This is a genomic window from Kitasatospora sp. NPDC059599 (genome assembly GCF_042735125.1).
Classification (GTDB): domain Bacteria; phylum Actinomycetota; class Actinomycetes; order Streptomycetales; family Streptomycetaceae; genus Kitasatospora.
In genome coordinates this window covers 1-52,777 of record NZ_JBHWCL010000054.1, presented here as the reverse complement: position 1 = coordinate 52,777, position 52,777 = coordinate 1, and the positions used below count along the sequence as shown (strand labels likewise).

The following is a 52,777-nucleotide window of genomic DNA, read 5'->3' as shown; positions in this document are numbered from 1 at the left end:
CCAGCCGTACAACTCCCTCCCGGGCCTGGAGTGATGCCCGCGGGGGCGCGAGCGGTCCGCATGCGGACCGATCGCGGGGCCAGAAGTTGATCAAGTGTCGTCCGCTGCGCAAGGATGGCGGCCGGAGCCCGGCGCGAACGAGCGCCGGCCTTCCGCCACGGCCCGGCCGTCCCCCCCGCCCGCCCCGTTTTCGGAGGTATCCGTGAAGAAGAGCACGACCGCGCTCGCCACCCTCGCCCTGGCCGCCACCGCCGTCCTGACCGCCACTCCCGCGCAGGCCGGCGACCTCCCCCGGGTCTGCACCAGCACGCACGGCTTCGACAACGGCAGCTTCTACTGCGGCGGCGCCTACGGCGAGGGCGAGGCCCTGTGGCCGCTGAACAGCGGCGACTGGGTGGACTTCGTGATCGGCCTCGACCACGCCGTCTGGTTCCGCACCACCAACAGCGGCTGGAACTCGCTGGGCGGCTACTTCACCGGCAAGGTGACGTTCAGCAAGAAGCTCAACGACCTCAACTTCACCATCAACGCCCTCGGTTCCGACGGCGTGACCACGTGGTCCCGCGACCGCACCCACAAGGGGTTCGTCACCGACTGGTACGTCAAGAGCTGAGACCCCGCGAGCCGGGCGGCCGGGCGGCCCTGAGGCCCCACGGCCGTGCGGCGCCGGGACCGGAAATCCGGTCGGCGGCCGGCGCGCCCGCCTGGCAGGGTGGGGGCATGACCACCTCCGACGACCAGGAACCGGCCGCCGCCCTGCGCGACGCCGACTCGCCGTCCTGGGCCGTGCGCGCCGACGCCGGGCGCCGGCTCGCGGCCTCGGAGCGGATCGGCGAGGTGACGGACGTCCTGCACCGCCTCCTCCTGGACACCCACGACACCGCCGTCACCCAGCAGACCGCCGAGGCTCTCCTCGAACGCCGGGACACCGCCGGCCTGCGCTGCGTCCTGCTGGCCGTCAGCCGCGCGGCCGAGACGTGGACGGCGGACGAGATCTGGGCCGCCCTGGACTGCAACCCCGACTGGATGACCACCGAGGGAGCCGACGGGCTCATCGCCCGGCTGCACGCGCTGGCGGTGGACGAGGACGAGGGAGTCCGCGACGAAGCCCAAGGCATCCTCGCCGGGCTCCGCCCGCGCGAGCAATGGGCACGGGAACCGGACACGGAACCGGACACGGACACCCCCTGACCGGACCCGCCGCCCGGAACCCGGCAGCCCCGCGCGCCGCCGCCCGGGAAAGGGACGGCGGCGCACGAGCAACCTCAGGCAGCGCCGGATTCGCCCGACGTGCCGCTGCTGTCGGTGCGCCGCGGCTTCTTCGGTGAAGTCATTGCGGCACTTCCTCGGGTGACGGTGTCTCGGCAACCGTAGGAGCCGGCACTGACACTCCGATTCGCCGACGCATGACGCCCGGTGCCCGAGGGGGGAGGGATACGCGGCCCCGGCCCGGGGGTGGGGAGCTGCCGGTCGGCGGGGCCGACTTCCCGTGCAGGCGCCCGAAGCGAGGGGCGGCCGTTCACTCCGTGGGCGGCTCGCCGTACCGGGCCAGGACCTCTGCCGTCGTGGACCTGTCGAGGAGCCGCAGTTCCCAGGGGCCGGTGTTGACGTCCGCGTCCTTGCCGAAGCCGACCCACGTCCCGGCCATGCGCCGACCGGCGGGACCGATCAGCAGCTGGAGAGCGCCGTGGTACCGGGCGCCCCGGTAGTAGCCGTCCGCCGCGGTCTGCTCGACCCAGGTGCCGGTGACGGTGCCGGTGCCCCGGTCGACGGTCAGGTCGAAGGAGAGCGGGGAACGGGGGTTGGACGACGCACCGGGGAGCGACCGTCCCGTGATGCGGTCTCCGTGCTGAGCCAGGACGACGTGGTGCAGCCCGGTGAACGTGGTGCCGCGGCCGCTGCTGAAGAACTCGTAGCGGCTCACCCAGATCCCGGAGTGGTCCTCATCCTGCGTGTCGTCGGGCATGCCGGGTTCTCCTGACCTCGAAGGCTGCTCAGGCGGTGCCGAACTCGCCCGCGCGGACGGCGGTGACGAAGGCCTGCCAGGCGGCTGGTGCGAAGTCGAGGCGGGGGCCGTCGGGGTCCTTGCTGTCCCGGACCCGGCCGGGACGAACGTCGTCCACCTCGATGCACATGCCGCCGTCGTTGTTGCTGTGGCTGCTCTTGCGCCAGGCGGTGGGGGAGTTGTCGGTCATCGGCGGTTCCTTCCTGATCGACGGGGTGGAGCGGGAAGTCGGCGGGGCCGACTTCCCATGTCGTTTCGCCGGGGCCGCAGTTCCTATCCCTGAGTGCGCTGGCGGGAGGCGGGACACCGAGCGCGTAGGAGGGGCGTGCCGAGACGGCGCCGCACAAGCGTCTTCAGACGGTGCCGAACTCGCCCGCGCGGATGGCGGTGACGAAGGCCTGCCAGGCGTGGGCGGGGAAGACGAGGGTTGGGCCGCTCGGGTCCTTGGAGTCACGGACGGGCATGAGCCCGGGTACGCCGTCGGCGACCTCCACGCATTGGCCCCCGTCAGTGCTGTGGGTGCTCGTGCGCCAGGTGGTGGCGGAGTTGCCGGTCATGGGCGGTTCCTTCCTGATCGACGGGGTGGAGCAGGAAGTCGGCGGGCCCGACTTCTCATGCAGGGTATGCGGGGTGGTGAGTTCGAGGATGCCGCTCCGAGGCTCCCGGGTGCACACGGGCATGTCGAGGGAACGGGAAGCGGATCGCCTCGCCGCCCGGGCCGGGGCGGCGGGGGCGCAGGCATCCTCAGCGGACGTCGAACTCTCCGGCGCGGACGGCGGTGACGAAGGCCTGCCAGGTGTGGGCGGGGAAGACGAGGGTTGGGCCGCTCGGGTCCTTGGAGTCACGGACGGGCATGAGCCCGGGGACGCCGTCGGCGACCTCCACGCAGCCGTTCGATCCTCCGCTGTAGGTGCTCTTGCGCCAGGTGGTGGGGGAGTTGCTGTTCATGGGCGGTTCCTTCCTGATCGACGGGGTGGAGCAGGAAGTCGGCGGGCCCGACTTCCTATGCGCGGGCCGGGATGGTGTCGATGTCGCTTCCCCGGGACCAGAGTTCCTCGATGTGGTCGGCGAAACGGTCGAACATGCCGTGCTCCTCGCTGCGCCGCAGGTGCATCAGCGGTGAGTCGTGGCCGACGGTACGGGCGAGGTGAGGAGTGACGAGGGCGTGCTCGTCGAAGCGGAAAACGGAGAGGCCGACGTGATTCGGGCCGTCCTCCGGGGCACTGAAGCGGGCCTCGACACCGTCGATGTCGCGGAGCTTGGCAAGGTTCTCCAGAGTGACCCGGATCCGGGTGGACACCGAGAGCGCCACGTCCTCGAGCTCCTCGCGCCGGCGCGTGCTGCCGGAGTCGGGATCCCCGAGCAGGAAGCGCACCCGGCAGCCACCCTCGGCCTTACGCCGCAAGGTCTGCAGGAGGGCGGGCTGCTCCAGCCAGACGAAGTAGTCGGTGTACCCGGCGAGGAAGATCTCGGACCGTGCCTCGGCGATCAGCTGCGCCCACACCGACCGGGGGGCAGGCCGAGCGGTACGGGTAGACGGCCAGGACCTCGCCGTCGTGCCCGGTCTTGATGGTGGACCGGAGGAGGTTGGGCAGGATCACTGGTCATCTACCCCCTGAGTGCGCTGCGCGGGCGGCGGGAGGTTCGGGCCCGGGGAGGCGTACCGGGAAGGTGCCGCCGCCCCGGGCCGGGGCGGCGGCGCACAAGTGGCCTCAGGCGGTGCCGAATTCGCCGGTGCGGACTGCGGTGACGAAGGACTGCCAGGCGTGGGAGGGGAAGATGAGGGCCGGGCCGTTCGGGTCCTTGGAGTCCCGCACAGGCATGACGCCGGTGAAGCCGTCGGCGACCTCCACGCAGCCGTTCTGCCCGCCGCTGTAGGTGCTCTTCCGCCAGCCAGCGTGGGTCAGGTCAACGTCCATCCTCATAGCCCTTCCGTGCCGCACGGATCATCTCCGCCGATGCGGCCTGATTCAGTGCTTCGATCTGCAGCCGATCGTAGCCCCTGGACAGCGGAAGAACAGTGTCGATATCGCGATCAAGGTAGCCACGGACTTCGGTCTCGCTGTATCCCAGCAGTTTGCGGTCCGGCATGGTCAGCAAGGTCACATGGGAGCTGAACGGCCGCTCCTCGCCCAAGGAGTAAGGGGCCACCTGGATGACGATGTTCGGGGCTGTTGCGAGCTGCTCAAGGTGCAACAATTGTTCAATCATGACGTCCGCTCCGCCGACGGGTCGGCGCAGGCAACTCTCGTCCAGGACGGCGTGAAGCAGCGGAGCAGGCGTGCGGACCAGGAACTGCTGGCGCGTCATGAGGAAGTTGACCCGCTCCTCGGCCTGTTCGGGAGTCGCCGTTCCGCGCCTGATGTTGGCCGCTTCCCAAGCGCCGGCGTACGCCGGAGTCTGCAACAGCCCGGACACGATGTCGATCGAGAACAGCCTGACCTCGGCGGCCCGGTTCTCGTAGTTGGCGTACTCGGGGAAGCCCGGCACCAATGCCGTGTGCTTGTGCTGCCACCACATCAGCATCAAGGTCCCGCCCGTTTCCAGGACTTCATCGGCCTTGGTAGCAAACTTTTCACTCGGCGGGCGGCGTGCAAGTTCAACGAACGAGACGTAGGACGCGCTGACGCCGCACTTGCGGGCAAGCTGGTGCTGCAGGAGGCCCTTCGCCCTGCGTGAGTTGCGGAGTTGGACCGCGAAGGGGGCCCAGGGGCCTGACGCCGGGTCGATTTCCTTGATGTTCACCATGGCTGCTCCAAAACAACGTGCCCGCTGGGTCAAGTCGTTTGACGCTTCCGATGCTAGGGGACGCTGGGCCACGATGTGCACGGAAAGTGAAACATCGATCGCGGAGGGTTCTCCCATGGCTTCTGACCACGTTCCCCGCTCGCACGGGTACGGGGTGCGCCTCGACCCCGAGACCCGTCGCTACTGGGTCCGTAACGAGATGACGGGGGAGTGGCTGCGCGAACCCGGCGGTGACCTCAAAGGGTTCACCTTCTTCGGTGACGCCTACAGCGCCTGGCGCGTGTTCGAGGTCCACAAGCGGCCGGGGGAGCGGTGATGGGATCCGTGCTCTCCCGTGCCACGGCCGAGCAGCGCCGGCAGGCCGCCTCCGTGGTGGAGGACCTGGTGTCCGTGCTGGCCCTGGGCGGAGTGAAGTTGCCCTCCATCGCCGTCGATTGGCACTACGGCCGGACCACGGGCAACTACCTGGTCGACCTGGGCTCGGCCCGGCCGCTCGAACTGCTGCGTCTCCTGGACCTGTTGCGCAAGGGGCTGCGGTACGAGCGTCTGACGCACGACGACTGAACACACTCCTGGCCCGTCTGCTGTGGTGGGCGGGCTTCTCTCTCGTGCTCCTCCCCAGTGATCAGAAAGTGAACTGCCCGATGCGCGACCCCCGCCTCCTCGCCAAGCCGCCGGTGTGCCGGCTGGGCTGTCTCGTCCTCGTGCGCAACCGGCGCGGGGACGTGCTGCTGGTCGACCCGGACTACATGGACGGCATGATCCTTCCCGGTGGCGCCGCGAAGCCCAACGAGCCGCCGCACCTGGCGGCCGCCCGGCACCTGCACGCCGAGACCGGCCTGCACCTGCGCCTGAGCGGCATCGTCGCGGTCGACTTCACCCCCGCCGACCGCTACCTGGAACGCCTCAACCTGGTCTTCGATGGCGGCACCGTGCGCGACGAGACCCGGCTGAGCGTCCCGCCGCAGCACCGCAGCGGCCTGCTCGGCGCCCGCTTCGTCCCGGTGAACGACCTGCCGGGCTGCACGGCCCCCGCCCAGTTCGCCCGCATCACCGAGGCGTTGGCCGGCTGCGCCCTGCCCGTCCTCCTGCACGGCCAGCGCGCGGCCTGAACCCCCGCACCCTCGACGGATACCTCTCACTGAGAGCTAAAATGGGGGTGTGACCGCGACGGAGCCCGCACCACCGCTCGATGCCGCGCCGGCCGACGAGTTCTCCGCCCTGCTCGTCGGGATCCAGCGCCTGGTCCGCCGCCGCCTGCGCCGGGCGACGGCCGAACCCCGGCTGCGCGGCGCGCAGGTCGAACTGCTGCGCCTGGCCATGGACAGCCCCGGCCTGCGGGTCTCGGAGGCCGCCGAGGAGCTGTGCCTGGCCGGGAACTCGGTGTCCACCCTGGTCAACCAGCTCGTCGCCCAGAACCTGCTGCGCCGCGAGGTCGACCCCGCCGACCGCCGCGCCGCGCTGCTGTACGTCACGGACGCGGCCGTGGAGCGGATCGAGGCCTGGCGCCGGCGCCGCCGCGTGCTGATGGAGGAGATCGTCGACGGCCTGCCCGCCGACCAGCGCGACGCCCTCGCCCGGGCCCTGCCCGCGCTGCGCTCCGTCGCCCAGGGCCTGCGCGACCTGCCGGACCGCCCCGACCTGCCGGACCGCCCCGGCCTGGTCGGCCTGCCGGGGGAGGGGCGATGAGCGAGGCGCAGGCCGAGGCCGTGGTGTGCCGGGGCCTGGAGTACACCTTCCGCCACGGGCGCGGCAAGGGCCACGAGACGCGGGCCGTGGACGGCATCGACCTGACCGTGCGCACCGGTGAGGTGTTCGGCCTGCTGGGCCCCAACGGCGCCGGCAAGACCACCACGATCCGCGCGATCACCACCCTGCTGCCGGTCGGCGCCGGCATGGTGCGGGTCTTCGGCCACGACGCGACCCGCCGCCCCATGGAGGTGCGGCGCCTGCTCGGCTACGTGCCGCAGCAGCTGTCCGCGGAGTCCGGGCTGACCGGGCGCGAGAACGTCGCCCTGTTCGCCCGCGTCTTCGATGTCTCCCGCGCCGAACGGGCCGAACGCGTCGCCCAGGCGCTGGCGGCCGTCGACCTCACCGACGCCGCCGACCGGATGGCCGCCACCTACTCCGGCGGCATGGTGCGCCGCCTCGAACTCGCCCAGGCCCTGGTCAGCGCCCCGCGCCTGCTGGTCCTGGACGAACCGACCATCGGCCTGGACCCGATCGCCCGCACCGGCGTGTGGGAACGCGTGGACGCCGTGCGCCGGGCCACCGGCATGACTGTGCTGGTCACCACCCACTACATGGACGAGGCGGACCGCCACTGCGACCGCATCGCCCTGATGGACCGCGGCCGCATCCGCGCGCTCGGCACCCCCGCCGAGCTCAAGGACCGGCTCCGCGAGGCGGACGGCGGCCTCGACGAGCCCACGCTGGACGACGTGTTCCGCCACTACGCCGGCCGCGACCTGGCCGACGCCACGGAAGGAGACTTCGGTGATGTCCGCCGTACCCGCCGTACCGCAGGCCGCGTCGGCTGAACCCCCCGCCGGCGGCCCCGGACAAGGCCCCGTCGACGGCTCCGGGCAGAGTTCCGGACAGGGCCCCGGGCCGGACCTGGGCCTGCTGCTGGTGCCCCCGCGCGCCCGCACCGGCTGGCGCGTGGTGCCGGCCCGGGTGGCGGCGATGTGCGCGGTCGAACTGCAGAAGCTGCGCCACGACCGCACCGAGCTGTACACCCGGGCGATCCAGCCCGCCCTGTGGCTGCTGATCTTCGGCCAGACCTTCACCCGCCTCAAGGCCATCCCCACCGGCGGCATCCCCTACCTGGACTACCTCGCGCCCGGCATCATCGCCCAGTCCGCGATGTTCATCGCGATCTTCTACGGCATCATGATCATCTGGGAGCGGGACTCCGGCGTCCTCACCAAACTGCTGGTCACCCCCACCCCCCGCGCGGCCCTGGTCACCGGCAAGGCCTTCGCCGCCGGCGTGAAGGCACTCCTGCAGGCCGTGGTCGTGGTGCTGATCGCCGCCGTCCTCGGCGTCGCGATGACCTGGAATCCGCTGCGCCTGCTGGGCGTCGCGGCGGCGGTGGTCCTCGGCTCGGCGTTCTTCTCCTGCCTGTCGATGGCGATCGCCGGGATCGTGCTCACCCGCGACCGCCTGATGGGCATCGGCCAGGCCATCACCATGCCGCTGTTCTTCGCCTCCAACGCCCTCTACCCGGTGGCCCTGATGCCGGGCTGGCTGCAGGCCGTCAGCAAGGCCAACCCGCTCAGCTACCAGGTCGACGCCCTGCGCGGCCTGCTCATCGGCACCCCCGCCCACCTGCCGCTGGACTTCGCCGTCCTCACCTTCTCGGCCCTGGTCGGCATCGCCGCCGCCTCCGGCCTGCTGGGCCGCCTGGCCCGGTAGGGCCTGACCGCCCGCCGCCCCGGGCGGTCCCGGCGCCGGCCGGCCCGCCCCGCCCGGCGCGCCGGACAGTTCGATCGCGGCTTCTCGATTGCGGCTTCCACAACTCCCTTTCCCCGGGAGGAACGTGACCGGAATCGGGCCTAGCGTGGAGAACGGAGAGAACACGCGCGGACACCGCGCGCGACGATCCCGATCCACCGGAGGACCGATCATGGCACCGCAGCACGACGCGGCATTCCCCAATTTCGCCGACTTCACAAACTCCCTCGCCTCGGCCCGGTACGAGGACTTCGTGCGCCGGTCGGCGGCGGGCACGACGAGCGCGGAGGACTTCTCCGCGATGACGCAATACCTCAGGAACCTCTACGCGGGCATCGAGGTCACCCGCAGCTTCGCCGACGACAACGGGCAGGTCTTCGACTGCGTCCCCATCGGCAGCCAGCCGGCCCTGCGAGGCAACTCCCCGCTTCCCCCCGAGGCCCCGGACCCTCCGGTGGCGGCCGGACGGCGCGGCGCCGGCCAGAGCCTGCCGGTCCGGCCGCAACTGCGCTCCGACCGGCTGGACGGGTTCGGCCACCCGATGTCCTGCCCGCCGGGCACGATCGCGATGCGCCGCATCACCCTGGAGGAGATGGCGCGCAGGGGCGGCGTGCGGAACTTCCACCGGAAGTACCCGCGGGGGACGGGCCGGCGCCACCGTCCCGGCGCCGCGGACGAACCGTTCAAGCAGTACGCGACCGGTGACCAGAAGGTCGCCAACCTCGGCGGCCACAGCTACATCAACGTCTGGGACCCCCCGGTGACGGGGGACGACTTCTCGCTCTCCCAGCAGTGGTACAGCGCCGGCTCACCGGTGCAGACCGTCGAGTGCGGCTACCAGGTGTACCCGGGGAAGTTCGGCACCACCCAGCCGGTCCTGTTCGTCTACTGGACGGCCGACGACTACGAACACACCGGCTGCTACAACCTCGAATGCACGGCGTTCGTCCAGACGAACGGCGCCTGGCTCCTCGGCGGCGTGCTCCCGGCGAGCGTCCCGGGCGGCGCCCAGGTGGATGTCGAGGTGGTCTGGTACCTCGCGGGCGGGAACTGGTGGCTCTACCTGGGCGGCACCGCGGTGGGCTACTACCCGGGCTCGCTGTTCGGCACCGGCCGGATGGCCACCGGCGCCCAGGAGATCGAGTTCGGCGGCGAGGTCGAGACGGACGACGAGACGTCGTGGCCGCCGATGGGCAGCGGCGCCTACCCCCCGGGCGGCTGGCAGTACGCCGCCTACCACCGCGACGTCCAGTACATCGCGACGGACAACACGGCCCAGTACGCGAAGCTGACCGCCTACCAGCCGGCCCCGGCCTGCTACACCTCGCTCGTCAACAGCGGCCCCGCGCCGTGGTACGAGTACCTCTTCTTCGGCGGCCCCGGCGGCAGCTCCTGCTCCTGAACCCCGCCGCACACGCGAGCGCGCGCGGAGCCGGGCGTCGGCCGGCTCCGCGCGCGCAGCGCAAGCAGGGGCGGGTCGGGAGGAGACGCCGCCCCGGTGACCGGCAAGGCCTTCGCCGCCGGCGTCAAGGCCGTCCTGCGGGCCGTCGTCGTCGTCCTGATCGCCGCCCTCCTCGGCGTCGCCATGACCCGGAACCCGCTGCGCCTGCCCGGCGTGGTGGCGGTGCCGCTCGGGCCGGCGTTCCGCGCCCGCCCGCGGGAACGTTCGCGGACGATGAACCCGGCCGGGGCGTCGGCCCGTTGGGGCGAAAGAGGGGAGACGTTCACGCCCCGATCACCATCAGGGCCCCGCCGCCGGAGGTTTCTTGCATGACGATCAACCGTAGGACCCTTCTCAGGAGCGCGGCGCTCGCGGCCACCACCGGCGCCCTGGGCCTCGCCGCTTCGGGCGCGCCGGCCTCCGCCGCACCGGACCGTCTCGTCCACCGCCCCACCAACAAGTGGATGTCGCTGCTGGGCGACAACGTCAAGCTGTCGCAGCTGACGATCCCCGGAACCCACGAGACCTGCGCGCTCTACGACGGCGGCGCCTTCGGCTACGCCCAGTGCCAGGAGTGGCGCATCCCCCAGCAGCTCCAGGCGGGGGTGCGCTTCCTCGACATCCGGTGCCGGGTGATGGGCGACGTCTTCACCATCCACCACGACAAGATCTACCAGAAGATCAACTTCGGTGACGTGCTCAACCAGTGCATCGACTTCCTGAAGTCCAACCCCCGCGAGACGATCATCATGCGGATCAGGAAGGAGTACACCGAGGGACAGGACTACCGGTTCAGCGAGATCTTCAACTACTACATGGACGGCATGGACGGGAAGGGCAACTACCGGCCCTGGTTCTGGCTCCCCAGGGCCGGCTCGCTCCCCGAGGGGCTGCCCACGCTGGGCCAGGTCCGCGGCAAGATCATCCCCATCATGTCGGACTTCACCTGGGGTGACGGCCGCTACGACCCCCTGCGCTGGGGCGACGGCTCCCGGATCTGGCTCCAGGACTACTTCGGCGACGGGTCCAGCCAGAAGGTCCAGCGGGTCAAGTGGGGACTGGACCAGGCGTTCTACGGCCAGGACGACGGCAAGCTCTACATCCACTTCGCCAGCGCCAGCAGCTTCCCCGAGGACCCGTACAAGATCGCCAAGGTCGTCAACCCCTCCATCCAGGACTACCTGACGCCGCGCATCTCCCAGCGCGCGCACTACGGCGTGATCGCGATGGACTTCGTGGACGAACGCAAGGACCTGCTGCAGATGATCGTCGACTGGAACTTCGGCCTCTGACCGCACCGCACCGCCGGCCCCGGCCCCGGAAGACCCCCCGGGAAACCTCCCGGAAAAGGCCCCCGAAAACCTCCGGGAAAAGGGGGTGCGCGCGCGGAGCCGGGCGCCGGCCGGCCCCGCGCGCGCAGGGGGAGGGTGGGTCAGGCGGCGGACCGCTGGTGGGCGCGCACACTGCTCACCAGCTGGTCGCGGATACGGGCCGGCACCTCGGGCGCGAACCGCGCCAGGTAGTGGTTCAGGTGCGTCTCGTCCCCGGTGAGGAACGGCAGGTCGAAGACCAGCAGCTTGCGCACCGCCAGCAGCGGCACCGGCGCCCGCAGCGGACGGAACGTCCGGTTCCACAGCCCCGGCTCCTCGCACACCGGATGGAACTGGCCGATCATCAGACCCTGCTCGACGAACTCGTCCTTGGCCTTGCGCTGCGCCTCGTCCAGCGCGGTGGAGTCCGCGCGGTCCAGGTGCGGCAGCACCAGCAGCACGGTCAGCAGCTCACGGTCCGACTCCTCGCTCAGCCCGGCGAGCAACTCGTCGTAACGGGCGCGCAGTTCACCGACCAGGGCGGGCAGGTCGCCGTTGCCGTCACCGTCCGCGACGGCCAGGTGGAACAGGCCCCGGCGCAGCGAGGGCTGGGTGTAGGGACAGACCGGACCACTGCGCCCCAGGTCGGGGTGGGCGGCGGTGAGGAAGTGGCGGGCCCAGGCGAGGACCTCGACGGCCTCCGGGTGGGCGGCGGCGTGGCCGGCGTCGATGTCCTCGGCGCTGAACAGGCGCAGGGCGCCGGCGGCGGGCGCGGGCGCGGTCACCGGGGCCCCCGCCAGACCGGGGCCAGGCGGGGTCCGCCGCCGGGCAGGGCGATGGCCTCGCCGAAACGGGTGAAGCCGTGGTTCTCGCACAGGCGGGCGCCGCCGGCGGAGCTGGTCTCGGCGTAGGCGGCCTGGCCGGCGGCGTCGACCTCGGCGAGGACGGCGCCCAGCAGCGCCTCGGCGGTGCCGGCGGCGCGGGCGTCGGGGTGCACGCCGATGAACGCCAGGTAGTGGTGGCGGCGGTGGCGCGGGTGGCGGCGCTGCTGGAGGCGGGTGATGGCGGCCAGACGGCGCGCGGACTCGCCGTACCGGTCGGCGTCGATGGCCTCGGTCAGGGCGCGGGTGGCGGCGCCGTCGGCGCGGCCCGGGTCCTCCCACACGCCCGGGGGCAGGAACAGCAGCGCGCCCAGCAGGCCGGTGTCGTCGTCGGTGGCGACCATGACGCCCTGGTGGGCCAGGCACTGTTCGAGGTGGACGAGGAAGAAGGCGGGCATGACCCGGGCGCGGTGGTCGGGGTCGGGGAAGGCCCAGAGCATCAGCGCGTCGTCGGCGAAGGCGTCGGCGAGCAGACGGGCCAGGGCGGGCGCCTCGTCGGGACGGGCCCGGCGGACGGCGGCGCCCGCGGCGGGCCGCGGGACGGTGCCCGCGTCGGCGGGCAGGGCGGTGGCGGTGGTCAACGGGCACTCTCCTCGGGCGAGGGGACGGACGAGGGGGCGTACGGCGGTGCGAGAGGTGCGTCGTACGGCGGTGCGGGCGTCGCGGCGGTCGGTGCGGTCGGTGCGGTCGGTGCGGTCGGTGCAGTCGGTGCGGTCGGTGCGTCGTACGGCGGTGCGGGCGCCGCGGCGGTCGGTACGGTCGCGGCGGCCGGTACCAGAGGTGCGTCGCCGGGCGCTGCGGGCGGTGAGACCGTCTCCGCGGCCAGCGCCGCGACCCGCGCGTGCAGGCGCGGCAGCCACGCCTGAGCCTCCGGCTTGATCAGCACGCTGCGCAGCACCCGAGCCCCGTCGGCGTCGGCCACCACGCCCGGGTGGCGGCGCGCGAAGTCGGCGGCGTCCACGCGCAGCACGCTCAGGTACACCGGGTCCTGCTCGTCGGCCATGCCCCGGCGCAGCACGCGGTCGGAGGCGGCGTCGATCGCGGACAGCGCGGGCGGGCCGTCGGGGGTGGGGAAGTAGGTGACGATGTCGAGCTGCGGCCGCTGGTGCAGCGTCAGCTCGTCACTCGCCTCGATCAGGTCGGCCCAGGCCAGCGCGGTGCGCCGGCCGGTGGCCAGGCCCGCGCCCAGCCCGTCCGCTGTCAGCGGCAGCAGCTGCAGGGTCAGCCACAGCGCGGCGGCCGAGGCGCCGGCACGCGAGCACTCCAGGCTGATCTCGCCCAGGTGCAGTTCGGCGTCGGTGAAGTAGGTGTACGGGGAGTCGTGGGCGAAGTGCCGGCCGATCGCGGGGTCGGCGAACAGCACCGCCCCGCACCCGTAGGGCTGCAGGCCGTGCTTGTGCGGGTCGACGGTCACCGAGTCGCACCCGGCGATCGCCCGCCACGGCGCCGGGTCGATGTCCAGCTGCGCCGCGGTGGCGTCGTCGCCGGCCAGCAGCGCGAAGAACCCGCCGTAGGCGGCGTCCACGTGCACCCGCGCCCCGTAGCGGCGCGCCAGCGCCAGCACCTCGTGCACCGGGTCGACGGCGCCGGGCCCGGTGGTGCCGCAGGTGACGACGACCGTGCCCACCCGTCCGGTGCGCAGCACCTCCTCCAGCGCCCCCGGGTCCATCCGGCCCCGGCCGTCGGCGGCCACCGCGTGGCCCTCGACGCCCAGCACGTGGCACATCCGGCTGTGGGTGTAGTGCGCCTGCGCGCTGTAGGCCACGCCCTTGCCCGGGTGGCTCTGGCGCGCCACGTACAGCGCCTCCAGGTTGGCGATGGTGCCGCTGCTGGTCAGGTGGCCCACGTGCGAGGGCAGGCCGAACATGCCGGCGAGCGCGGCCACGCACTCGCGTTCCATGTCGTTGGTCGCCGGACCGCCCTCGTAGGCGTGGTTGTTGGGGTTGAAACGCATCGCCGTCAGGTAGCCCACCAGCGCCGCCGGGTGCGGCGGCTTGACCATCTGCCCGGCGTAGCGCGGGTGGAAGAACGGGTAGTTGTGCTCCAGGCGCTTGGCGAAGCGCTCGAACGCGGCGGCGAAGTCCGCCTCGTCCACCAGGTGCGAGGGGTGCGCGGCGAAGGTCCCGAACCGCTCTCCCCACCGCTCGGCCACCTCGGCCGCCTTCGGCAGCCAGTACCCCAGGTCCACGCTTGGGCCCTTCCCTTCGAGTGCTCTGCGAGCCCACCGGGCTGCGGGCCGTCTCGGATCACGAGCGTTCCTCTAGTGCGTCCCGAGTCACCGTCCAGGCGCCGCGCAAGCCGCCCGCAACACGCCCAGCTCACCGCCGCCGCACCCGCCGCCACCCCCCGGGCACGGGCATCCGCACCGCCGCCGGGCCGCCTCCGGCACCACCGGCCGGCCCCAGCCGGACCCCAGCGGCGCGCAAGCGCACGCTGCTGCAATCACCCCCGGACAAGGCCGCCCCGCACCCGCCGGGCAGGCGGGGGAGCAGCACGGGAGGAACGCGCGATGGTGACCAGACGCAGGATGATCGGCGCCGCCCTGGCGACCGGGGGAGGGGTGCTGCTCCTGCGCACCACCGTGCGCCCGGCCGCCTCCGCCGCCTCCGTGCAGGACGCCGCCGACCGCCACACCCACCCGGCCACCGACGCCCCCGACCCGGGCCCCGACGCCGGCCCCGCCCTGGTGGAGAAGTTCACCACCACGCTGCCGGTGCCCCCGGTGCTCAGCCCCGTCTCCACCGCCGGCGGCGCCGACACCTACGCCGTCACCATGCTCCGCTCCTTCGCCCGCGTCCTGCCCGGGCACCGCACCGAGGTCCTCACCTACAACGGCGCCTTCCCCGGCCCCGTCATCCGCGCCCGCTCCGGACGGCCGGTGATCGTGCGCCAGACCAACCTGCTGGACGACGCCGTCTCGGTCCACCTGCACGGCTCCAAGGTGCCCGTCGACAGCGACGGCGGCCCGATGAACCTGCTGAACGCGGGCGCCACCCGCACCTACACCTACCCCAACGACCAGCCCCACGCGAGCCTGTGGTTCCACGACCACGCCCACCACATGGAGTCCGAGCACGTCTACCGGGGCCTGGCCGGCACCTACCTGCTCACCGACGCCACCGAAGCCGCCCTGCCCCTGCCCTCGGGCCGCTACGACCTGCCCATCGCCCTGCGCGACGCCCGCTTCGACGCCTCCGGCAGCCTCGTCTACCGCATGGACGACCCCTTCAACCGCACCACCATCCTCGCCAACGGCCGCCCCTGGCCCAAGGCCGAGGTCGCCGCCCGCCGCTACCGGCTGCGCCTGCTCAACTCCTCCAACCTGCGCTTCTTCTCCCTGCGCCTGGCCGACGGCGGCCCCATCACCCAGATCGGCTCCGACGGCGGCCTGCTGGAACGCCCCCACACCACCGACACGATCGACCTGTCGCCCGGCGAGCGCGCCGACGTCGTCATCGACTTCTCCCGCTACCCCGTCGGCACCAGCGTCGTCCTCACCAACTCCCTGCCGCCGGGCCCCGCCGAACACGTCGGCCAGGTGATGCGCTTCGACGTGGTGCGCTCGGCCGCCGACCCCAGCAGCGTCCCCGACCGGCTGCGCACCCTGCCCGCGCTGGGCGCGGCGGCGCGCGAGCGCACCGTGGTGCTGAAGGTCGAGGAGGGTACGGGCGGGGCCGCGCCGCGCGGCCTGATCGACGGCAAGGTGTACGACCCGGCGCGGGTGGACGCGCAGATCGCCTTCGGCACCTCGGAGATCTGGACGGTCGTCAACGCCAACACCGACGTCCCGCACAACTTCCACCTGCACCTGGTGCAGTTCCGGGTGCTGGAGCGCAACGGCAAGGCGCCCGGCCCCGAGGAGTCCGGCCTCAAGGACACGGTGCGCCTGCTGCCGGGGGAGAGCGTGCGCCTGCAGGCCACCTTCGACTCCTACCGCGGCCGCTACCCGTACCACTGCCACCTGCTGGACCACTCGGCGATGGGGATGATGGCGCAGATGGAGATCGCCTGACACACCCCCGGGGCCGGCCGCGCACCCCCGCACGCGGCCGGCCCCGACCCCCCCGGGATGCCCGCCGGCCGGGCCGGCCCCGCCGCCGCCCGCGGGTCAGGACGCGTGGATGCCCTGGCCCGGCGTCAGGATCCCGGCCGGGTCGAAGCGGCGCTTGGCCCGCGCCACCCGCTCCCACAGCCCCCCGTAGTGCCGGCGCCAGTCCGCCCCCGTCATCCCCGGCACCGCCCCGATCAGGTACCGCTTGCCGCCCAGCTCGACCGCCCGGTCGTACAGCCGCCGGTTGCGCTCCAGCATCGCCGCCGCGTCCGCCCCCGGCCCCGGGAACGCCAGCAGGTCGAAGTGCCAGCCCACCTCGCCCTGCGGCAGCACCGCCAGCGGCGCCTTCACCCGCTCGCGCAGGTACGGGTAGAACAGCAGCAGCCCCGCCCCCAGGTCCGCCGGCGTGAGCACCTCGGCCGCCTCCGCCATGAACACCCGCGCCGTCGACGCGGGCAGGAACACGCTCAGCCACGGCTTCGGCAGCCCCCAGAACCCGGCCGCCCGCAGGTACCCGGCGAACGCGTCCACCCGGAACGCGTACTCGCGCCAGCTCTGCTCCACCACCGACACCCCGTCCGCCGCCGGCCGCAGCCCGGCGAGGAGAGCCTCGCGGTCCACCGCCTGCCCCGCGTCCGCGAACGCCACCAGCTCCGCCTTGTACCGCCACCGCGACCCGTCCGCGCTGCGCTCCACGTCACCGACCTGCAGGTCGAAGCGGCCCTCGGCCATCACCTTCTCCTGGTCGGCGAGGTAGGCGTCCAGGTCGTCGTAGTACAGCGAGAACACGTGGGCGCGCTCGCGCACCGGCACCAGCGCCAGGGTGGCCCGCACGATGATCCCCACCTGCCCGCCGCCGCCCAGCACCGCCTCGAACAGCTCCCGGTTGCGGGCGGGGGAGGCCGTCACCAGCTCACCGGTGCCGGTCACCACCTCCAGCTCCAGCACCCGGTCCGCCTGCAGGCCGAAGCGCTGCACCGCGCCGCCGATCCCGCCCACGCTCAGCGTCCCGCCCACCGACAGGTGCAGGTAGTCCGTCAGGCACGGCGGCACCCAGCCCGCCGCCAGCCCCGCCTCCACCACCTGCGCCCACGTCGCCCCCGCCTCCACCACGGCACGCCCCGGCCGCACCGAGACGACCTGCGACAGGCCGCGGGCGTCGATCGCGATCCCGCCGCGCGGGTTGGCCTGGCCGTAGCTGGAGTGCGACTCCAGCCCGGCCTCGCCGACCTGCGACAGGTCCCCGCTCTGCCCGTTGACCGCCACCGCGATGCGGTGCCTGCTCGCGAACGCCACCACCTTCTGCACGTCCCGCACCGAGGCGGGCCGCAGCACCGCCCGCGGCGCCGCGCTGACCAGGTGCCCGAAGTCGGCGGCGAACCGCTCCACCCCGGCTCCCTGCAGCGTCACCGTCCCGTCCAGGGACGGCAGTTGCGCGACGTCGGCGCCCGGCTCGGCGGCCCACGCCCGGGCGGAGGTGTCCCAGCCGACGACGGCGGCACCGGCGCCGGCCGCGGCACCGGCGAGGAGGGCGCGGCGTGACAGTCCTGACCTGCTCATATCAGAATTTCTCCGATCAGTCGTCAAATAGGGATTGTTGTACCGCAACCATCCCGCGACCGCCTACCACCGCGCACGACCGGCCCGCCCGTACGACCGCCCCGCCCCGCCCCGTACGGCCGGTGCCGGCCCGCCCGCGGGTCCGTCAGGGGCGCCCCACCTGCTGCTCCGCCAGCCGCAGATCCGCCACCGAGTACTCCCACATCCGCACCTGACGCACCGGCGCGTGCGCCGGGATCCGCGCCGACACCGCCCGCGCCTGCGCCAGCAACGCCTCCCGCGCCTCGGGCAGGTGCGCCACCCGCGGGCCCTCCGCCGCCTCCCGCAGCACCAGCGCCAGCTTGAACGCGTACACCTGCGGGCTCACCGCGAACAGCGTCCGGTACACCCACAGGCCCTCCTCGCCGTGCAGCACCCGCTCGTTGTGGCTCAGCAGCCGAACCCGCGCCCGCAGCACCAGGTCCCCGTGCACGCCCGTCGTCCCGCTCATCGTGTGTTCCCCCATCGTCGGTTCCGTCCACGCCACCCGCCCCCGGGCACGACGGCTCCACGCGCCGGCCGCCCGCAACGGGGGCACCGGCACGTCAGGCCGTGGAAGGGGGTGGGATGTCGCACGAGTCTGCGGCCCGCGCCCACCCCGCGGCAAGACGGAAAAAGGGTGTGCTGTGTCCTACCGGAATCCTTGCCCGAGCTGGCAGGATTGGGGTCGGCACCCTTCCGGGGGTCGGGGCGGAGGAACTCTCGCGGCCCCCGGCGCACGCTGCGGCACCGTGGTGGCGGACGACGCCGGACAGCACCGCGCAGTGATGGGGGAATGCGCTATGACCGCCACAGCAGCCCGTGGCCGCGGCTGTCGCCGCCCCCCGTGCGCCCGTCCCGCGGCCGCCTTCCGGCCCCGCACGCGCAGCGCAGTGCCTCTTCCTCCTGTGGGCAACCCTGGTGCCGCGCACGGGAGTTGACATTCCATACCGCACCGGAACCGCGAGGACGCGGCTTCCCGGGTGCAGATCATTCGGCAACTACCGTTCGCGGCATGCTCCTTCATCGTCTCTGGCCTTCGGAGAAGGGACAACGTGTGCGCATACGTGGTGGGTTGCGGGTTCTCGGTGCGTTACCGCCCGACCCGGGCTCTCCCGACCCCCCGCCCCACGGGGACGGCCCGGTGAGGTACTGCGCGCTCGGCCGGGTCGGGGTCGAGACCGCCGCCGGCTTCGTCGACATCACGGGCGAATACCGGCGGCTGCTGTTCCAGATCCTGCTGGTGAGCGAGGGGCGGCCGGTCCTGCACGACGTCCTCATCGAGGAGCTCTGGGGCGGGAAGGCTCCCGGCAACGCCGAAAACGCCCTCCAGGCCCATATCAGCCGGATCCGCCGACACCTCGCCACGATCGAGCCGGGCCGGGGAGCGGGCCGCGTGCAGGGACATCCGCAGGGCTACCGATTCGACCTCGACGGGATCGAACTGGACACCGCCGTCTTCGCCAACGGGATCGACCGGGCGGCGCGGCTGCGTTTCGACGATCCGGACGCCGCGCTCCGGCAGGTCCGGGCGAGTCTGGCACTGTGGCAGGGACCCCTCGCCGACAGCACCGGCCGCGACCTGCTGCGGGCCGCCGGAGAACGCTACGAGGCCTACCGGCTGCGCGGACTGGCGACCCTGTTCGACATCGAACTCGAACGGGGCCGCCATGCCGCGGTGCTGGCGGACATCCAGGCGGTCCACAGCCAGTACACCCTGCGCGAGGACTTCTGCGAGCACTACATGCTCGCGCTCTACCGCAGCGGGTCCCAGGTGGAGGCGCTCGACGCGTTCCGCAGCCTCCGGTCCCGGCTCGCGGACGAGCTCGGGCTCGACCCGTCCCCGCGGCTGTGCGCCCTCGAACAGGCCATCCTGGACCACGCTCCCGCCCTGCAGCGGCCGCGATGGTCCGCACCGCCCCTGCCGCAGCGAAGCCCCGGCCTGCCGACCGGTTCGGGCGACGACAGACGGGCCGGGACGTCGACGCCGCTGCGTCAGGATCCGTGCAAGGCCCGCACCGCGCCCCGGAGTCAGCCCCCGGGGACCAGCCGCCAGTAGGCGAAGCCGTCGGACTCGGTCGGCTCCAGCTCCGCGGGCCCGGGCACATGGGCCAGACAGGTACGCAGGTAGGCGAGGTCCTCCCCGTGCCGGGGGTCCGCGACGCGCAGCGGCCGCACGGCCCCGTCCGGCTCTATGCGGCACGGGTACAGCCCGCAGTCGAGCACCCCCGTCCCGTCGACGTCGACGCGTGCCACCACCGTCCGCCTGGCGTCGGGGTGGAAGGGCAGCAACGGGTAGCCCGCACGGGGGTAGATCCCGTACTCGCCGTAGGTCCGCAGGCACGCGTCCTCGTCGTCGTACGGGGCGTCGGGGGTCTCCCGGAGCAGGTCCGCGGCGAGGGCGGGCAGATCGCAGGCGATGTTCCCGAGCCCGTAGAAGACGGGAGCGCCGTCGAGGAACGCGGCGCCGCGCAGCAGGTGCTGATGGTGTCCCAGGACGACGTCGGCTCCGGCGTCCACGAGCAGCCGGGCGACCTGGGGCTCGCAGTCGGTGAGCGCGAAGGGGCGGAACGGATCGCCCCAGTGCACGCCCACCACGGTCACGTCCGCCCTGGCGGCGGCGCTGCGCACCGCTTCCTCGACCGTGCCGCAGTCGTCCTCGTCGACGGCGGTGACGATCTGCGGGGCGGCGCCGGGGTTCCAGCACGAGGGGTCCGGGTTGACGTAGAAGGTGTGGGCTCGCAGGGCGGCGATGCCCGGTACTCCCGCGCGCGCCTCGTACCCGGCCGGGAAGACCGTGGAGAGCGCGACGAAGGCGACGGTGAGCGAATTCCGGGTGAGCAGGCGGGCCTCGAACGCCTCCCCGAGGTTCTCTCCCGCTCCCACCGCCTCGATCCCGTGCCGGCGCAGTGCGGCGACGGTCTGCCGCAGGCCTTCGTGCCCGCCGTCGACGCTGTGGTTGTTCGCCAGGGACATCACGTCGAACCCGAGCGCGCGCAGGGCTTCGGCGTTTCCCGGCGCGGACACCTGAGGCCCCTTGGCCTGCGGGGCCCGGTCCGCCGACCGCGAGTGGGCGCCTTCGCAGTTCCCGAAGACGATGTCCCCGGTGGCCAGCAGCCCGGCCAGCAGGGCGAATCCCGCCGCGGGCTCGGGCCGGTCCACGAAGACGTCACCGACGGACAGGATGCGGATCACGCGTCGTCCTTCCCGAGTTCGGTCAGGACGAAGGCCAGGACGGCCGCTTCGTCCTGCCAGTCCTCGGCCACCTCGGAATGCCCCAGGTGGCCGACACCGTTGACACGCACCAGCACCGGACGCCCGGCCGTGCTCGCCGTCCGCACGGCCGAGGCCAGACGCAGCGGTTCGGCGACCGCGACCCGGGTGTCCGAGAGGCCGCCGGTCAGCAGCATGGCCGGGTACGCGGCCGGCCGGACGTTGTCCACCGGTGCGAGCGCGGCCAGGACGGCCCTGGCCCGCGGGTCGGCGAGAGGGTTGCCCCACTCGTCCCATTCCAGCTCCGTCAGCGGATCGTCGGCGCGCAGCAGGGTCTGCAGGCAGTCGACGAAGGGGACCTCCAGGACGGCGGCGGCGAACAGGCCGGGCTCCTGGTTGACCGCGGCGCCGACCAGCGCGGCGCCGGCGCTGCGGGCGCGTGCCGCAAGCGACCCCGGTGCCGTCAGGCCCTGCGCGATCAGGTGCCGAGCGCACCCGAGGTAGTCCTGCACGGCGCTCAGCTTGCCCGCGCCGCGCCCGGCTTCGTGCCACGCGGGGCCCAGTTCGCCGCCGCCGCGCACATGGGCGATGGCGAAACTGACACCCCGCCGGAACAGCGAGGGCCGGAACAGCGAGTAGTCGGGGTCGACCGGGATGCCGTACGACCCGTAGGCGTACAGCACGGTGGGCAGCGGGCCCACGGCTGCGGCAGGTCGCAGGACGGTGAGCGGTACGAGCACGCCGTCCGCCGAGGCCACGGCCGTTTCGAGCACGGTGATGCCCGGTCCGCCGGTCACGGCGGCGGCGGCCGCCGGGCCGGCGCCCGGAAAGGGGCGGGCGACCGTCGCGCCCGTGGCCAGCCGGTACCACCGTGCCTCCTGGTCCCAGCAGGAACGCACCAGCTCCAGCGGGGCCCCGGCCGGGCGCAGCCCGGCCACGAACCGGATGCCGGATGCCGGGGAACCGCCGTCCCGGGGCCCGCGGTCCGCCGTGAAGCCGACGCACTCCTGCGCTCCCCGAACCCCGGGCAGCGGGCAGCGCAGCAGCCGCCGGCCCGCGCGCCGCTCCAGCACGAGGACACGGTCCCCATCGAGGGCGACGTCCTCGAACGTCGCACCGTCGGACGCCCGGCACACCACCGCCCACGATTCGTCCGGCACCGGCAGGTCATCGAGCGATGCGGCGAGCAGGACGGCATCCCCGTCCGCGGCGCCGGACACCGCCATCACGCAGCGGCCCTGGCGGACGTCGGCGTACACCCGCTCTCCCGGGCGGGGCTCGCGCAGCGGGGACAGTCCTCCCGTCGCGCGGTCCAGCACCCACATGCTGCGGCGGGAATGCTGCTCGATCGCGGCCAGCACCTCGGTGCCGTCCGAACTCGTGGCCAGCTCGACGTAGTCACCGCCGGGTGCCAGCGCGGCGAGGCGGACCGTGTCGCCGCTGCGCGGATCGGTGGCGCGCAGTTCGACCGGGCGCAGCTGCCCGTCGACCCGGAGGTGGACGACGCGGTCCGGCCCGCTGTCCCAGGCGAGGGACGGCGCCGCCGACTCGGCCACGGTCACCGACTCTCCTGCCGGCAGGGTCCGCAGGCGCACCTCGAAGGTGTCGGCGCCGCTGGTGTCGACGGTGTACGCGAGATACCGGCCCCGGGGGTCGAGGACCACGTCGCCGAGGATGAACTCCGCCGTGCCGCCCGCGGCCGCGGGCCCGGCCTCCCGGGCGAAGTCGACGATGCAGCGGCCCGGGGCCGGGGCGCCCTCGACGTACTCCAGGAGCCGGGGCTGCGACTGCCCGGGCGTGAGGACGAGCGCGAACGTGCCGGTCGTGCACCGGTGGATCGCCAGCGGGAGCGCAGTCGCGTTCGGGGTCTGCCGGGCGAACTCCTCGCACAGCAGCGCGCACAGCCGGCCCAGCGGCTCGGCGTACGCCTCCCAGCGCGCCGCCTCCTCGGCCAGGGCCTCGTTCTCATCCATCCTGGGCACCTGCGCAGACCAGGGGTTCGCTGCCGGCGTCGGCCCCGGCCGGTGTCCTGCGGCTGCTGAGCACCAGCCCGGTCAGGTCCACCACGGCCGCGGCGCAGCCGCCGACGATGAGCAGGGTCGCCGCGGAGAGCCGGGCGGAGAGCGCACCGACACCCGCGGTCGACGCCGGTTCGAGCCCGAAGGAGGTCGCACGGGCGATGCTGTTGACCCGTCCCAGGTACTCCTCGGGCGGGAGGGCCTGGAGCAGCGTGCGGTAGTACGTGGCGGCGGGTCCTGCGGCCAGTCCGCCGGCGGCGTACGCCACTGCGGCGAGCGGCAGGTTCGGAGCGATCCCCACCACGGCCAGCAGGCCGTCGCTCACCATGAACAGGCCGAAGATGACCCGCTGGGACTGCTGCCACCGCGTGGGCAGCCGGTGGCAGAGCAGAGTGCCGAGCACCAGGCCGGCGCCGAACGCACCGGAGAGGATGCCCAGCCCCTGCGGGCCCGCCTTCACGACCTCCTTGGCGAAGAGCGGGATGCCCACCCCGATCAGCCCCAGGACGAACAGGTTGGCCATCGCGAACGTCGGGAGCAGGACCCGCAGCCGACGGTGGCGCAGCACGAAGGCGAGACCGCCGGACAGGTCCGCGAGGACCGGTTTGCGGGCCTCCTGGCCCCGGCCCAGCGGCGGCAGCAACGTCAGCAGGACACTGCTCAGGGCGTACATGCCCGCCGCGGTCACCAGCGTGCCGCCGCTGCCCAGCAGGGCGACCAGGGCGCCGCCCAGCGCGGGTCCGCCCGTCATCGCGCCCCACTCGCGCAGGCTGACCCAGCGGTTCGCCTGCACCAGGCGCTCCCTGTCGACGAGCAGCGGCAGCATCGAGGACCCGATGGGAAGCCGGACCGCGTCCAGGACCCCCAGGCAGACGGCCAGGGCGAGCCAGGCCCACAGCTCGCTGCGGTGGGTGATGGCGGCGGCGGCCAGGTTCAGCAGGCACAGCAGTGCCCCGACCGCAATCCCGACCGTGCGGCGGTCCTTGCGATCGGCCAGGACACCGCCGAAGAGCAGGAGCAGTCCGCGCGGGATCGCCCAGGCGGCCAGGACCAGACCCAGGCGGCCGCCGCCGAAAGTGTGCAGGGCGGCCCAGGCGATCGACACGATCAGGAACTGTTCGGCGAGGTCGGTGCAGGTCTGCGACCAGAACATCGCCTGGTAGGGCCGGTTGCGCAGGAGGGGGGCCGCCGACCGCGGGCCGGGGGCCGGCTCAGCCACGGTGCTCGTCCAGGGGCTCCGGCGGGGCGGGGGTCGCCGGGACCGCGGTCGTGCACACCGGGCAGTCCGGGCGGCGCACGGTGGTGTGCCACTGCTGCTGGAACGTCACGAAGTCGATTTCGAGGAGCTTTCCCGAGGCGAGCACCGGCCCGAGCCCGAGGCGCTCGCGCAGCAGCTCGTAGGAGAGGAAGTAGCCGAGGAACATGCAGGCCGGCCCGAGTGCGCCGTTGCTGGAGTCGAGGTCGTGGATCCGCACGTACTCCAGGATCTCGGCGAACTCGGCGTGCTCGGCGGTTTCCCCGTCGACGATGCACCGGTAGCAGGGGCCCTGGCCCGGCACCACGCTGTAGGCCGTGCCGAGGTGGGCGCTGATGCTGCCGGCGGTGTAAGGGATCCGACGCTTCACGCAGGCTTCGTTGACCCAGAAGTCGATCCATCCGTTCGGCTTGTCGGCCAGGCAGAAGACGAAGTCCGGGGCCGCGGCGTCGATGACGGCCTCCACATCGGACAGCGAGGTGAGTCGCCGTTCGACCGCGTCGAACTCGATGTCGGGGTTGAACCGCGCCATCCGCTCCGCGGCCACGTCCACCTTCGGCCTGCCCACCGCCGGGGTGGAGTACAGGACCTGCCGGTTGAGGTTGCTCAGCTCGACCCGGTCGAAGTCCAGGCCGGTGATGCTGCCGATGCCGAGCTCGGCCAGCGCCATGCAGACATTGGTGCCGATACCGCCCATGCCCAGCACCAGCACCCGGGTGTTCTTCAGCACGACCTGCGGGGCGTGGAAGTCCTCGCTCGCGGACGCGCGGGTACGGAAGAAGTTCAGGTTCGGTGCGTACCGGCGCAGGTCGTCGGCCGTGAGCTCCTGCGGCGGGGTGGTACCCCCGTCCTCCAGGAAGCCCGCCTCATGGAGGGTCCCGACTCCCTCGATCACCTCGTCCGCGCTGAGCCTGCCGTCGAGTTCGCGTTGCAGCCGGGCGATGCTCCTGCTGCCGTCGAGCAACCTGACCAGCGTGGCCCAGCGGCCGTCCGGGTCCTCGATCTCGCTGGCGTACGCAGGACCGGAACCCATCCGGATCCGGCCCTCCAGGTACATCACGTCATAGATCGGCCGGACCTTCGGCAGCGCGGGCAGCGCGGAGTCGCTCATGGTGAAGTCCTCGGTATCGTCGTCGAGTACGACTGCCGGCGCCGGACGGCATCCGTCGCCGGTGCGAAGGGGCCCATCCGATTCGCGCGGATGGGCCCCCGGCAGGGTGTTCTTCAGAGCCCCTGCCGGATTCAGCGCGGCGAGGAGCCGGCCTTGGCGACGGCAACCTTGCGGATCTTCATACGGATCACCTCGTCTCTGCCTACGGGCGTGGGATTCGGTCCCGGCAGAGCCCTGAGGTCCTGCCACCCCGAAGCCTGCCAAAGCGTCCTGACTCATCCCTGACACGCCGCTGACACCCCTCGGCGGGGTCACCCGGAAACGGGGCCCCGCTTCGGCTGCGGCGGTTCGCATCCGCGCCCGCCCACCCCCGCCGCAGGCCCCTGCCCGAACGGGCCTAGCCTGGACGCATGTTCGTACTTGAGCTGAGCTACACCGCCCCGCTGGAGCAGATCGACGCCGCGCTCGCGCAGCACGTCGCATGGCTGCAGACGCACTACGCGGCGGGCACCTTCCTCGCCTCCGGGCGCAAGGTGCCGCGCGAGGGCGGGGTGATCCTGGCGGCCGGGCAGGACCGGGCCGCGATCGAGGCACTGGTGGCCACCGACCCGTTCGTGGTCGCCGGACTGTGCGCGTACCGGGTCACCGAGTTCCTGGCGACCACCACCGCGCCCGTCCTGGACGCCTACCGCCAGCGGCTGCCGGGCTGAACGGGGAAGGTCCTGGGAGGGACCGGGGGAAACCTCGACGCCGCCCCGGGCGGGCACCGGTGGGAGTGAACGGTGCCGGCCGCGCGCCCGGGTCCGCTCCGTCGCCAGGGCCACGACGGACTCCGTCGCGCCGATCGCCCCGGTGAACACTTCATGCAGGCACCTCGTCATGAAGCCCGCACGGGGTGCGGCGGAGCGGGCAGTGTCCATCAGTTCCGATCTTCTGATTGACCGCCGTGACGAGCCCGCCGAGGGTGGACCCGTGAAGGCTGACACGGGACGCCGCTACCGGCTGTATCCCACCGCGGACCAGGAGGAGACCCTGGCGCGGTGGGGGCACACCTGCCGCGCCCTGTGGAACGTCGCCTTGGAACAGCGCCGCTACCTCTACCGCCAGCGCGGGATCACCCTCATGGGATCCGCACAGTGCCGACAACTCACCGTCGCTCGCGCCGAAATGGACTGGATGGCCGACCTGCCGGCCGGATGCGGCCAGCGTGTGCTGGCGAACCTGGACGCTGCCTACCTGAACTTCTGGAACCCCGGCCACCCGGCCGGATTCCCCGTGCGCAAGAGGCGCGGACACCGGATGGGTATCCCGTTCAAAGGGCAGGACATCGCTGTTCGCAAGCTGAACCGGCGTTGGGCCGAGGTCAAGCTTCCGAAACTCGGATGGGTCCGCTTCCGGCTCTCCCGCGCTCTCGGGGGCACGATCCGCAACGCCACCGTGTCCCGGGACGGGACCGGCCTGCACATCTCCTTCGGCGTGGCAACCGGCCGTGAACCGGACGCGCCGAACGGCAAGCCAGGCTGCGGCGTGGACTTCGGGGTGGCGGCCTCGGCGTTCGTCTCCAGCGAGACCGCACCCCGCCTCATGCCTCCCACCCTCACCCGGGCCGAGCGGGCCCGCCTCAAGCACCTGGAACGGAAGAAGGCCCGACAGCTCACCCACGCCAGGAAGCACAACGGAGGCCGGTACTCCAACCGGTTGCGTCGCACCATGGCTGGGATCGCCAAGCTCAAGGCCCGGCAGGCCAACCGTCGCGCGGACTTCACGCACAAACTCACCACCGACCTCGCCCAAAACCACGGCTTCGTCGGCATCGAGGACCTGCGTGTGAAGAACCTGACCGCAAGCGCCAAGGGCACCACGGCGGCCCCCGGGAGGAACGTCTCGGTGAAGGCCGGGCTCAACCGGTCGATCCTGGACAACGCGCCCGGAGAGCGCAGGCGTCAACTGGACTACAAGTGCCGCCTGTACGGTTCCCGGCTCATCCCGGTACCGGCGTTCCACACCTCCCAGACATGCGGCAACCCCGCATGCGGCACGGTCGACCCCGCGAGCCGCCCCGGCTGCGGACGCGTTTTCCGATGCGTCCACTGCGGCTGGGAGGACGACGCCGACCACAACGCCTCGGTCGAGATCGAGGCCCGAGCCCGCCGGACGGGCGGCTCGGTCACCAACAGCACGCGCAGCGCCACCACGGCGCGAGTCCCGGCCCGGACCCGGCGGCGAACGCGTGAAGCCCGACTGGCCACCCACGGGTGGCCGGAGGGAATCGCCCCGCCCGGGTGCGAGAATCGTCACGATCGGTGAGCACGGGGGCAGGACGCGTACCGGGAACACAAGTCGGAAGTGGCGGGAGAAGACGGATGGCACACGCACGGGCAGGGCAGCCGGCGCAGGCCGGTGACCTGGTGGACGTGGCGCGGCTGGTGACGGCCTACTACGCGCTGCACCCGGACCCGCAGGAGCCCGGGCAGCGGGTGGCGTTCGGGACCTCGGGGCACCGGGGCTCGTCGCTGGACGCGGCGTTCAACGAGGACCACATCGCCGCGACCACGCAGGCGATCTGCGAGTACCGCGCCGAACAGGGCGTCGGCGGGCCGCTGTTCCTGGGCGCGGACACCCACGCCCTGTCCGAACCGGCGAAGGTCACCGCCCTGGAGGTGCTGGCCGCCAACGGCGTGCACGTGCTGATCGACGCCGCCGACGGCTACACCCCCACCCCGGCGGTCTCGCACGCGATCCTCGCCCACAACCGGCGCAGCCCCCGCGCGCTGGCCGACGGCATCGTCGTCACCCCCTCGCACAACCCGCCGCGCGACGGCGGCTTCAAGTACAACCCGCCCAGCGGCGGCCCGGCCGGCTCACAGGCCACCGGGTGGATCCAGGACCGCGCCAACGAACTGATCCGCGAGGGCCTGCGCGGCATCAGGAGGGTCCCGTACGCGCGGGCGCTGGCCGCGGCCACCACCGCCCGCCACGACTACCTCACCGCCTACGTCGAGGACCTGCCCTCCGTCCTGGACCTGGACGCGGTGCGCGCGGCGGGCCTGCGCATCGGCGCGGACCCGCTGGGCGGCGCGTCGGTGGACTACTGGGCGCGCATCGCCGACACCCACCGCCTGGACCTGACGGTCGTCAACCCGCTGACCGACCCGACCTGGCGGTTCATGACCCTGGACTGGGACGGCAGGATCCGCATGGACTGCTCCTCGCCGTCCGCGATGGCCTCCCTCATCACCCGCCGCGCCGACTACGCCATCGCCACCGGCAACGACGCCGACGCCGACCGGCACGGCATCGTCACCCCCGACGGCGGGCTGATGAACCCCAACCACTACCTCGCGGTGGCCGTCGACTACCTCTACCGCCACCGCGCCGACTGGCCCGCCGACGCCGGCGTCGGCAAGACCCTGGTCTCCTCCTCGATGCTCGACCGCGTCGCCGCCGACCTGGGCCGCACCCTGGTCGAGGTCCCGGTCGGCTTCAAGTGGTTCGTCGACGGCCTGCTGGAGGGCTCGATCGGCTTCGGCGGCGAGGAGAGCGCCGGCGCCTCCTTCCTGCGCCGCGACGGCGGGGTGTGGACCACCGACAAGGACGGCATCCTGCTGGCCCTGCTCGCCTCCGAGATCACCGCCGTCACCGGCGCCACCCCCAGCGCCCGCTACCGCGAACTGACCGAGCGCCACGGCGCCCCCGCCTACGCCCGCGTCGACGCCCCCGCCGACCGCGAGCAGAAGGCCCGCCTGGCCCGCCTGTCCCCCGAGCGGGTCGGCGCCGGCGAACTCGCCGGCGAGAAGATCACCGCCGTCCTCTCCCACGCCCCCGGCAACGGCGCCCCGATCGGCGGCATCAAGGTCTGCACCGACAACGCCTGGTTCGCCGCCCGCCCCTCCGGCACCGAGGACGTCTACAAGATCTACGCCGAGTCCTTCCACGGCCCCGACCACCTCACCCGCGTCCAGGACGAGGCCCGCGCCCTGGTCAACGAGGTCCTCGGCGGCTGAACCCGCCCGCCGGTACGGCCGCACCCGCGGCCGTACCGGCACCCGCCCGCCCGCCCGGCCGGCTCGACGCCCGCCCGGCCGCCGGTCGCGTAGGGTCCCCACGGCCGCCGGCACACCGGCGCCGCAGCACCAACGGGAGGGAGCGGACCGTGCCGATCAGAGGCGTGCTCTTCGACGTCGACGACACCCTGTTCGACTACTCGGGCTCGGAAGAAGCCGGCATCCTCGCCCACCTGCGGGACCTGCGCCTGCTGGACCGCTTCCCCGCACCCGCCGCGGCGGTGGCACTGTGGCGGGCCGTCATGGAGGAGCAGTACGCGCGCTTCCTGGCCGGTGAGCTGACCTTCACCGGCCAGCAGCACGAACGCACCCGCCGGTTCCTCACCCGCCTCGGCGACGACGGCGCCCGGCACCTGCCGGACGAGCGGGCCGCCGCCTGGTTCGCCGGGTACACGGCCCACCGCGACGCGGCCCGGGCCGCCTTCCCCGACGCCGCGCCCGTCCTGGCCGCCCTCGCGCCCACCCACCGGCTCGGGATCGTCTCCAACTCCTCCACCGCCCACCAGCGCCGCAAACTCGAAGCCGTCGGCCTGCTGGGCCACTTCACCGACGCGGTGCTGGTCTGCTCCGACGAACACGGCGAGGCCAAACCCGCCCCGGGCATCTTCCTGGCCGGCTGCGCACGCCTGGCCCTGGCCCCGCACGAAGTCGCCTACGTCGGGGACAAGTACGACGTCGACGCGCTCGGCGCCCACGACGCGGGCCTGCGCGCCTTCTGGCTCGACCGCTCCGGCACCGGCGCCCCGGCCGGCGAGGGCATCGGCGTCCTGCACTCCCTCACCGCCCTGCCCGCCGCCCTGCAAGCCGCCACGGACGGGGCCTGAGACCGGACGCCGAGCCGGACGCCGAGCCGGGCGTCAGACGGTAGGCGTGGAGGTGGGCGTGGGGGTGGCGCCGAGCATCTCGCGGCAGCCGTCCGTCAGACCGCTCACGGTGACCGGGACCGTCGCGTGCCGCGCCCAGTCCTCCCGCGACAGGCGCAGCCGCACGGACTCCACGACCCGGCCGTCCAGAACGTCCCGGTCGACGCCGTCCTCGCGGTAACCGAGCCTGCGGGACACCGCGAGGGAGGGCGCGTTGTCGGTGAAGGACACCGACCTGGCCCACTGCCCGCCCAGTTCGGCGAACAGCAGGTGCAGCATCGCCGCGCGCATCTCGGTGCCGAAGCCCGCCCCCTGGTGCTCCAGGCCGACCCAGGAGCCCGAGACGACCTCGCGGCGCACGCCGAACTCCTCGGCCCGCACGTCCTGGACGCCCACCGGGCGTCCCTCGTGGAAGGCGACCAGCTCCAGCGCCCAGTCCTGCGGCGTCCAGCGGCCCAGCCGCCGCCAGTGCATCCGCACCACGTGCCGGGCACGTTCGGCGGGCGGCAACTCGCCCCAGGGGGACAGGAAGGGACGGGTATGCGGCGGGTGGATGCCGCGGGCGGCGAGGTCGGCCACCTCGGCCAGTTCGTCCCCGGTGGGCAGCCGCAGCTCCAGGCGGGGAGAGGTCACGCGCAGCCCGAACAGGGGCCAGTGGTCGATGAGCATCGGGCCAGTGTGCCGGTGCGCCACCCCCGGCGCACCGGGGTTTCCCGCCGGCGCCCCGGCAGCCCGGCCCGGGCGCCGTCGCCCGCCGGCTCCCGCCCGCCGCCGCTGCGCCGCCACCAGGGGCGCCGCGCCCCCCGGCTACCGGGTGGCGATCGCCCCGGCGTAGACGTTGTCCGGGGTGACGATCTGCGTGATCGCCCGGGCCAGCAGCGTCGACGGCTCCTGGCCCCGGACCGTGGAATCGGTGTTGATCTCGACGACCAGCGTGGCCCGCTGCGCCGGCAGGTGGACCGTCACCGTCTCGTAGCCCGGGATCGAGCCGTTGTGCCCGATCCACCCGCCCGTCTCCAGGATGCCCAGCCCGTACGTCGTGTCCGGGAACCCGGTCGGCAGGGTGGTCAGCCGCTGCGCCTGGGTGTGGGGGCTGAGCAGCCGCCCGGTGGCGACGCTCTCCGCCCAGCGGCGCAGGTCCTGCAGGTCGGAGATCATCGCCCCGGCCGCCCAGGCCCAGCTGGGGTTCCAGTCGGTGGCGTCCGCGGTGGCGCCGCTGAGCGTCTGGTCGGTGTAGCCGCGCGGGTGCGGCGCGGGGAACTCGGGGCCGTGGGGGAGCAGGGTGTGGTGCAGGCGGGAGGGGCGCAGCACCCGCTCGTCCAGCACCTCGGCGAGCGGGCGGCCGGTGACCTTCTCGACCACCAGGCCCAGCAGCACGAGGTTGGTGTTGGAGTACTGGAACGTCGTGCCCGGCTCGGACGTGTTGTCGTGCCGGAAGGCGTAGGCGAGGTCCTGCCGGGGGGTGAAGGAACGCTGGGGGTCGCTGAGCAGGTCGTGGACGAAGCCGGGGTCGGCGGTGTACGGGAACAGGCCGCTGCGCATCTCGGCGAGCTGGCGCAGGGTGATGCAGTCGCCGTTCGGCACGCCGTCGACGTAGGCGGAGATCGGGTCGTCCAGGCCGATGCGGTGCTCGTCGACGAGCTGGAGCAGGGCGGTGACGGTGAAGGTCTTGGTCTCGCTGCCGATGCGCACGTAGTCGTCGGTGCGCATCGGGGCGCCGGTGGTGGTGTCGGCGACGCCGGTGGCGCGGACGTAGCAGCCCCGGCCGGGCATCCAGAGGCCGACGATGACGCCGGGGATGGCGGCCTGGCGGCGGACGTCCGCGATGGCGGTGTCCAGGCGGGCGGTCAGCTGGGGGTCGAGGCCGTCGGGCGGGCAGTCGTCCCCGTTGTCGTGGGTGTCGAAGCGGTGGTTGCCGGTGGGGTGGCCGGCGGCGCCGGCGGGGGCCGCGGTGACCGGGGCCAGGACGGCGGCCGCGGCCAGGGTGGCGGCGAGGAGTCTGCGGTGGTGGGTGCGTCGCACGGGCGGGGGCCTCTCGGGTGGTGGGAGGTCGGACGCACGGCAGCATCACCGGCGCGGCCCCCGGGCACGCCCGGGTCGCGGGCGCGGGGCGCAGAGTCCACCCGTTCGGTGGCGGCCCGGGCCCGCGGCCCGCGGCCCCCGGCCCCCGGCCCGGGCCCCGCGGCCCGGTCGGGGAGGGGGCCGCCGGTCCGGGGTGAGGGGGTGTCACTCCTCGGATGTCACTCCTCGAACCACACGACCAGGCGGACGTCGCCGGTGCCGTGGACCTCGGCGAGGGCGCCCATGACGGTCCACACCGGCCGCCAGGAGCCGTCGGCGGGCACGGCGTCGCGGCGCCGCGCGCGTTCGGCCCGGAACACGGTGGTGCCGACGTCCCACTCGGTGCCCTCGGCCCACAGGTCGCCGATGCGGTCCGGGCCGACGCCGCGGGTGTCGACACCGCTGGCCCGGGCGAACCCCCGGCTCCAGTCGTCCCGGTGGCGCAGGGTCAGGGTGCCGTCCGGGTGGCGGCGGTAGCGGGCGATGGTGGTCGCGCGGGGCAGCGCCGGTTCGTCCCAGTCGACGGCCAGGACCTCGGTCCAGTCGAGCCAGGTGGCGCCGAACGCGGCCGCGCCCCAGGAGGCGTGTGCGGCACGGGCGCGCGCCGACACGTCGGCGGGCAGTCCCCGCCCGGCGCCGACCGGCCGCCAGTGCCCGCCGAGGTCCCGCACGCCGAAGAGGCAGGCGAAGGCCGGGTAGTCGCGGGTGACGCCGAGCAGGTCCAGCTCGACGGCGCAGGTCCAGGCCTTCGCCCCGGTCGCGTCCCGGGTACGGCACTCCACGAATCCCCGGATGTCGGTTCCCATGAGGGTGATTGTGCCCGGCCCGGTCCGCCGCGCCTGCACCGGGCGCTGCCCCCGGGCTGCCCTTTCGGACCTCGCGGGACGTGGGAGCGCCCCTCTAGGCTCGGGGGCGGCGGGGCCCGCGACGGGGCCGGGCGGGCGGTGGTGCGGAGGGGTGGGGGAGCGTGCGCAGGACCGTGACAGACCGGGCGCCGGCGCCCGGGGCGGCGTCGCCCCGGCGCGCCCAGCCGGCGGCCGAGCGGCCCGCCGCCGGGAGGGCGCGGCCCGCCGAACTCGCCTCCCTGCAAAGGGCGGTGGGCAACGCGGCGGTGACCCGCCGGCTGCAGCGCCAGAGCGACCCCGCCGTCCGGCAGGAGGCGCGGCGCGACGCCGCCGATCCGACCGGGCACGGCGAGTGGGACGCGTTCCGCGAGGCGATGGCCCGGGCGGGCTTCCCCGACGCCGTCACCGACGTCGCCTGGCAGCTCGTCCTCGGCGGCATCGCCGAACAGGGCCGGCTCAACGACGAGGCCATGGCGACCTTCACCGCACGCCAGGACCAGCGCGACCACCGCGCCTCGAACAGCTGGTACCAGGAACTGGTCAAGGTCGTCGGCGACTACCTGGAGATCGACACCCCCACACTGGCCCTGTGGTCCGGCGGCCGGGAGGTCAGCGACTACGCCCGCGGCAAGGGCCACACCCCGCTGGAGGCCACCCCCTTCGGCGGCGTGGTCGACAAACTCGTCCTCACCCCGGACTGGCTGCTCAAGACGCCGATGTGGAACGTCCTGTCCAAGGCCTTCGTGAGCCGCGCCCGCGGCCCCGTCCACATCTTCCTGCGGGCCTACGACCCCGACAGCGTCCTCATCGCGCAGGAGGTCCCGCAGCTGCGCGTGGTCATGGCCCTCGACCCGGCGGTGCGCCTGGTCTGGCACCCGGTGTACGCGGCCTCCGACGGGAAGCTGATGGAGGTCACCGACCGCCTCGGCCTGGCCGCCGACGTCTCCTACCCCACCCGGGACCGGTGCGTCCAGGTCCTCTACGACTACCTGCGGCTCGTCCACGACCCGGCCAACCCGCACTCGCGGCGCGCCCACGCCGAGATGGGCACCCGCCTGGCCGCCAACGGCAACCCCCAGTAGCGGCCGGGCCGCAGGGCCCTGTGGTGCGCGCGCCGTCAGTTCCCCGCGGTGCCGGCGGCGGTGACCTCGCGCACGGCGTCGGCGACGGCGCGGAAGTCCTTCTTCAGGATCGTGCCGTGGTTGCTCGCCACCTTCGCGCTGATCTCGATGGCCGGGTTGCGGGCGGCCACCGCCGTCAGGCTCGCCCGGATGCGTTCCTGCTCGTCGCCGCGGCTGCCCAGGGACGCCCCGGAGGCGACCACGTACCGGGTCGGGACGCTGATGGCATCCAGCACGGGCGCCAGTTCGCGTTCGCGGGCGACCCGGCCCAGCTCGATGTTGCACCGCGCCAGCTCGTCGGCGTTCATCCGCGGGGCCAGGCCGGTGGGGCGCAGCAGCGGCAGGAACCAGCCCCACTGGCGGAACTGCTTGCGGATGCGCTGCTCCATGGCGTCGTCGAGCCAGTCGTGGGGCTGGGCGCCCTCGACCAGGACGGCGCCCAGGGCGCGCCGGGGGTTGCGGGAGGCCCAGTGGGCGGCGACGAACGCCCCGTAGGACCAGCCGACCACCAGGGCCCGCTCCACGCCCCGGGCGGCGAGGACGGCGTCGACGTCGCGGACGGCGGCCTCGAAGGAGTAGTCGGCCGAGCGGTGGGACTTGCGGCCGCGGGCGCGCTCGTCGTAGGTGATGTGCCGGTAGCCGTGGCCGAGTTCGGCGGTGACGCGCCGCCAGTAGCCCTGGGTGGCGAACTGGCCGTTGAGGTAGACCACCGGGGTGCCGGGGCCGCCGGTGTCGGTGACGGCGAGGGCGGTGTCGTCGACGGGGACCATGCCGCTCCAGGCGGACGGCTGGACGTCGGTGCTCATGGGAGTGCCTTCCTGCGTGCGGGGGGCGGGGGAGTGTGCGGGCTGTTCAGAGGCTGCGGGCGGTGATGTCGCCGTGGGAGGTGGTGGCGCGGATGTCGAGGGTGGGGGTGCCGTCGTTGCGCAGGGTGTTGTGGGTGCGGCCGTGGGTGGTGCCGGCGTCGAGGGTGGCCGAGATGCCGGTGGCGGCGCCGACGGTGATGTTCCCGGATTGGGTGGTGAGGGTGAGGGTGCCGTGGTGGGCTTCGGTGACGTGGATGTCGCCGCGGGCGGTGGTGAGGTCGGCGGTGCCGGTGAGGCGCCCGATCCCGATGTCGCCGTCGGTGGCGGTGAGGTGCACGTTCGCGGCTTCGTCGATCTTGGTGTGGCGGTAGGCGCCGTCGAAGGCGAGGTCGCCGAGGCGGCCGACGACGCGCAGTTCGCAGGCGGCGGCGCGGCCCTCGACGCGGGAGCCGGCGGGCAGCCGGACGGTGACCTCGACGGAGCCGGCGCCGAGCAGGGCCTTGCCGTTCTCGGGGGCCTGGATCCGCAGGACGCCGTCGGCGTGGGTGACGGTGGTCTGCTCGGCGCTGCGCACGTCGCGGTTCTTGGCGGGGTCGGCGGGGCGGACCTCGACGACGGTGTCGGTGCGGTCGGCGGCGATCAGCCGGACGCGCCCGGTGGGGATGTCGAGGACGGCGGTGATCGGCGCGGCGGTGGCGAAGGTCTGCATGGTGTTCTCCGGTGCTCGGTCGTTCTTTCTGATGACGGAAACGCTACGTTGCCTTTCTGAAGCTGACAACGTGCTCGTTGCGTCAAATCTCCATCTCTGCAGGTGAAGTGCCGAAAAGTGTTGCAACTGGCGTGCGGATAACGCAACGACCCTGCTTTCGTTCATTGCAATGGTGAAGGGTGAACGCTCCGGTGCGGATCCGGGGCCACCGCCGGGCGGCCCGCTCGCGGCCGGCACCGAGACACGGATGAAACGCTCTTTACCGGACCCTGACGTGTTCGAGGGGAGGACGAAACCCACTCCTGACGTGACCCTGACGTGAGGCTCCTACGGTGCGACACATGCCACCCACACACGGTCGCACCAGCACCAGCACCAGCACCAGCACCCGAGCCCGCACCCGAGCCGCCCTGACGGCGGCTCTGACCGGAGCTCTGACAGGGGCCCTGACGGTCGTCGCGGCGGCGGCAGGCCCGGCGTCGGCCGCGCCGGCCGGGGCCGCCGCACCGGACACGGCCACGGCGGCCGCGAGCCGGGTGATCGTCCATCCGGAAGCGGTCACGGCCGCGCAGCAGCAGGCCGTCCTGGACTACTGGACCCCCGCGCGGATCGCCGCCCTGACCACGCCGTCCTCCGGCGCCGCGCCCAGGAGCGGCCCCGACGGCGCCCCGTGGACCGGCGCCGACACCCTGAGCAGGACGGTGGGCAGACTCTTCTTCACCAACCACGGTGAGGACGAGAGCTGTACCGCGACCGTCGTGAACAGCGCCAACCGCAGCACCGTCGTCACGGCGGCGCACTGCGTCAACAGCCCCGACCTCCTGGGCGACAACAACGAGTGGCTGGCGAACGAGATGTTCGTGCCGGGCTACCACGACGGCCTCGCGCCCTACGGCGCGTTCGTCGCCCGCGCCGGGGTCGCCGACGCCACCTGGCTCCTCAACGACGAGCAGAACGCCCTGGCGTACGACGCGTACGACCAGGCGTTCCTGGTCCTGAACACCGACGCCGCGGGCCGGCGCGTCCAGGACGTCGTCGGCGCCGCCCAGCGCATCGGCTTCGACCGCCCCGGCGGCGCGGTGGTCCACGAGTTCGGCTACCCGCGCGAGGCCTCCGGCGATCCCGCCCGCGCGGGCCTGCCCGAATACACCGGGGCCAGGCTCGCCCACTGCACGGGGCCCGCCCGCGAGAACCCCGGCACCACGGAGCACCCGGAGCCCCGCGGCCAGTGGGGCGCCCCCTGCGTGATGGGCGGCGGCTCCAGCGGAGGCCCCCGCATCGCCGACCTCGACCCGTCCTCCGGGATCGGCACCGTGGTCGGCGACGACACCCAGGGCGCCTTCCTCGACGCCTCCGGCCGGGCCTGCCCCCGCGGCGACACCGCCTGCACCCGGCACCTGGTCGGCCCGCAGTTCACCTCCGCGATCACCAAGCCGCTGTACCGGGCCGCCGAACACGCCTGAAACGCCGGCCCCGACCGCCGAACACGCCTGAAGCACCGGCCCCGCCGACCCTGCCGACGGACCGTCAAGCACACCGCACCCGAACGAGAACGGTGACCATGCCCGCCACACACCGCACCCTCCCCCGCAAGCTCGCCGCCGCCGGAGCCCTCCTGCTGACCGCGGCCACCATCGCCGCGCTGGCGCCGGCCACGGCCCTCGCCGCGGAGCAGGACTCCGTCACCACCCACACCGGCGCCACCACCGCACAGGAACGCAGCCGGATCGACACCTACTGGACCCCCACCCGGATGAAGCTGGCCGGCGCCGTGGTCCCCGAGATCACCCCCGTGCCCGAGGACGACGACACGCCCGACGACCCGCGCCCGCTCCCCGCGAACACCCCGGACCCCGGAGCCGTCTGGACGCACGGCGGAGCGGCGGACCGGAACATCGGCCGGCTCTTCTTCACCTTCTCCGACGGCTACGACGGCAGCTGCACCGCGACGGTCGTCACCAGCGCGAACCGCAGCACCCTCGTCACGGCCGCGCACTGCCTCAGGGGCGTCGGCGCCCCCACCGCCGACGACACGTGGCGCCACAACCTGTACTTCGTGCCCGGCTACCGCAACGGCACGAAACCGCTCGGCGGCTTCAGCATCAGGACCATGGCCACCTCCTCCCGCTGGGACGCCGCCCCGGGCACGACCACCTCCGACGCCGTCGCCGTCGCCGGCCACGACGCGGCCGTGCTCGTGGCCAACCCCTCCGCCGAGGGGCGGCGGATCGCGGACGTCACGGGAAGCCAGCGGATCGCGTTCACCGAGCCCGCCGAGGGCGAGTTCATCCACACCTTCGGGTACCCGAAGGACCGGCTCAACAACGCCGCCGCCCTCTACGCCGGCTCACGCATGATCCACTGCGCCGGACCGGCCCGGCCCGGCCCCAAGGCCCCCCTGCTGTGGGGCGAGCCCTGCACCATGGGCCACGGGGCGAGCGGCGGCCCCCACCTCGCCCGGTTCGACCCCCGCACCGGCACCGGCACCGTCGTCGGCGTCACCACCACCACCGACGAACTCGTGGGCGGCCCGGCCGGCACGCTCTACGCCACCCGCCTGGGGGACAGCGCCCACCGTCTCTACGACTGGGCGCAGACCCGCCCGGTCTGACCCCGGGCCCGGCCCCCGGGCCTGGCCCCCGGGCCCGGCCTGCGGCTCGGCCCCCCGGCCTGGCCCCCTGGCTCGGCCTCCGGCTCGGCCCTTGGCCCGGACCCCCTGGCCCGGGCCCCGGCCCGGCATCCTGACCCGGCCCCTGGCCTGGCCCCCGGGCTCGGCCCCTGGCCCGGCCTGCGGCTAGGCCTCCGGCTCGGCCCCGGGCTCGGCCCCTGGCCCGGCCTGCGGCTAGGCCTCCGGCTCGGCCCCTGGCCCGGACCCCCTGGCCCGGACCCCCTGGCCCGGGCCCCCTGGCCCGGGCCCCGGCCCGGCATCCTGACCCGGCCCCTGGCCTGGCCCCCGGGCTCGGCCCCTGGCCCGGCCTCCGGCTCGGCCTGCGGCTAGGCCTCCGGCTCGGCCCCTGGCCCGGCCTCCGGCTCGGCCTGCGGCTAGGCCTCCGGCTCGGCCCCTGGCTCGGCCTGCGGCTCGGCCCCCGGCCTGGCCCCTGGCTCGGCATCCTGACCCGGCCCTCGTCCGGGGCCCCGCCCGCTCGGGCCCTCCTCGCCCCCCGTGCCGCAGGCGGCCGCCTGCGGCACAGGGGGCGCCGGCCGGCCGCGGGAGGTCACGTGGCCGGCGGCAGGTGACGGTCCGCCACCAGATCGGCGAGGGTGCGCAGCCGGGTGAAGTAGGCGGCGCAGTACTCCTCGTCGAGCAGGGGCACGACCGCGCGGAGGTCGGCGACGCGCGCCCGCAGGTCGGCGACGCCCTCGCCGTCGAGGCCGCCCTCCAGCTCGCGCAGGACGAGGGCGGAGAGGGCGGCGTCCAGGAGGACCAGGTCCGCGCCGTCGATGTCCACACCGCGGAAGCTCGCCGGGAACGCGGCGGCGCGGTGCTCCTCCCACAGGCGGACCAGACGCTCCTGCGGCCCCCGTGCGTCGCCCGGATCGCCCGGACCGCCCGGACCGTCCGCTTCGGCCGCCGCCGGGCCCAGCACCGCGGCGACGGTGTCGAAGACGGCGCGCACCAGGTCGACCGCCCTGAGCGGATTGACGGCGGCGCTGGTCGCCGCGCCCCGCGCGATCCGCTCGCGCAGCCGCAGGCCGCGCTCCAACTCACCCGCCAGGTAGGCCGAGACGAGCCCCGCGGCGGCGGCCCGCCGGACCAGCTCGTCCAGCGGGGCGTTGTCGTCGGCCAGCCGCTCGGCGAGGACCTGCTCCACGGCGGACAGGGCGTGCGTGACGGCGACGGTGGCGAACTCGTACCGGTAGTAGGAGTGACGGATCAGCTCGCGGGAGGTCTCCAGCGCGCTCATCACGGACATCGACGCGCCCTCGGGCAGCACCAGGTCCGCGACCAGGGGGTGCATGCCCGCGTAGCCGGGCACGACGGTGCGGACGCGCACGTCCGGTACGGGAGTGTCCATCCCCGCAGTCTCCCCGCCCGAGGGCCGCCGGTGCCAGCGGTTTGGCCCGGGAACCCCGGCGGCCCGGCAGCCGGATCCGCGGGTCACCGGCTTTTCGCAGCGGCGCTGCCCGTACGGAGTGGCCGGGTGCTGCGCCCGGTCGGGCGGGCGCTGTCCGGCCGGCTGCCCGCACGCCCGGTCCACGGGAGGACCGGTGTGCGCCTGTCCCGCCGTGCACACCGCCGGCGCGGTCCCGCTGCCGTCGCTCACCGCACGGACGGCCGCCGCCCCGTCCGGGTCGTGCCGGATGCCGACCCGGTGCACCCGGCACCCGGCACGGCCCGGCCCGACTAGGCAGCCGCAGGAGTACGTGCGGCCCGGCCGTCGGCCCGGTGGCGACGACCGGGCCGCACAGGACGAGCCGGACCGGCGTGATCCACGGACGGTGCGTCACGGCGGCGCAGGCCGACGGTGATTCGAACACTCTGTGCCCCGGCCCGCCCGGCCTGCCCGGTTCGCCCGGGCCGTTCCGCTGTGGGACGGCCCGGGGTCTCCTCGCCGAGTGCAACCGGCTGCTTCGGGCTGCCTCAAGGGCCGGATTCCGCAGGTCTCACACCGGCCGGCCGGGCACGCCGCAGCCGGTTCGGCCACGGCGTGTTCCACCGCCGCTCAGGCGGGCTGCCACAGTTCGATCCGGTTGCCCTCGGGATCGGTCACCCAGCCGAACCGGCCCACGCCCGCCATGTCCTGCGTCTGCCCGGCCACGTCCGCGCCCCTGGCGCGCAGCTGCGCGAGCATCGCGTCCAGGTCGCGGACCCGGAAGTTGAGCATGCTCTGCTGCGCGCGGGAGCCGAAGTAGTCCGTCCCGGACTCGAACGCCGCGAACACCGTCGGTCCGCTCTCCTGCTGCCACAGCCCGTGCTCGTCCGCGTCCAGCCCCAGGCAGTCGCGGTACCAGGCGCCCAGGGCCGCCGGGTCGGAGGCCCGCAGGAAGTACCCGCCGATTCCAAGCACTCGTTCCATGCCGCCCCATCCTGCCAGCACACCGCCCGGACGGCGCTCCGGACAGTGCCCCGGACGGCGCCCCGGTCGGGCCTGGCGGAGTGTCAGGGCCCTGATATAACGTAAAACACGAACAGTCGACGACCGGGGGCGGACGAGGGGCACGATCACCATGACCGACCACAACGACATCCGGCACCGCCTCGGCCACGCCATCAAACGCGCCGAACAGGCCCTCATCGCCGAGAAGACCCGCGTGCTGCGCACCGTCGACCTGACGGTGCCCCAGTACGTCGCCCTGCTCGTCCTGCAGCAGTCCGCCGGCCGCTCCGGCGCCCAGCTCGCCCGCGCGTGCATGGTCACGCCGCAGACCATGACCACGATCCTGGCCAACCTGGAGACCAAGGGCCTGATCACCCGCGAGACCTCCAGCGTCCACCGGAAGGTGCTGGTGGCCAGGCTCACCCGCACCGGCCGCACGCTGACGAAGAAGGCCGACGCCCTGGCCCGGGACGTCGAACAACGCCTCGCCGACGCCCTCGACCCGGCCGAGCAGGCCCAGCTGCGCGCGCTCCTGGAGCGCGCCACGGCCGCCCTGCGCGGCACCGGCTGAACGGCACCGGCTGAACGGCACCTGCCCAACGGCACGGCCCTTGCGCGCCGGCCGACACCCTACGGAGTCCCGATGACCGACCACCCCGCCGCCTTCACCCCCGCCCCCGGCACCGTCCTGGTGCTGGTGGACCTCCAGCACTGGATCGTCGCCCGCCCCGCAGCCCCGCTCACCGGCGCCGCCGTGGTCCGCGCCGCAGCCCGGCTCAAGAACGCCTTCGAAACCGCCGGCCGCCCCGTGGTCCTGGTCCGCCACCTCCTCGGCGACGGCAGTGACGGCGGCCCCGACTCCGACCGCACCCGCTTCGAACCCGAGGTCGACGCCCGCCCCGGCAACGAGGTCGTCACCAAACACCGCATCGACGCCTTCGAAGGCACCGACCTCGCCGAACGCCTGCGCCGCCTCGGCGCCACCGCCCTCGTCGTCGCGGGCATCACCACCGAGTACGGCGTCGGCGAGACCGTCCGCACCGCCGCCGCCCTCGGCTACCCCACCACCGTCGTCGAGGACGCCGTCACCGCCCTCTCCACCCCCGCCCACACCGCCGCCCTCCAGGCCTTCCGCGACCTGGGCGTCACCGTCACCGCCACCGACGCCCTCCTCGCCACCCCGGTCTGACGGGCCCACCGGGCGGCCCCGGGGAGGATGGACGGCACCGGCCGGGTCACACGGACGGGCAGAGTTGCTCGCGCACCCACTCGACCGGGGGATTGGTGCGCGCCCGGCCCGCGACGAAGACCGTCGGCACCGTCTCGTTGCCGTCGTTCACCGCCCGCACCGCCGCCGCCCCCTCCGGGTCACGCCAGATATCGACCCAGTGCAGCCGACGGGCATCGCGCCCCAACCGGAGCCGCAGCCGCAGACAGTACGTACAGCCCGGCCGCCAGAAGACCACCGGCCGGCCGTCGGCCGCGGCACGGCGCTGCGCCTCCGAGGCGCTGAGCGACCTCGGGAAGACCAGCGGCGAGTTCATCGCCGCGGCCAACGTGAACGCCAGCAGGAACGCGGCCGCCGCCACCGGGCTGCCCTGTGCGGCCGTCGAGGCCGCGACGGCCACGCCGCACAGCGCGAACAGTACCGACAGGATCCAAGGGCGCATCATGAGTGCGCACGCTACCGGCGCTCCGCACCCGGACACCAGGCCGGACCGGTGCGGCGGGGGCTCGGCGGTGGGAGCGGGAAGTCGGCCGGGCCGACTTCCCGTGCGGGGACACATGCCGGCCGGTGTGCCCGGCGCACCCGGTGTACCCGGCGCACCACGGGATATCGGGGCGCTGTTCGCCACGTTCCGGGCCCCCGGTGGGCCGGACCCCGACGGGAGCCGACCGTCGATGTCCTCACGAGCCCTGCGTGACCCGGGCCGACCCTCGTCCCGCCGACGGGCAGGGCCCGCGCCGGAGGTGTTCGCGAACTGCCCGGTGCACACCGACGGGGCTCAGGCCCGGCTGCGCCTACTGGCAGGGGCAGGGGCAGGGGCCCGGCCCGGGGCCGCAGGTGTGCCGGTGCGGTCGGTGCGGTCGGTGCGGTCGGTGCTCGGAGGGATCACCGGGGCAGCCGGATCACCGCCGAACCGCGGGCCAGGTCCACCCCGGTGCGGTTCGGCGGGGCGCCGTCCTCGTCGTCGTCGCGCAGCATCAGCGCCGACTGCCGCTCCCTGAGCTCGTGTTGCTTGCCCGCCGAGAAGGTGGCGTGCAGCTGCTCGAAGCCGGTCGCGGACACCTGCCCCTGCCGGGCGCCGGTCCGCCAGGGCAGCAGCCCGGCCCTCCCGGCCCGCAGCAGCACCTGGTCGACCAGCGCGAGCGCGGTGAGCAGCAGCACCAGTCCGGGCAGCGTGAGGAAGACGATGAACCCCATGGGGGCCAGTATCGTCGCCGTCCCCGGCGCGGAACAGGGGTCCACGACTCCTGGGCGGCCCGGCGCTCCAGGCGGGGTGGCTCCGGGGTCGCGGCCCTCGGGGTCGTGGGCCCGGCGGCGTGCGGGGACAGGTCACGGCGGACGAAGGCGACCAGCGTGCCGTCGCCGTCGGCCGCCACCGAGCCGGCCGGCGTCGTCGGGCAGCCCGCAGACCGGCCCCACGCCGACGCTCCAGCCTTCGACCGCACCCCGTTCGGCCCGCCCGACCGGTAGGCGCGGACGGCGCGGACAGCGCGGAGTGGGAAGTCGGCGGGGTCGACTTCCCACTCCGGTGCCTGGCAGCCGGCTGACGCACACGGCCCCGCCGCCGCGAGGCCGGGGCGGCGGGGCGGCGGGGCGGCGGGGCCAAGCGGCCGGTCCCCGCAGCCGTCGAAAGGAAACGTCGCTGCTCCGGGCCGGGGCGGCAGCGTACAACTGCCGTCAGCGGGCGTCGAGTTCGCCGGTGCGGAGGGCGGTGATGAAGGCTTGCCAGGCGGGGGAGGGGAAGTGGAGGGTCGGGCCGTCGGGGTCTTTGGAGTCGCGGACGGGGACGGTGCCGGTGAGGCCGTCGGCGACCTCGACGCACTGGCCGCCGCTACCGCTGTGGGTGCTCTTGCGCCAGGTGATGGGGGAGTTGCTGGTCATGGGCGGGTTGCCTCCTGAACGGGCGGTGGAGTGGGAGTCGGCGGGGCCGACTTCCCACGCGGGTTGTCCGGGGGCCGGCTGCTCGTACGATCTGGCCCGTCGAGAGCTTCTTCCTCGATCCACCGTCACATCGGCCGCCCGTGGTGTCGCCGAGTTCGAGGGACACGGCTCCCTCCGGCCGGTCGAGAGTGATCGCTCAGTGACGGTCAGTCATGACAGGATCGGTGTGAGTCGACACCGTGTCGACCGGAAGGAGGAGACATGGCCGAGGACAACAAGGTGACGGAGCCCGCCGAGGACGGCAAGGTGACGGCCCCCGCCAAGGACAAGACCCGGTCTGGCAAGTACGCAGGCACTGAGATCACGATCGACGGCGAGGAGCACCTCCTCCTTCGGGAGGACGATGTCCCGGTGAGCACCGACGACGAGTGACAACGGCCGCAGCCCGCGCTTCGGTGCGGGCTGGTCTTCGCCCGTGCCGGAGCGGAGTGCAGTCCGGCAAGGGCAAGCGCCCCGCCGGTCGCAACCGTTCAGGCCCTTGTCCGCTGCAGAACACCCTCCGCGAGGCCGAGTGCCGGAGCGTCCTGCTGTCCCGGACCGGGGGCAGCAGGACACAAGCATGGTCATCCGGCGTCGAGTTCGCCGGCGCGGAGGGCGGTGATGAAGGCTTGCCAGGCGGGGGAGGGGAAGTGGAGGGTCGGGCCGTCGGGGTCTTTGGAGTCGCGGACCGGGACGGTGCCGGTGAGGCCGTCGGCGACCTCCACACATTCGCCGCCCTGTCCGCTGTGGGTGCTCTTGCGCCAGGTGGTGGGGGAGTTGCTGGTCATGCGCGGGTTCCCTCCTGATCGAGCGGTGGAGTGGGAAGTCGGCGGGGCCGACTTCCCGTGCAGGGTGCTCGGGGATGCTGCGCGGAGGTCCCTCACGGGCACGAGCGCGAGAGGCCGAGGGCCGGAAACGCCCCGTTGCGCCGGGGCGGGACAGCGGGGCGGGGCGCATGCGGTTTCAGCGGGCGTCGAGTTCGCCGGCGCGGAGGGCGGTGATGAAGGCTTGCCAGGCGGGGGAGGGGAAGTGGAGGGCCGGGCCGTCGGGGTCTTTGGAGTCGCGGACCGGGACGGTGCCGGTGAGGCCGTCGGCGACCTCCACGCACTCGCCGCCGCCGCTGTAGGTGCTTTTGCGCCAAGTGGTGATGGGGGTCAGGTCCATGGCGGTTCCCTCCTGGTCAGGCCGTGCGAGCGGAGTGGGAAGTCGATGGTGACGACTTCCCACTCCGGTGCGAAGTAGGCCTGTCAGGCGTCGAATTCGCCCGTGTTGACGGCGGTGATGAAGGACTGCCAGGCGGGGGAGGGGAAGACGAGTGCCGGGCCGCTCGGGTCCTTGGAGTCGCGGACCGGGACGATGCCGGTGAAGCCGTCAGCGACCTCCACGCACTGGCCGCCGCCGCCGCTGTAGGTGCTCTTGCGCCAGCGAACGCCGGATAGGTCAAGATGCACGTTCAAATTCCTTCCGTACTGCGCGGATCAGCTCAAGCGACGCGGCCAGTGGCAGCGCCTCAACCTGCAGCCGATCGTACTCCCTGGCCCAGCCCGAAAGGGTTTCCGCGTCGCGCTCCAGAAGGCCGCGCTGGTGGGTCTCCGAATAGCCCAGAAGCGAACGGTTCGGCAGGGTCAGGATGGTCACCGGGTGGGCGAACGGCCGGTTCTCCCCAAGGTCGATCGGAGTCACTTGGATGGTTAGGTTCGGCTCGCTGGCCAGGTGCTCCAGGTGGGCCAGCTGTCCGGCCATCACGGCATGCCCGCCGATGGGGCGCCGCAGGCACCACTCGTCAAGCACGGCATGGATGTAAGGCGCGGCTGGCCGGTTGACCCTTTCCTGGCGAGAGAGGAGAAAGCGCAGACGTTCGTCAGCTTGCTGTTGGGTAACAGTGCCGCGTCGGACAAAGGCTTGCTCGTAAGCGGCCGCGTAGGCCGGGGTCTGAAGAAGCCCTGCAACGACTCCGATCTCGAAGAGTCGCAGCGTTGTTGCTTCGGCTTCCCGCTCGGCGTACTCGGGGAACCCCTCTATCAGGATGCTGTGTTCGAGCTGGTCGAGCATCAGAGCGAGGGTGCCGCCGGTGGCGAGCGCCTTGTCGGCGATCTCCACGAAGCGGCGGCTCGGCCGCCGGACTCCGCGTTCGACGCTGGAGATGTAGGAGCCGGAGTAGGAGATGACCTCCCCGAACTCGTCCTGGGTCATCCCGGTCGCGTCGCGGAAGCGGCGGAGCTGCATCCCGAGGGGGGCGTAGGGCGATGACGTGGGATCAAGATCCTTGCGGTTCATGATGCTTCCCAACTGAACCGTGCTGAACTGGCGATTTCAGATGCTTCCCTACGGGGGGATCTCTCCGCAACCCTTTCCCTACAGAAAGTGAGTGCTCGACTGCAGAAGGTCAAATCCGATGGACAATCACAAAATCCCCCGCTCGCACGGGTACGGGGTGCGCCTCGACCCGGAGTCGCGCCGCTACCGGGTCCGTAACGAGATCACGGGGGAGTGGCTGTGCGAGGCCTCCGGGGAGCCGGTCTCGTTCACCTTCTTCGACGATGCCTACGATGCCTGGCGTGTGTTCGAGGTCCACAAGCGGCCGGGGGAGCGGTGATGGGTTCTGTGCTCTCCCGGGTCACGGCCGAGCAGCGCCGGCGGGTGGCCTCCGTGGTGGAGGACCTGGTGTCGGTGCTCGCGCTCGGTGGGGTGAAGTTGCCGTCGGTGGCGGTGGATTGGGAGTACGGGAGCCGGACGGGCAACTATCTGGTCGACCTGGGCTCGACCCGGCCGCTCGAACTGCTGCGCATCGTGGACCTGTTGCGCAAGGGGCTGCGGTACGAGCGTCTGACGCACGACGACTGAACTCCTGGCCCGTCTGCTGTGGTGGGCGGGCTTCTCCTCCGTGCTCATCGCCACCTTGAGAAAGTGAACTGCCCGATGCGCGACCCCCGCCTCCTCGCCAAGTCGCCGGTGTGCCGGCTGGGCTGTCTCGTCCTCGTGCGCAACCGGCGCGGGGACGTGCTGCTGGTCGACCCGGACTACATGGACGGCATGATCCTGCCCGGCGGCGCCGCGAAGCCGAACGAGCCGCCGCACCTGGCGGCCGCCCGGCACCTGCACGCCGAGACCGGCCTGCACCTGCGCCTGAGCGGCATCATCGCGGTCGACTTCACCCCCGCCGACCGCTACCTGGAACGCCTCAACCTGGTCTTCGACGGCGGCACCGTGCGCGACGACGCCCGCCTGAGCGTTCCGCCGCAGCACCGCAGCGGCCTGCTCGGCGCCCGCTTCGTCCCGGTGAACGACCTGCCGGGCTGCACGGCCCCCGCCCAGTTCGCCCGCATCACCGAGGCGTTGGCCGGCTGCGCCCTGCCCGTCCTCCTGCACGGTCAGCGCGCGGCCTGATCCGGGGTCCGTCGGGGGTCAGGCCGGTGTCGGCAACGAAGCCGTCGAGGGTGTCGGGCGGGTACGGCAGACGTTGAGCTGGTTGCGTACGAGGACCTTGAGTCGGTCGAGGGGGACTGCGGTGAGCTCGGCCGGACCGGGCTGCCACGCGCGCGTGGTGTCAGCGTCTCCGGCGGCGGCCACTGTCCAGGAGGCACAGATGAACGGTGCCCTGCGGATCGGCGGGGAACGAGTGGTCGAGCTTCCAGCCGTGTTCGGCGGCCACCCGCAGGACGGCTCCGGCGCCCGCGCCCCGGAAGTGCCAGGTCCTGACGCTGACCCGGCGCAGGACCCGGCCCGCCTCGTCGAACCGGTAGTTGTCCCTCCTGCGCTCGCGCGCCAGCTCGGCCCGGAATCGTGTCTCCAGGTGCTTGCGCAGGTGGCGCACATACGCGTTCGGGCTGCGGCGGAGCTCCAGGAGGCGCACCCGCGGCACGAGGGCGAGGGTGAGCAGTGGAACGACCGCTCGGCAGCGCATCGGACCCCACGGCGTGCGGGGCGCGGGCGGCGGCCCGTACGGATCGGGTACACCGATCTGCTTCGGGGGCGGGATGAGGCGGAAAAGGTGCAGCTGTCCCTGCACCGACCTGCACTTCGCCCAGTCCACCGACCAGCCGTGCTGCTTGGCCAACTGCTCGACCCGCGTCGGGGCCAGAGCACGGTAGTGGTGGCGCCCGAGGCCCGTGACGGCCTGGCGCACACCGCTGGGCGGCAGCTCGGGCGGGCGCCAGCCGCTGTTTTTCTCGGCTTTGGCGAACCGGTCCTTCAAAAGTCCTTCGGTGAATGGCTCCCACTCCTCGGGCTTGCCGTTCCACTCGATGCGCAGGCGACGCCAGGAGATCCCGGATCCGGACAACCCGACCAGGATCTCGGACAGATCGGCGGCATCAGAGCCACTGCCACCGCCGCCACCGAGGGAAGCCCCCCAGAACAGCACGACTACCCAGCCGATCACGAGCAGAAGTCCCAGCGGAATGTAGATGAACTGCAGGACGAACTGTGTCAGCAGACCGGCCCGTGGCCGTCGTGGAGCCGCAGTCTCAGCGGGAGTCGTCCGCGGTTGGACCGGAACGCGAGTTCGGGACCGGTCCGGTCTGTCCGAACCGTCCGATGGCGTGGCTGTAGGCATCAGATCCGTCCCCCTCGGTCGTGTGGTGCCCCGGAATCGGCTCTGCCCGCCCTGCGCGACGCCAACCGTCCCGGTCCGCAGTCGAGTTCAGGACTGGGAGTGCCGTCCGCCCATCCTCGGAGCCGGCCGACGCAACGGATCGGCCGCGAAGCAGCGGGCTCGGCCTCGGCGCCACCGCGACCGAGGAGTTGCACGCCTTCTGCAATGCCGGCCGGCGCGTGCACATCGAGCAGCGGCGGACTGGTCAGGTGGGACGACCATGCCGGCGCCCCACCTCGCACAGGTATCGACTTGGACGGCGGCACCGCGGTCGTTCAACGGCAGAGGTAGCCCGCGCCGCACCATGCGCGATTCCCTCACCGCGAGATCCACTTCTGAAACACAGGTTCCAGCGCACCGGGCCGGGTGGGCGGGGCGTCGTGCGGCTGCGGTAGGAACGTGCGGCGATGAGCAGGACGAAGCCCCAGAGCAGGAACTGCGGGATGCCGTAGACGACGATCCAGCGGCTGAAGATGCCCGGCTCGTTCCACTGTACGACGGTCAGTGCGGCGGCCCAGGCGGTGTACAGCAGCAGGAACGTCGCGACGGTGAACGCGGTGGCGGCCAGGGTCCGGTGCGGGACCCGGCGTCCGCCGGCGAGCGGCACCCAGCCCGGGAACACCACGCCCACGGCCGCACCAGGCTCAGTGTCAGGACGCCGGCGAGCGCGGCCATCGCGCCCAGGGTGAGCAGGCTTGGCCGCCGCCGGCGTACCAGTCGCGGAACTTGGCCTCGTCGGCCCACAGCGGGACGCCGAGTGCCCACACGGCGTGCAGCGGGATGAAGCCCGCGGTCGCGGACAGTGCGGACACCGGGGCGGCCCGGACGGCTCGGCGCGGCGGTGGCGGGACATCGGCCCCGACGCCGGGCACACCCGGCTCGCGGTGCAGAGCGACCCGAGCAGCAGGCCGATCTCGGACATCGAGGAGTGCTGATCCGGCTCCTGGCCCGGGGGCCCCGCGCCGGGGACCCCTGGGCCGGTCAGGCCAGGGCGGCGGCGAGGCGTGCGGGCAGGGTGGCGTACGGGCGGCAGTCGACCACGGGCAGGGCGTGGGCGGCGGCCTGGGCGGCGAGCCAGGCGGAGTAGCGGGCGCTGACGGCGGCACGCTCGGGCTGCGGGCCGCCGTCGGGCTCGCGGTCGGCGTAGTTGGCGGCGATGCGGGCCGGGTCGCCCTCGTGGAGGAAGACCGCCCGCACCCGGTGTCCCTGGCCGGTGGCCTCGGCGGTGGCGCGGGCGGCGGCGGCCGGGGTGAGGTAGTCGCCTTCGACGATGGCGGGCACGTCGACGGTGAGGCGGTTGCGCACGACGCCGAGCAGGGCCTCGTCCAGGGCGTGGGCGGTGGCGATCTGCAGCTCCAGGACGCGGTCGGCGCTCCTGGGCCCTGTGCCGTCCGGGGCGGAGAAGTGGTGCAGGCCGGGGTGGGTGGCCGGGGTGGTGGCGGCCTGCAGGGCGGCGACGACGTCGTCGAACTCCACGGTGAACGCCCCGTGCCGGGCGGCGAGGTGGGCGGCGGCGCGGCTCTTGCCGATCCCGGAGGCGCCGCCGATCAGCAGGACGTCCCACGGGCTGTCGTCGGTGTGCATGCGGTCACGGTAGGCGGGCGGGGGTGCGGCCGGGTCCGGCGGGGTGGCCCGCGGGTGGTCCGGCCGGGGCGGCGGGCTGTCCGGGCGGCAGGGGCGGGCCCGCGCGGCGCGGCGGCCGGCCGGATCCTGTGTGCGAGCCTGCGGGCGGTCGTGGCACTCGTGGCAGGGTGCGCCATCGGCAGCCCAGGCGGCCCCGACGGCTCCGGCGACCCCGGTAGCTCCGGCGGCCCAGGCGGTGAGGGCCCGGACGGCCGGTTCGGCCGGTCGTTCGTCGGGGCCCGCCACCGGGCCGGGGTGCACCCGGTCCGAGCCGTCGGGGGCGATGAGGCCTGCGCCCGTGTGACGGCCGGGCGGGCCCCGAACCCGGCCTGCGGGTCGCCGCCTCGGTGGACGCCTTCGCCTCCGCCCCCGGTGCGGGGCGCGAGGGGCGCCGGGGGCGGTAAGCGGTTCGCGGGGCCGGTGGGCTCTGCAGGGTGGGAAGGCGGCGTGTGGGTGCGCCTTCCCGGCCCGGCCCCCGGCGTCGGCAGCCGGCCCAAGGCCCGGTCCGTGGTCCGCCGCCCGCGTTCCCCAGCGCGGGCGGCGGAAGCGGGCGGGCCGCTCCCGGACTGCGGGGCTGTGCGGCTGGGTGGCTGCGCGGCTGTGCGGGCGTCAGGTGTGGTCGTGGGTGGTGGCGCGGCGGACGGCCCAGGGCAGGACGAACCACAGAACGGCGAAGATCAGCGCGATGACGCAGGCGATCGGTACCGCCACCGCCGTGCCGAGGACGACGTCGAGGACCAGCAGGACGGCGCCGGTCAGCGCGGAGGCGAGCAGCAGCAGGCCGCCCTGGGCGATGCGGGCGGAGACGTCGACGATCCGGGCCTTGCCGGGGTGGCGGTACAGGCCGCGGTGCAGGGCGACGGGGGTGGCGAGGACGGCCGCGGCGACGACGGTCAGCAGCAGGGTGGCGATGTAGATGTCCTGCTGGGGGTCGGTGAGTTCGGCGAAGCGCGGGGTGAAGGCGATGCCGAGGAGGAAGGCGAAGACGATCTGCACGCCGGTCTGCAGCACCCGCAGTTCCTGCAGCATCTCCACCAGGCGCCGGTCGGCCCGGACGGCGGGGTTCTCCCAGCCCGGCGGGGGAGGGGCGGAGGGCGACGGTGGGTCCGGAGGCGGCGGTGTGCTGGTCATGGGTCACATTGTCGCTGGCGTCGGCGCGGCGGACGGGCAGCGGCGGGCGGCAGGCGGCAGGTGACGGGAGGCGGCGCCGGACGGGCGTGCGGGCCCGGTGCGGTCACCGGCCGTCGCCCGGCTCCCCGGTGCCGTCCAGGCGGGTCTGCCAGGCGGTGAGCAGGGTCTGCAGGGCGGCGGCCTCCTCGGGGGCGAGGTGGGCGAGCAGGCGGTGTTCGTTGCGGATGTGGGTGGTGAACGCCTCGTCGATCAGGCGCAGGCCGGCGTCGGTGAGGGCGACGACGCGCCCGCGCCGGTCGTCCTCGTCGGTGCGGCGGGTGACCAGTCCGGCGCGTTCCAGGCGGTCGATCCGCTTGGTCATGGCGCCGGTGGTCACCATGGTGTGCGCGGCGAGTTCGCCGGGGGCCCGCTCGTACGGGGCGCCGGCGCGGCGCAGTGCGGCGAGTGCGTCGAACTCGCCCTCGCTGAGGCCGTAGCGCTGGTAGACGAGGGTGAGTTCGGCGGTCAGGCGGTCGGCGAGGCGGTGCAGGCGGCCGATGACGGCGAGCGGCGAGACGTCGAGGTCGGGGCGTTCGCGCCGCCACTGGGCCTGGATCCGGGCGACGTGGTCGCCGTGACCGGCGGCGGGCTGCTGCTCCGAGTGCTCCGAGTGCTCCATGTGGCCAGTGTAGCGCGAGTAGCTTCCAAGGAAGCTATATTGTCTTCCATGGAAGCCAATGCGCGCTGGGTACTGCCGACCGCCCTCGCCCCGCTCGCCTGGGGCGCCAACTACTACGTCACCCACACCTACCTGCCCGCCGACCGCCCCCTGTGGGGCGCCGTCCTGCGCGCCCTGCCCGCCGGACTGCTGCTGCTCGCCCTGGCCCGCCGCCGCCCCCGCGGCCCCTGGTGGTGGCGCAGCGCCCTGCTCGGCCTGCTCAACACCGCCGTCTTCTTCGTCCTGCTCTACCTCGCCTCCCAGCTGCTGCCCACCAGCGCCGCCGCCACCGTCATGGCCGCCTCCCCGCTCGCCATGCTGCTCACCGCCTGGGCCCTGGCCGGCCCGCGCCCGCACCGCGCCCACCTCGCGGGGGCGGTGGCGGGCCTGGCCGGCGTCGCGCTGACCCTGCTCGGCGGAGGCGGAGGCGGAGGCGGAGGCGGAGGCGGGAGCGGGGGTGCGGGCGGCGGGATCGGCTGGACCGGCCTGGCAGCCTCGGCCGGGGCGATGCTCGTCTCCTCCGTCGGCTACGTGCTGGCCGCCCGCTGGCGCGAGGGCGCCGACCCGCTCGCCGCCACCTCCTGGCAGCTCACCGCCGGCGGCCTGATGCTGCTGCCGCTCGCCGTCACCGCCGAGGGCGCGCCCCCGCCCCTGGACACCCCCACCCTGCTTGCCTTCGCCTACACCACCCTGATCGCCACCGCCCTCGCCTTCGCCTGCTGGTTCGCCGGACTGCGCCACCTGCCGGCCGGGACGGTGGGCCTGCTCGGACTGCTCAACCCGCTGGCCGGGGTGCTGCTGGGCACCGCGCTGGACGGCGACCCGTTCGGGGTGCGGCAGGGAGTGGGGCTGGCGCTGGTGGCCGCCGGGATCCTCCTCGGACGCCCGCGCGCCCGGGCCGCCGCGCCCGCCGAAGCCGGGCCCGCGCCTGCCGGAGCCGGGACCGCGCCCGCGCCTGCCGGAGCCGGGACCGCGCCCGCGCCTGCCGGAGCCGGGACCGCGCCCGCGC

General features: G+C 73.7%; 62 protein-coding genes and 2 pseudogenes. 28 read left to right on the top strand and 36 right to left on the bottom strand.

Features of this window, described 5'->3' with window-relative positions; translation table 11 throughout:
• Window positions 1-202: 202 nt before the first annotated feature.
• Window positions 203-613, top strand: coding sequence for a hypothetical protein (locus ACFV04_RS20330; protein ID WP_380530821.1), 411 nt, complete (start codon window positions 203-205; stop codon window positions 611-613).
• Between the two features lie 107 nt (window positions 614-720).
• Window positions 721-1,191, top strand: coding sequence for a hypothetical protein (locus ACFV04_RS20325; protein ID WP_380530818.1), 471 nt, complete (start codon window positions 721-723; stop codon window positions 1,189-1,191).
• A gap of 328 nt (window positions 1,192-1,519) precedes the next feature.
• Here ACFV04_RS20325 and ACFV04_RS20320 read toward each other — a convergent pair.
• From ACFV04_RS20320 to ACFV04_RS20290, 7 genes and pseudogenes are all read right to left on the bottom strand, one after another.
• Window positions 1,520-1,954: pseudogene (locus ACFV04_RS20320) on the bottom strand (XRE family transcriptional regulator); the annotation flags it as partial.
• Between the two features lie 40 nt (window positions 1,955-1,994).
• Window positions 1,995-2,195, bottom strand: coding sequence for a DUF397 domain-containing protein (locus tag ACFV04_RS20315; protein WP_380530815.1), 201 nt, complete (start codon window positions 2,193-2,195; stop codon window positions 1,995-1,997).
• 163 nt (window positions 2,196-2,358) lie between these two features.
• Window positions 2,359-2,562, bottom strand: a complete 204-nt coding sequence (locus ACFV04_RS20310) for a DUF397 domain-containing protein (protein WP_380530812.1) — start codon at window positions 2,560-2,562, stop codon at window positions 2,359-2,361.
• A 187-nt stretch (window positions 2,563-2,749) separates the two neighbouring features.
• Window positions 2,750-2,953: a DUF397 domain-containing protein gene (locus tag ACFV04_RS20305; protein WP_380530809.1), complete on the bottom strand. Its 204-nt coding sequence runs from the start codon at window positions 2,951-2,953 to the stop codon at window positions 2,750-2,752.
• Between the two features lie 55 nt (window positions 2,954-3,008).
• On the bottom strand, window positions 3,009-3,509 hold the full coding sequence (locus ACFV04_RS20300) for a DUF5919 domain-containing protein (RefSeq protein ID WP_380530806.1): 501 nt from the start codon (window positions 3,507-3,509) through the stop codon (window positions 3,009-3,011).
• Window positions 3,510-3,717: 208 nt separating this feature from the next.
• Window positions 3,718-3,924 carry a DUF397 domain-containing protein gene (locus ACFV04_RS20295; RefSeq protein ID WP_380348787.1) on the bottom strand — a complete coding sequence of 69 codons (207 nt, stop codon included), beginning with the start codon at window positions 3,922-3,924 and terminating at the stop codon, window positions 3,718-3,720.
• The gene (locus ACFV04_RS20290) at window positions 3,914-4,753 is read right to left on the bottom strand and encodes a Scr1 family TA system antitoxin-like transcriptional regulator (RefSeq protein ID WP_380348789.1); all 840 of its coding nucleotides are present in this window, start codon (window positions 4,751-4,753) and stop codon (window positions 3,914-3,916) included. The genes ACFV04_RS20295 and ACFV04_RS20290 overlap by 11 nt, the downstream gene beginning before the upstream one ends.
• A gap of 115 nt (window positions 4,754-4,868) precedes the next feature.
• Here ACFV04_RS20290 and ACFV04_RS20285 point away from each other — a divergent pair, with 115 nt between their 5' ends.
• The 9 genes and pseudogenes from ACFV04_RS20285 to ACFV04_RS20245 all read left to right on the top strand — a co-directional run bounded on the left by ACFV04_RS20285 (window position 4,869) and on the right by ACFV04_RS20245 (window position 10,942).
• A complete protein-coding gene (locus tag ACFV04_RS20285; protein ID WP_380348791.1) occupies window positions 4,869-5,069 on the top strand; it encodes a hypothetical protein in 201 nt (66 codons plus the stop codon).
• Complete coding sequence (locus tag ACFV04_RS20280; RefSeq protein WP_380530801.1) at window positions 5,069-5,317, top strand: hypothetical protein; 249 nt, start codon at window positions 5,069-5,071, stop codon at window positions 5,315-5,317. Before ACFV04_RS20285 ends, ACFV04_RS20280 begins: the two co-directional genes overlap by 1 nt.
• 80 nt (window positions 5,318-5,397) lie before the next feature.
• On the top strand, window positions 5,398-5,865 hold the full coding sequence (locus ACFV04_RS20275) for an NUDIX domain-containing protein (RefSeq protein WP_380530798.1): 468 nt from the start codon (window positions 5,398-5,400) through the stop codon (window positions 5,863-5,865).
• 49 nt (window positions 5,866-5,914) lie between these two features.
• Window positions 5,915-6,442 carry a MarR family winged helix-turn-helix transcriptional regulator gene (locus ACFV04_RS20270; protein WP_380530795.1) on the top strand — a complete coding sequence of 176 codons (528 nt, stop codon included), beginning with the start codon at window positions 5,915-5,917 and terminating at the stop codon, window positions 6,440-6,442.
• A complete protein-coding gene (locus tag ACFV04_RS20265) occupies window positions 6,439-7,293 on the top strand; it encodes an ATP-binding cassette domain-containing protein (RefSeq protein ID WP_380348797.1) in 855 nt (284 codons plus the stop codon). Before ACFV04_RS20270 ends, ACFV04_RS20265 begins: the two co-directional genes overlap by 4 nt.
• On the top strand, window positions 7,253-8,170 hold the full coding sequence (locus tag ACFV04_RS20260; RefSeq protein ID WP_380530792.1) for an ABC transporter permease: 918 nt from the start codon (window positions 7,253-7,255) through the stop codon (window positions 8,168-8,170). The genes ACFV04_RS20265 and ACFV04_RS20260 overlap by 41 nt, the downstream gene beginning before the upstream one ends.
• Window positions 8,171-8,381: 211 nt before the next feature.
• Window positions 8,382-9,611, top strand: a complete 1,230-nt coding sequence (locus tag ACFV04_RS20255) for a neprosin family prolyl endopeptidase (protein ID WP_380530789.1) — start codon at window positions 8,382-8,384, stop codon at window positions 9,609-9,611.
• A gap of 87 nt (window positions 9,612-9,698) precedes the next feature.
• Window positions 9,699-9,854 (top strand): annotated as a pseudogene (locus ACFV04_RS20250) (multidrug ABC transporter permease); the annotation flags it as partial.
• Between the two features lie 125 nt (window positions 9,855-9,979).
• The gene (locus ACFV04_RS20245; RefSeq protein ID WP_380530786.1) at window positions 9,980-10,942 is read left to right on the top strand and encodes a phosphatidylinositol-specific phospholipase C; all 963 of its coding nucleotides are present in this window, start codon (window positions 9,980-9,982) and stop codon (window positions 10,940-10,942) included.
• A 140-nt stretch (window positions 10,943-11,082) separates the two neighbouring features.
• On the opposite strand, the gene ACFV04_RS20240 is transcribed toward ACFV04_RS20245, so the two are convergent.
• Genes ACFV04_RS20240 through ACFV04_RS20230 form a run of 3 tightly spaced genes read right to left on the bottom strand, consistent with a single transcriptional unit; the run spans window position 11,083 to window position 14,029 of the window.
• Complete coding sequence (locus ACFV04_RS20240) at window positions 11,083-11,745, bottom strand: DUF6875 domain-containing protein (protein WP_380530783.1); 663 nt, start codon at window positions 11,743-11,745, stop codon at window positions 11,083-11,085.
• The gene (locus ACFV04_RS20235; protein ID WP_380348803.1) at window positions 11,742-12,422 is read right to left on the bottom strand and encodes a hypothetical protein; all 681 of its coding nucleotides are present in this window, start codon (window positions 12,420-12,422) and stop codon (window positions 11,742-11,744) included. The genes ACFV04_RS20240 and ACFV04_RS20235 overlap by 4 nt, the downstream gene beginning before the upstream one ends.
• Window positions 12,419-14,029 (bottom strand): pyridoxal phosphate-dependent decarboxylase family protein, encoded by a 1,611-nt coding sequence (locus ACFV04_RS20230; RefSeq protein WP_380530780.1) that lies wholly within the window; start codon window positions 14,027-14,029, stop codon window positions 12,419-12,421. The genes ACFV04_RS20235 and ACFV04_RS20230 overlap by 4 nt, the downstream gene beginning before the upstream one ends.
• Window positions 14,030-14,350: 321 nt before the next feature.
• Here ACFV04_RS20230 and ACFV04_RS20225 point away from each other — a divergent pair, with 321 nt between their 5' ends.
• Window positions 14,351-15,853 (top strand): multicopper oxidase family protein, encoded by a 1,503-nt coding sequence (locus ACFV04_RS20225; protein ID WP_380348807.1) that lies wholly within the window; start codon window positions 14,351-14,353, stop codon window positions 15,851-15,853.
• A gap of 96 nt (window positions 15,854-15,949) precedes the next feature.
• On the opposite strand, the gene ACFV04_RS20220 is transcribed toward ACFV04_RS20225, so the two are convergent.
• Together ACFV04_RS20220 and ACFV04_RS20215 are read right to left on the bottom strand one after the other, a co-directional pair.
• A complete protein-coding gene (locus ACFV04_RS20220) occupies window positions 15,950-17,452 on the bottom strand; it encodes an FAD-binding protein (RefSeq protein ID WP_380348809.1) in 1,503 nt (500 codons plus the stop codon).
• A 145-nt stretch (window positions 17,453-17,597) separates the two neighbouring features.
• A complete protein-coding gene (locus ACFV04_RS20215; RefSeq protein WP_380348811.1) occupies window positions 17,598-17,942 on the bottom strand; it encodes a hypothetical protein in 345 nt (114 codons plus the stop codon).
• Window positions 17,943-18,614: 672 nt separating this feature from the next.
• On the opposite strand from ACFV04_RS20215, the gene ACFV04_RS20210 reads away from it, so the two are divergent.
• Complete coding sequence (locus ACFV04_RS20210; RefSeq protein WP_380530776.1) at window positions 18,615-19,529, top strand: BTAD domain-containing putative transcriptional regulator; 915 nt, start codon at window positions 18,615-18,617, stop codon at window positions 19,527-19,529.
• Here ACFV04_RS20210 and ACFV04_RS20205 read toward each other — a convergent pair.
• From ACFV04_RS20205 to ACFV04_RS20190, 4 genes are read right to left on the bottom strand one after another with little or no spacing between them, the layout of a single operon-like run.
• The gene (locus ACFV04_RS20205; protein WP_380530774.1) at window positions 19,502-20,665 is read right to left on the bottom strand and encodes a CapA family protein; all 1,164 of its coding nucleotides are present in this window, start codon (window positions 20,663-20,665) and stop codon (window positions 19,502-19,504) included. The genes ACFV04_RS20210 and ACFV04_RS20205 overlap by 28 nt on opposite strands.
• Window positions 20,662-22,656 (bottom strand): prolyl oligopeptidase family serine peptidase, encoded by a 1,995-nt coding sequence (locus tag ACFV04_RS20200; protein WP_380530771.1) that lies wholly within the window; start codon window positions 22,654-22,656, stop codon window positions 20,662-20,664. The genes ACFV04_RS20205 and ACFV04_RS20200 overlap by 4 nt, the downstream gene beginning before the upstream one ends.
• Window positions 22,649-23,920: an MFS transporter gene (locus ACFV04_RS20195; protein WP_380530768.1), complete on the bottom strand. Its 1,272-nt coding sequence runs from the start codon at window positions 23,918-23,920 to the stop codon at window positions 22,649-22,651. The genes ACFV04_RS20200 and ACFV04_RS20195 overlap by 8 nt, the downstream gene beginning before the upstream one ends.
• Window positions 23,913-25,067 carry a ThiF family adenylyltransferase gene (locus ACFV04_RS20190; protein WP_380348818.1) on the bottom strand — a complete coding sequence of 385 codons (1,155 nt, stop codon included), beginning with the start codon at window positions 25,065-25,067 and terminating at the stop codon, window positions 23,913-23,915. Before ACFV04_RS20190 ends, ACFV04_RS20195 begins: the two co-directional genes overlap by 8 nt.
• Before the next feature lie 410 nt (window positions 25,068-25,477).
• Between ACFV04_RS20190 and ACFV04_RS20185 the strand changes: the two genes are divergently transcribed.
• The 4 genes from ACFV04_RS20185 (at window position 25,478) to ACFV04_RS20170 (ending at window position 29,955) form a co-directional block, all read left to right on the top strand.
• Complete coding sequence (locus ACFV04_RS20185) at window positions 25,478-25,777, top strand: YciI family protein (protein ID WP_380348820.1); 300 nt, start codon at window positions 25,478-25,480, stop codon at window positions 25,775-25,777.
• A 262-nt stretch (window positions 25,778-26,039) separates the two neighbouring features.
• The gene (locus ACFV04_RS20180) at window positions 26,040-27,374 is read left to right on the top strand and encodes an RNA-guided endonuclease InsQ/TnpB family protein (protein WP_380530765.1); all 1,335 of its coding nucleotides are present in this window, start codon (window positions 26,040-26,042) and stop codon (window positions 27,372-27,374) included.
• A gap of 56 nt (window positions 27,375-27,430) precedes the next feature.
• Window positions 27,431-29,071 carry a phosphoglucomutase (alpha-D-glucose-1,6-bisphosphate-dependent) gene (pgm, locus tag ACFV04_RS20175; protein WP_380530762.1) on the top strand — a complete coding sequence of 547 codons (1,641 nt, stop codon included), beginning with the start codon at window positions 27,431-27,433 and terminating at the stop codon, window positions 29,069-29,071.
• A gap of 149 nt (window positions 29,072-29,220) precedes the next feature.
• A complete protein-coding gene (locus tag ACFV04_RS20170) occupies window positions 29,221-29,955 on the top strand; it encodes an HAD family hydrolase (RefSeq protein ID WP_380530759.1) in 735 nt (244 codons plus the stop codon).
• Between the two features lie 33 nt (window positions 29,956-29,988).
• Here the strand turns inward: ACFV04_RS20170 and ACFV04_RS20165 are convergent, their stop codons facing one another.
• From ACFV04_RS20165 to ACFV04_RS20155, 3 genes are all read right to left on the bottom strand, one after another.
• A complete protein-coding gene (locus ACFV04_RS20165) occupies window positions 29,989-30,663 on the bottom strand; it encodes a GNAT family N-acetyltransferase (protein WP_380530756.1) in 675 nt (224 codons plus the stop codon).
• A 138-nt stretch (window positions 30,664-30,801) separates the two neighbouring features.
• On the bottom strand, window positions 30,802-32,016 hold the full coding sequence (locus ACFV04_RS20160) for a serine hydrolase domain-containing protein (protein ID WP_380530753.1): 1,215 nt from the start codon (window positions 32,014-32,016) through the stop codon (window positions 30,802-30,804).
• Window positions 32,017-32,234: 218 nt separating this feature from the next.
• Window positions 32,235-32,861: a hypothetical protein gene (locus tag ACFV04_RS20155; protein ID WP_380530750.1), complete on the bottom strand. Its 627-nt coding sequence runs from the start codon at window positions 32,859-32,861 to the stop codon at window positions 32,235-32,237.
• Between the two features lie 161 nt (window positions 32,862-33,022).
• Between ACFV04_RS20155 and ACFV04_RS20150 the strand changes: the two genes are divergently transcribed.
• Window positions 33,023-33,982 carry a hypothetical protein gene (locus ACFV04_RS20150; protein ID WP_380530747.1) on the top strand — a complete coding sequence of 320 codons (960 nt, stop codon included), beginning with the start codon at window positions 33,023-33,025 and terminating at the stop codon, window positions 33,980-33,982.
• Between the two features lie 35 nt (window positions 33,983-34,017).
• On the opposite strand, the gene ACFV04_RS20145 is transcribed toward ACFV04_RS20150, so the two are convergent.
• The gene (locus ACFV04_RS20145; RefSeq protein WP_380530744.1) at window positions 34,018-34,827 is read right to left on the bottom strand and encodes an alpha/beta fold hydrolase; all 810 of its coding nucleotides are present in this window, start codon (window positions 34,825-34,827) and stop codon (window positions 34,018-34,020) included.
• 46 nt (window positions 34,828-34,873) lie between these two features.
• Complete coding sequence (locus tag ACFV04_RS20140) at window positions 34,874-35,536, bottom strand: DUF4097 family beta strand repeat-containing protein (protein WP_380530741.1); 663 nt, start codon at window positions 35,534-35,536, stop codon at window positions 34,874-34,876.
• 341 nt (window positions 35,537-35,877) lie between these two features.
• On the opposite strand from ACFV04_RS20140, the gene ACFV04_RS20135 reads away from it, so the two are divergent.
• Together ACFV04_RS20135 and ACFV04_RS20130 are read left to right on the top strand one after the other, a co-directional pair.
• Window positions 35,878-36,999, top strand: coding sequence for a trypsin-like serine peptidase (locus ACFV04_RS20135; protein WP_380530738.1), 1,122 nt, complete (start codon window positions 35,878-35,880; stop codon window positions 36,997-36,999).
• 98 nt (window positions 37,000-37,097) lie between these two features.
• Window positions 37,098-38,147 carry a trypsin-like serine peptidase gene (locus ACFV04_RS20130; RefSeq protein WP_380530735.1) on the top strand — a complete coding sequence of 350 codons (1,050 nt, stop codon included), beginning with the start codon at window positions 37,098-37,100 and terminating at the stop codon, window positions 38,145-38,147.
• A gap of 604 nt (window positions 38,148-38,751) precedes the next feature.
• Here the strand turns inward: ACFV04_RS20130 and ACFV04_RS20125 are convergent.
• Both ACFV04_RS20125 and ACFV04_RS20120 read right to left on the bottom strand, forming a co-directional pair.
• Window positions 38,752-39,552, bottom strand: a complete 801-nt coding sequence (locus ACFV04_RS20125; RefSeq protein WP_380530732.1) for a hypothetical protein — start codon at window positions 39,550-39,552, stop codon at window positions 38,752-38,754.
• Window positions 39,553-40,200: 648 nt separating this feature from the next.
• Window positions 40,201-40,554 (bottom strand): VOC family protein, encoded by a 354-nt coding sequence (locus ACFV04_RS20120; RefSeq protein WP_380338270.1) that lies wholly within the window; start codon window positions 40,552-40,554, stop codon window positions 40,201-40,203.
• A 151-nt stretch (window positions 40,555-40,705) separates the two neighbouring features.
• On the opposite strand from ACFV04_RS20120, the gene ACFV04_RS20115 reads away from it, so the two are divergent.
• Together ACFV04_RS20115 and ACFV04_RS20110 are read left to right on the top strand one after the other, a co-directional pair.
• Window positions 40,706-41,146 carry a MarR family winged helix-turn-helix transcriptional regulator gene (locus tag ACFV04_RS20115; protein ID WP_380338267.1) on the top strand — a complete coding sequence of 147 codons (441 nt, stop codon included), beginning with the start codon at window positions 40,706-40,708 and terminating at the stop codon, window positions 41,144-41,146.
• A 72-nt stretch (window positions 41,147-41,218) separates the two neighbouring features.
• On the top strand, window positions 41,219-41,764 hold the full coding sequence (locus ACFV04_RS20110; RefSeq protein WP_380530728.1) for a cysteine hydrolase family protein: 546 nt from the start codon (window positions 41,219-41,221) through the stop codon (window positions 41,762-41,764).
• A gap of 46 nt (window positions 41,765-41,810) precedes the next feature.
• On the opposite strand, the gene ACFV04_RS20105 is transcribed toward ACFV04_RS20110, so the two are convergent.
• The 3 genes from ACFV04_RS20105 to ACFV04_RS20095 form a co-directional block, all read right to left on the bottom strand.
• Entirely contained in the window at window positions 41,811-42,248 is a 438-nt protein-coding gene (locus tag ACFV04_RS20105; protein ID WP_380530725.1) for a glutaredoxin domain-containing protein, read from the bottom strand.
• 440 nt (window positions 42,249-42,688) lie between these two features.
• Window positions 42,689-43,000, bottom strand: a complete 312-nt coding sequence (locus ACFV04_RS20100; RefSeq protein ID WP_380530722.1) for a DUF6191 domain-containing protein — start codon at window positions 42,998-43,000, stop codon at window positions 42,689-42,691.
• Between the two features lie 480 nt (window positions 43,001-43,480).
• Window positions 43,481-43,684 (bottom strand): DUF397 domain-containing protein, encoded by a 204-nt coding sequence (locus tag ACFV04_RS20095; protein WP_380530719.1) that lies wholly within the window; start codon window positions 43,682-43,684, stop codon window positions 43,481-43,483.
• A 261-nt stretch (window positions 43,685-43,945) separates the two neighbouring features.
• Here ACFV04_RS20095 and ACFV04_RS20090 point away from each other — a divergent pair, with 261 nt between their 5' ends.
• The gene (locus ACFV04_RS20090) at window positions 43,946-44,116 is read left to right on the top strand and encodes a hypothetical protein (protein ID WP_380530716.1); all 171 of its coding nucleotides are present in this window, start codon (window positions 43,946-43,948) and stop codon (window positions 44,114-44,116) included.
• A gap of 191 nt (window positions 44,117-44,307) precedes the next feature.
• Here the strand turns inward: ACFV04_RS20090 and ACFV04_RS20085 are convergent, their stop codons facing one another.
• From ACFV04_RS20085 to ACFV04_RS20070, 4 genes are all read right to left on the bottom strand, one after another.
• On the bottom strand, window positions 44,308-44,511 hold the full coding sequence (locus ACFV04_RS20085) for a DUF397 domain-containing protein (RefSeq protein WP_380530713.1): 204 nt from the start codon (window positions 44,509-44,511) through the stop codon (window positions 44,308-44,310).
• A gap of 175 nt (window positions 44,512-44,686) precedes the next feature.
• The gene (locus tag ACFV04_RS20080; protein ID WP_380530710.1) at window positions 44,687-44,887 is read right to left on the bottom strand and encodes a DUF397 domain-containing protein; all 201 of its coding nucleotides are present in this window, start codon (window positions 44,885-44,887) and stop codon (window positions 44,687-44,689) included.
• Between the two features lie 83 nt (window positions 44,888-44,970).
• A complete protein-coding gene (locus tag ACFV04_RS20075) occupies window positions 44,971-45,180 on the bottom strand; it encodes a DUF397 domain-containing protein (RefSeq protein WP_380530707.1) in 210 nt (69 codons plus the stop codon).
• Window positions 45,164-46,000 carry a DUF5753 domain-containing protein gene (locus ACFV04_RS20070; protein ID WP_380530704.1) on the bottom strand — a complete coding sequence of 279 codons (837 nt, stop codon included), beginning with the start codon at window positions 45,998-46,000 and terminating at the stop codon, window positions 45,164-45,166. Before ACFV04_RS20070 ends, ACFV04_RS20075 begins: the two co-directional genes overlap by 17 nt.
• A gap of 118 nt (window positions 46,001-46,118) precedes the next feature.
• Between ACFV04_RS20070 and ACFV04_RS20065 the strand changes: the two genes are divergently transcribed.
• The 3 genes from ACFV04_RS20065 to ACFV04_RS20055 all read left to right on the top strand — a co-directional run bounded on the left by ACFV04_RS20065 (window position 46,119) and on the right by ACFV04_RS20055 (window position 47,110).
• Window positions 46,119-46,319, top strand: coding sequence for a hypothetical protein (locus ACFV04_RS20065; protein ID WP_380530701.1), 201 nt, complete (start codon window positions 46,119-46,121; stop codon window positions 46,317-46,319).
• The gene (locus ACFV04_RS20060) at window positions 46,319-46,567 is read left to right on the top strand and encodes a hypothetical protein (protein WP_380530698.1); all 249 of its coding nucleotides are present in this window, start codon (window positions 46,319-46,321) and stop codon (window positions 46,565-46,567) included. The genes ACFV04_RS20065 and ACFV04_RS20060 overlap by 1 nt, the downstream gene beginning before the upstream one ends.
• Window positions 46,568-46,642: 75 nt before the next feature.
• On the top strand, window positions 46,643-47,110 hold the full coding sequence (locus ACFV04_RS20055) for an NUDIX domain-containing protein (protein ID WP_380338232.1): 468 nt from the start codon (window positions 46,643-46,645) through the stop codon (window positions 47,108-47,110).
• A gap of 160 nt (window positions 47,111-47,270) precedes the next feature.
• Here the strand turns inward: ACFV04_RS20055 and ACFV04_RS20050 are convergent, their stop codons facing one another.
• Window positions 47,271-48,104 carry a hypothetical protein gene (locus ACFV04_RS20050; RefSeq protein ID WP_380530695.1) on the bottom strand — a complete coding sequence of 278 codons (834 nt, stop codon included), beginning with the start codon at window positions 48,102-48,104 and terminating at the stop codon, window positions 47,271-47,273.
• Window positions 48,105-48,377: 273 nt separating this feature from the next.
• Between ACFV04_RS20050 and ACFV04_RS20045 the strand changes: the two genes are divergently transcribed.
• Window positions 48,378-48,608 (top strand): DUF6191 domain-containing protein, encoded by a 231-nt coding sequence (locus ACFV04_RS20045; protein ID WP_380338227.1) that lies wholly within the window; start codon window positions 48,378-48,380, stop codon window positions 48,606-48,608.
• On the opposite strand, the gene ACFV04_RS20040 is transcribed toward ACFV04_RS20045, so the two are convergent.
• The 5 genes from ACFV04_RS20040 to ACFV04_RS20020 form a co-directional block, all read right to left on the bottom strand.
• On the bottom strand, window positions 48,523-48,948 hold the full coding sequence (locus ACFV04_RS20040; protein ID WP_380338309.1) for a hypothetical protein: 426 nt from the start codon (window positions 48,946-48,948) through the stop codon (window positions 48,523-48,525). The genes ACFV04_RS20045 and ACFV04_RS20040 overlap by 86 nt on opposite strands.
• Before the next feature lie 19 nt (window positions 48,949-48,967).
• Entirely contained in the window at window positions 48,968-49,129 is a 162-nt protein-coding gene (locus ACFV04_RS20035) for a hypothetical protein (RefSeq protein ID WP_380530692.1), read from the bottom strand.
• A gap of 169 nt (window positions 49,130-49,298) precedes the next feature.
• On the bottom strand, window positions 49,299-49,901 hold the full coding sequence (locus tag ACFV04_RS20030; protein ID WP_380530689.1) for an AAA family ATPase: 603 nt from the start codon (window positions 49,899-49,901) through the stop codon (window positions 49,299-49,301).
• A gap of 648 nt (window positions 49,902-50,549) precedes the next feature.
• Window positions 50,550-51,071: a DUF6328 family protein gene (locus tag ACFV04_RS20025; RefSeq protein WP_380530686.1), complete on the bottom strand. Its 522-nt coding sequence runs from the start codon at window positions 51,069-51,071 to the stop codon at window positions 50,550-50,552.
• Window positions 51,072-51,174: 103 nt separating this feature from the next.
• Complete coding sequence (locus ACFV04_RS20020) at window positions 51,175-51,729, bottom strand: MarR family winged helix-turn-helix transcriptional regulator (protein ID WP_380530683.1); 555 nt, start codon at window positions 51,727-51,729, stop codon at window positions 51,175-51,177.
• A 48-nt stretch (window positions 51,730-51,777) separates the two neighbouring features.
• On the opposite strand from ACFV04_RS20020, the gene ACFV04_RS20015 reads away from it, so the two are divergent.
• On the top strand, window positions 51,778-52,777 hold a 1,000-nt coding region (locus ACFV04_RS20015), incomplete at its 3' end, for a DMT family transporter (protein ID WP_380530680.1).

Coding starts and splice junctions, on each gene's coding strand:
- ACFV04_RS20325 (WP_380530818.1), top strand. CDS start 721: ATGACCACCTCCGACGACCAGGAACCGGCCGCCGCCCTGCGCGACGCC.
- ACFV04_RS20315 (WP_380530815.1), bottom strand. CDS start 2,195: ATGACCGACAACTCCCCCACCGCCTGGCGCAAGAGCAGCCACAGCAAC.
- ACFV04_RS20310 (WP_380530812.1), bottom strand. CDS start 2,562: ATGACCGGCAACTCCGCCACCACCTGGCGCACGAGCACCCACAGCACT.
- ACFV04_RS20305 (WP_380530809.1), bottom strand. CDS start 2,953: ATGAACAGCAACTCCCCCACCACCTGGCGCAAGAGCACCTACAGCGGA.
- ACFV04_RS20295 (WP_380348787.1), bottom strand. CDS start 3,924: ATGGACGTTGACCTGACCCACGCTGGCTGGCGGAAGAGCACCTACAGC.
- ACFV04_RS20290 (WP_380348789.1), bottom strand. CDS start 4,753: ATGGTGAACATCAAGGAAATCGACCCGGCGTCAGGCCCCTGGGCCCCC.
- ACFV04_RS20285 (WP_380348791.1), top strand. CDS start 4,869: ATGGCTTCTGACCACGTTCCCCGCTCGCACGGGTACGGGGTGCGCCTC.
- ACFV04_RS20280 (WP_380530801.1), top strand. CDS start 5,069: ATGGGATCCGTGCTCTCCCGTGCCACGGCCGAGCAGCGCCGGCAGGCC.
- ACFV04_RS20275 (WP_380530798.1), top strand. CDS start 5,398: ATGCGCGACCCCCGCCTCCTCGCCAAGCCGCCGGTGTGCCGGCTGGGC.
- ACFV04_RS20265 (WP_380348797.1), top strand. CDS start 6,439: ATGAGCGAGGCGCAGGCCGAGGCCGTGGTGTGCCGGGGCCTGGAGTAC.
- ACFV04_RS20260 (WP_380530792.1), top strand. CDS start 7,253: ATGTCCGCCGTACCCGCCGTACCGCAGGCCGCGTCGGCTGAACCCCCC.
- ACFV04_RS20255 (WP_380530789.1), top strand. CDS start 8,382: ATGGCACCGCAGCACGACGCGGCATTCCCCAATTTCGCCGACTTCACA.
- ACFV04_RS20245 (WP_380530786.1), top strand. CDS start 9,980: ATGACGATCAACCGTAGGACCCTTCTCAGGAGCGCGGCGCTCGCGGCC.
- ACFV04_RS20225 (WP_380348807.1), top strand. CDS start 14,351: ATGGTGACCAGACGCAGGATGATCGGCGCCGCCCTGGCGACCGGGGGA.
- ACFV04_RS20220 (WP_380348809.1), bottom strand. CDS start 17,452: ATGAGCAGGTCAGGACTGTCACGCCGCGCCCTCCTCGCCGGTGCCGCG.
- ACFV04_RS20215 (WP_380348811.1), bottom strand. CDS start 17,942: ATGAGCGGGACGACGGGCGTGCACGGGGACCTGGTGCTGCGGGCGCGG.
- ACFV04_RS20200 (WP_380530771.1), bottom strand. CDS start 22,656: ATGGATGAGAACGAGGCCCTGGCCGAGGAGGCGGCGCGCTGGGAGGCG.
- ACFV04_RS20190 (WP_380348818.1), bottom strand. CDS start 25,067: ATGAGCGACTCCGCGCTGCCCGCGCTGCCGAAGGTCCGGCCGATCTAT.
- ACFV04_RS20185 (WP_380348820.1), top strand. CDS start 25,478: ATGTTCGTACTTGAGCTGAGCTACACCGCCCCGCTGGAGCAGATCGAC.
- pgm (WP_380530762.1), top strand. CDS start 27,431: ATGGCACACGCACGGGCAGGGCAGCCGGCGCAGGCCGGTGACCTGGTG.
- ACFV04_RS20165 (WP_380530756.1), bottom strand. CDS start 30,663: ATGCTCATCGACCACTGGCCCCTGTTCGGGCTGCGCGTGACCTCTCCC.
- ACFV04_RS20155 (WP_380530750.1), bottom strand. CDS start 32,861: ATGGGAACCGACATCCGGGGATTCGTGGAGTGCCGTACCCGGGACGCG.
- ACFV04_RS20145 (WP_380530744.1), bottom strand. CDS start 34,827: ATGAGCACCGACGTCCAGCCGTCCGCCTGGAGCGGCATGGTCCCCGTC.
- ACFV04_RS20140 (WP_380530741.1), bottom strand. CDS start 35,536: ATGCAGACCTTCGCCACCGCCGCGCCGATCACCGCCGTCCTCGACATC.
- ACFV04_RS20135 (WP_380530738.1), top strand. CDS start 35,878: ATGCCACCCACACACGGTCGCACCAGCACCAGCACCAGCACCAGCACC.
- ACFV04_RS20130 (WP_380530735.1), top strand. CDS start 37,098: ATGCCCGCCACACACCGCACCCTCCCCCGCAAGCTCGCCGCCGCCGGA.
- ACFV04_RS20125 (WP_380530732.1), bottom strand. CDS start 39,552: ATGGACACTCCCGTACCGGACGTGCGCGTCCGCACCGTCGTGCCCGGC.
- ACFV04_RS20120 (WP_380338270.1), bottom strand. CDS start 40,554: ATGGAACGAGTGCTTGGAATCGGCGGGTACTTCCTGCGGGCCTCCGAC.
- ACFV04_RS20115 (WP_380338267.1), top strand. CDS start 40,706: ATGACCGACCACAACGACATCCGGCACCGCCTCGGCCACGCCATCAAA.
- ACFV04_RS20110 (WP_380530728.1), top strand. CDS start 41,219: ATGACCGACCACCCCGCCGCCTTCACCCCCGCCCCCGGCACCGTCCTG.
- ACFV04_RS20105 (WP_380530725.1), bottom strand. CDS start 42,248: ATGATGCGCCCTTGGATCCTGTCGGTACTGTTCGCGCTGTGCGGCGTG.
- ACFV04_RS20100 (WP_380530722.1), bottom strand. CDS start 43,000: ATGGGGTTCATCGTCTTCCTCACGCTGCCCGGACTGGTGCTGCTGCTC.
- ACFV04_RS20095 (WP_380530719.1), bottom strand. CDS start 43,684: ATGACCAGCAACTCCCCCATCACCTGGCGCAAGAGCACCCACAGCGGT.
- ACFV04_RS20090 (WP_380530716.1), top strand. CDS start 43,946: ATGGCCGAGGACAACAAGGTGACGGAGCCCGCCGAGGACGGCAAGGTG.
- ACFV04_RS20085 (WP_380530713.1), bottom strand. CDS start 44,511: ATGACCAGCAACTCCCCCACCACCTGGCGCAAGAGCACCCACAGCGGA.
- ACFV04_RS20080 (WP_380530710.1), bottom strand. CDS start 44,887: ATGGACCTGACCCCCATCACCACTTGGCGCAAAAGCACCTACAGCGGC.
- ACFV04_RS20070 (WP_380530704.1), bottom strand. CDS start 46,000: ATGAACCGCAAGGATCTTGATCCCACGTCATCGCCCTACGCCCCCCTC.
- ACFV04_RS20065 (WP_380530701.1), top strand. CDS start 46,119: ATGGACAATCACAAAATCCCCCGCTCGCACGGGTACGGGGTGCGCCTC.
- ACFV04_RS20060 (WP_380530698.1), top strand. CDS start 46,319: ATGGGTTCTGTGCTCTCCCGGGTCACGGCCGAGCAGCGCCGGCGGGTG.
- ACFV04_RS20055 (WP_380338232.1), top strand. CDS start 46,643: ATGCGCGACCCCCGCCTCCTCGCCAAGTCGCCGGTGTGCCGGCTGGGC.
- ACFV04_RS20030 (WP_380530689.1), bottom strand. CDS start 49,901: ATGCACACCGACGACAGCCCGTGGGACGTCCTGCTGATCGGCGGCGCC.
- ACFV04_RS20025 (WP_380530686.1), bottom strand. CDS start 51,071: ATGACCAGCACACCGCCGCCTCCGGACCCACCGTCGCCCTCCGCCCCT.
- ACFV04_RS20020 (WP_380530683.1), bottom strand. CDS start 51,729: ATGGAGCACTCGGAGCACTCGGAGCAGCAGCCCGCCGCCGGTCACGGC.